The 57,671-nt window shown below is 45.3% G+C and carries 57 protein-coding genes (2 of these 57 only partly in view); 44 read left to right on the top strand and 13 right to left on the bottom strand.

Translation table 11 applies throughout. The annotated features are described in order from the left end of the window. From AACT42_RS08225 to flhB, 17 genes are all read left to right on the top strand, one after another. Positions 1–746 carry the 3' portion of a sensor histidine kinase gene (locus tag AACT42_RS08225; protein ID WP_013856306.1) on the top strand. Its footprint begins 313 nt before the window's first position, so only the last 746 of its 1,059 coding nucleotides appear in the window; its start codon lies beyond the left edge, outside the window; the stop codon is at positions 744–746. Then, a complete protein-coding gene (locus AACT42_RS08220; RefSeq protein ID WP_094131605.1) occupies positions 746–2,155 on the top strand; it encodes a sigma-54-dependent transcriptional regulator in 1,410 nt (469 codons plus the stop codon). Before AACT42_RS08225 ends, AACT42_RS08220 begins: the two co-directional genes overlap by 1 nt. An 84-nt stretch (positions 2,156–2,239) precedes the next feature. Continuing rightward, on the top strand, positions 2,240–2,551 hold the full coding sequence (gene fliE / locus AACT42_RS08215; protein ID WP_010318714.1) for a flagellar hook-basal body complex protein FliE: 312 nt from the start codon (positions 2,240–2,242) through the stop codon (positions 2,549–2,551). 14 nt (positions 2,552–2,565) lie between these two features. After that, positions 2,566–4,308, top strand: coding sequence for a flagellar basal-body MS-ring/collar protein FliF (gene fliF, locus AACT42_RS08210; RefSeq protein ID WP_017042743.1), 1,743 nt, complete (start codon positions 2,566–2,568; stop codon positions 4,306–4,308). Further along, positions 4,301–5,344, top strand: a complete 1,044-nt coding sequence (gene fliG / locus AACT42_RS08205; RefSeq protein WP_017042742.1) for a flagellar motor switch protein FliG — start codon at positions 4,301–4,303, stop codon at positions 5,342–5,344. Before fliF ends, fliG begins: the two co-directional genes overlap by 8 nt. A 30-nt stretch (positions 5,345–5,374) precedes the next feature. Further along, positions 5,375–6,178, top strand: a complete 804-nt coding sequence (gene fliH / locus AACT42_RS08200; protein ID WP_094131604.1) for a flagellar assembly protein FliH — start codon at positions 5,375–5,377, stop codon at positions 6,176–6,178. After that, positions 6,178–7,500, top strand: a complete 1,323-nt coding sequence (gene fliI / locus AACT42_RS08195; protein ID WP_094131603.1) for a flagellar protein export ATPase FliI — start codon at positions 6,178–6,180, stop codon at positions 7,498–7,500. The genes fliH and fliI overlap by 1 nt, the downstream gene beginning before the upstream one ends. 3 nt (positions 7,501–7,503) lie before the next feature. Then, positions 7,504–7,956, top strand: coding sequence for a flagellar export protein FliJ (gene fliJ / locus AACT42_RS08190; RefSeq protein WP_013856313.1), 453 nt, complete (start codon positions 7,504–7,506; stop codon positions 7,954–7,956). Between the two features lie 172 nt (positions 7,957–8,128). After that, positions 8,129–10,174 (top strand): flagellar hook-length control protein FliK, encoded by a 2,046-nt coding sequence (locus tag AACT42_RS08185; RefSeq protein WP_094131602.1) that lies wholly within the window; start codon positions 8,129–8,131, stop codon positions 10,172–10,174. Between the two features lie 33 nt (positions 10,175–10,207). After that, positions 10,208–10,705 carry a flagellar basal body-associated protein FliL gene (gene fliL / locus AACT42_RS08180; protein WP_013856316.1) on the top strand — a complete coding sequence of 166 codons (498 nt, stop codon included), beginning with the start codon at positions 10,208–10,210 and terminating at the stop codon, positions 10,703–10,705. A gap of 7 nt (positions 10,706–10,712) precedes the next feature. After that, a complete protein-coding gene (fliM, locus tag AACT42_RS08175; protein WP_013856317.1) occupies positions 10,713–11,765 on the top strand; it encodes a flagellar motor switch protein FliM in 1,053 nt (350 codons plus the stop codon). A 17-nt stretch (positions 11,766–11,782) separates the two neighbouring features. Then, positions 11,783–12,193 carry a flagellar motor switch protein FliN gene (fliN, locus tag AACT42_RS08170; RefSeq protein WP_010318705.1) on the top strand — a complete coding sequence of 137 codons (411 nt, stop codon included), beginning with the start codon at positions 11,783–11,785 and terminating at the stop codon, positions 12,191–12,193. Between the two features lie 33 nt (positions 12,194–12,226). Next, entirely contained in the window at positions 12,227–12,607 is a 381-nt protein-coding gene (gene fliO / locus AACT42_RS08165) for a flagellar biosynthetic protein FliO (RefSeq protein WP_013856319.1), read from the top strand. 46 nt (positions 12,608–12,653) lie between these two features. Continuing rightward, positions 12,654–13,493, top strand: coding sequence for a flagellar type III secretion system pore protein FliP (gene fliP / locus AACT42_RS08160; protein ID WP_017042736.1), 840 nt, complete (start codon positions 12,654–12,656; stop codon positions 13,491–13,493). 11 nt (positions 13,494–13,504) lie between these two features. Then, positions 13,505–13,774, top strand: a complete 270-nt coding sequence (gene fliQ, locus AACT42_RS08155; protein ID WP_013856321.1) for a flagellar biosynthesis protein FliQ — start codon at positions 13,505–13,507, stop codon at positions 13,772–13,774. A gap of 8 nt (positions 13,775–13,782) precedes the next feature. Then, a complete protein-coding gene (gene fliR / locus AACT42_RS08150) occupies positions 13,783–14,565 on the top strand; it encodes a flagellar biosynthetic protein FliR (protein WP_013856322.1) in 783 nt (260 codons plus the stop codon). A gap of 9 nt (positions 14,566–14,574) precedes the next feature. Then, positions 14,575–15,705, top strand: coding sequence for a flagellar biosynthesis protein FlhB (gene flhB, locus AACT42_RS08145; RefSeq protein WP_013856323.1), 1,131 nt, complete (start codon positions 14,575–14,577; stop codon positions 15,703–15,705). 56 nt (positions 15,706–15,761) lie between these two features. Here flhB and smrB read toward each other — a convergent pair whose 3' ends face one another. Next, positions 15,762–16,292, bottom strand: coding sequence for an endonuclease SmrB (gene smrB / locus AACT42_RS08140; RefSeq protein WP_013856324.1), 531 nt, complete (start codon positions 16,290–16,292; stop codon positions 15,762–15,764). Between the two features lie 63 nt (positions 16,293–16,355). Here smrB and prmB point away from each other — a divergent pair, with 63 nt between their 5' ends. Next, positions 16,356–17,288: a 50S ribosomal protein L3 N(5)-glutamine methyltransferase gene (gene prmB, locus AACT42_RS08135; RefSeq protein ID WP_013856325.1), complete on the top strand. Its 933-nt coding sequence runs from the start codon at positions 16,356–16,358 to the stop codon at positions 17,286–17,288. A gap of 184 nt (positions 17,289–17,472) precedes the next feature. Continuing rightward, positions 17,473–18,558, top strand: coding sequence for a chorismate synthase (aroC, locus tag AACT42_RS08130; protein ID WP_026028357.1), 1,086 nt, complete (start codon positions 17,473–17,475; stop codon positions 18,556–18,558). 196 nt (positions 18,559–18,754) lie between these two features. Here the strand turns inward: aroC and AACT42_RS08125 are convergent, their stop codons facing one another. Then, positions 18,755–19,378, bottom strand: coding sequence for a trimeric intracellular cation channel family protein (locus AACT42_RS08125; protein WP_026027295.1), 624 nt, complete (start codon positions 19,376–19,378; stop codon positions 18,755–18,757). A gap of 234 nt (positions 19,379–19,612) precedes the next feature. Between AACT42_RS08125 and AACT42_RS08120 the strand changes: the two genes are divergently transcribed. The 3 genes from AACT42_RS08120 to AACT42_RS08110 all read left to right on the top strand — a co-directional run bounded on the left by AACT42_RS08120 (position 19,613) and on the right by AACT42_RS08110 (position 21,081). Continuing rightward, positions 19,613–20,143: an elongation factor P hydroxylase gene (locus tag AACT42_RS08120; protein ID WP_013856328.1), complete on the top strand. Its 531-nt coding sequence runs from the start codon at positions 19,613–19,615 to the stop codon at positions 20,141–20,143. A gap of 32 nt (positions 20,144–20,175) precedes the next feature. Beyond that, positions 20,176–20,439 carry a YfcL family protein gene (locus AACT42_RS08115; protein ID WP_013856329.1) on the top strand — a complete coding sequence of 88 codons (264 nt, stop codon included), beginning with the start codon at positions 20,176–20,178 and terminating at the stop codon, positions 20,437–20,439. A 117-nt stretch (positions 20,440–20,556) separates the two neighbouring features. Beyond that, positions 20,557–21,081 (top strand): NADPH-dependent FMN reductase, encoded by a 525-nt coding sequence (locus AACT42_RS08110; RefSeq protein ID WP_026027294.1) that lies wholly within the window; start codon positions 20,557–20,559, stop codon positions 21,079–21,081. Positions 21,082–21,195: 114 nt separating this feature from the next. Here AACT42_RS08110 and mnmC read toward each other — a convergent pair whose 3' ends face one another. Beyond that, positions 21,196–23,223, bottom strand: coding sequence for a bifunctional tRNA (5-methylaminomethyl-2-thiouridine)(34)-methyltransferase MnmD/FAD-dependent 5-carboxymethylaminomethyl-2-thiouridine(34) oxidoreductase MnmC (gene mnmC, locus AACT42_RS08105; RefSeq protein WP_094133755.1), 2,028 nt, complete (start codon positions 23,221–23,223; stop codon positions 21,196–21,198). 127 nt (positions 23,224–23,350) lie between these two features. On the opposite strand from mnmC, the gene fabB reads away from it, so the two are divergent. The 3 genes from fabB to AACT42_RS08090 all read left to right on the top strand — a co-directional run bounded on the left by fabB (position 23,351) and on the right by AACT42_RS08090 (position 26,931). Next, positions 23,351–24,562 (top strand): beta-ketoacyl-ACP synthase I, encoded by a 1,212-nt coding sequence (fabB, locus tag AACT42_RS08100; protein ID WP_013856332.1) that lies wholly within the window; start codon positions 23,351–23,353, stop codon positions 24,560–24,562. A gap of 226 nt (positions 24,563–24,788) precedes the next feature. After that, the gene (locus AACT42_RS08095; RefSeq protein ID WP_094133754.1) at positions 24,789–25,934 is read left to right on the top strand and encodes a 4-phosphoerythronate dehydrogenase; all 1,146 of its coding nucleotides are present in this window, start codon (positions 24,789–24,791) and stop codon (positions 25,932–25,934) included. Next, a complete protein-coding gene (locus AACT42_RS08090; RefSeq protein ID WP_013856334.1) occupies positions 25,918–26,931 on the top strand; it encodes an aspartate-semialdehyde dehydrogenase in 1,014 nt (337 codons plus the stop codon). Before AACT42_RS08095 ends, AACT42_RS08090 begins: the two co-directional genes overlap by 17 nt. A gap of 115 nt (positions 26,932–27,046) precedes the next feature. On the opposite strand, the gene fcrX is transcribed toward AACT42_RS08090, so the two are convergent. Further along, positions 27,047–27,496, bottom strand: a complete 450-nt coding sequence (gene fcrX, locus AACT42_RS08085) for a ferric iron uptake transcriptional regulator FcrX (protein WP_010318689.1) — start codon at positions 27,494–27,496, stop codon at positions 27,047–27,049. Between the two features lie 214 nt (positions 27,497–27,710). Between fcrX and AACT42_RS08080 the strand changes: the two genes are divergently transcribed. After that, positions 27,711–28,229, top strand: coding sequence for a DUF4442 domain-containing protein (locus AACT42_RS08080; RefSeq protein WP_010318688.1), 519 nt, complete (start codon positions 27,711–27,713; stop codon positions 28,227–28,229). Here the strand turns inward: AACT42_RS08080 and AACT42_RS08075 are convergent. Then, positions 28,226–29,110 carry a LysR family transcriptional regulator gene (locus AACT42_RS08075; RefSeq protein WP_026028359.1) on the bottom strand — a complete coding sequence of 295 codons (885 nt, stop codon included), beginning with the start codon at positions 29,108–29,110 and terminating at the stop codon, positions 28,226–28,228. The two genes, AACT42_RS08080 and AACT42_RS08075, sit on opposite strands and share 4 nt — an antisense overlap. 117 nt (positions 29,111–29,227) lie before the next feature. Between AACT42_RS08075 and AACT42_RS08070 the strand changes: the two genes are divergently transcribed. Together AACT42_RS08070 and AACT42_RS08065 are read left to right on the top strand one after the other, a co-directional pair. After that, positions 29,228–29,674, top strand: coding sequence for a CidA/LrgA family protein (locus tag AACT42_RS08070; protein WP_017042726.1), 447 nt, complete (start codon positions 29,228–29,230; stop codon positions 29,672–29,674). Next, a complete protein-coding gene (locus AACT42_RS08065) occupies positions 29,671–30,372 on the top strand; it encodes an LrgB family protein (RefSeq protein ID WP_094129037.1) in 702 nt (233 codons plus the stop codon). The genes AACT42_RS08070 and AACT42_RS08065 overlap by 4 nt, the downstream gene beginning before the upstream one ends. 70 nt (positions 30,373–30,442) lie before the next feature. Here the strand turns inward: AACT42_RS08065 and fldA are convergent, their stop codons facing one another. The 3 genes from fldA to AACT42_RS08050 all read right to left on the bottom strand — a co-directional run bounded on the left by fldA (position 30,443) and on the right by AACT42_RS08050 (position 32,125). After that, positions 30,443–30,976 carry a flavodoxin FldA gene (gene fldA, locus AACT42_RS08060; protein WP_013856340.1) on the bottom strand — a complete coding sequence of 178 codons (534 nt, stop codon included), beginning with the start codon at positions 30,974–30,976 and terminating at the stop codon, positions 30,443–30,445. 48 nt (positions 30,977–31,024) lie between these two features. After that, positions 31,025–31,246 carry a DUF2788 domain-containing protein gene (locus AACT42_RS08055; RefSeq protein ID WP_010318683.1) on the bottom strand — a complete coding sequence of 74 codons (222 nt, stop codon included), beginning with the start codon at positions 31,244–31,246 and terminating at the stop codon, positions 31,025–31,027. Between the two features lie 108 nt (positions 31,247–31,354). Beyond that, complete coding sequence (locus AACT42_RS08050) at positions 31,355–32,125, bottom strand: alpha/beta fold hydrolase (protein ID WP_017045728.1); 771 nt, start codon at positions 32,123–32,125, stop codon at positions 31,355–31,357. A gap of 92 nt (positions 32,126–32,217) precedes the next feature. On the opposite strand from AACT42_RS08050, the gene seqA reads away from it, so the two are divergent. Both seqA and pgm read left to right on the top strand, forming a co-directional pair. Further along, positions 32,218–32,763 (top strand): replication initiation negative regulator SeqA, encoded by a 546-nt coding sequence (seqA, locus tag AACT42_RS08045; protein WP_010318681.1) that lies wholly within the window; start codon positions 32,218–32,220, stop codon positions 32,761–32,763. Positions 32,764–32,873: 110 nt separating this feature from the next. Further along, positions 32,874–34,520, top strand: a complete 1,647-nt coding sequence (gene pgm, locus AACT42_RS08040; protein WP_094133753.1) for a phosphoglucomutase (alpha-D-glucose-1,6-bisphosphate-dependent) — start codon at positions 32,874–32,876, stop codon at positions 34,518–34,520. Positions 34,521–34,588: 68 nt separating this feature from the next. Here the strand turns inward: pgm and AACT42_RS08035 are convergent, their stop codons facing one another. Further along, positions 34,589–35,347, bottom strand: coding sequence for a DUF1853 family protein (locus AACT42_RS08035; protein ID WP_019281583.1), 759 nt, complete (start codon positions 35,345–35,347; stop codon positions 34,589–34,591). Positions 35,348–35,433: 86 nt separating this feature from the next. Between AACT42_RS08035 and AACT42_RS08030 the strand changes: the two genes are divergently transcribed. Further along, positions 35,434–36,189: a Nif3-like dinuclear metal center hexameric protein gene (locus AACT42_RS08030; protein WP_013856344.1), complete on the top strand. Its 756-nt coding sequence runs from the start codon at positions 35,434–35,436 to the stop codon at positions 36,187–36,189. Positions 36,190–36,274: 85 nt separating this feature from the next. On the opposite strand, the gene AACT42_RS08025 is transcribed toward AACT42_RS08030, so the two are convergent. Continuing rightward, the gene (locus AACT42_RS08025) at positions 36,275–37,564 is read right to left on the bottom strand and encodes a citrate synthase (protein WP_017042719.1); all 1,290 of its coding nucleotides are present in this window, start codon (positions 37,562–37,564) and stop codon (positions 36,275–36,277) included. A 396-nt stretch (positions 37,565–37,960) separates the two neighbouring features. On the opposite strand from AACT42_RS08025, the gene sdhC reads away from it, so the two are divergent. The 8 genes from sdhC (at position 37,961) to sucD (ending at position 47,569) form a co-directional block, all read left to right on the top strand. Then, positions 37,961–38,353, top strand: a complete 393-nt coding sequence (gene sdhC / locus AACT42_RS08020; RefSeq protein ID WP_010318676.1) for a succinate dehydrogenase cytochrome b556 subunit — start codon at positions 37,961–37,963, stop codon at positions 38,351–38,353. Then, positions 38,347–38,694, top strand: coding sequence for a succinate dehydrogenase, hydrophobic membrane anchor protein (sdhD, locus tag AACT42_RS08015; protein ID WP_010318675.1), 348 nt, complete (start codon positions 38,347–38,349; stop codon positions 38,692–38,694). The genes sdhC and sdhD overlap by 7 nt, the downstream gene beginning before the upstream one ends. Further along, positions 38,695–40,461, top strand: coding sequence for a succinate dehydrogenase flavoprotein subunit (sdhA, locus tag AACT42_RS08010; protein ID WP_013856347.1), 1,767 nt, complete (start codon positions 38,695–38,697; stop codon positions 40,459–40,461). A gap of 15 nt (positions 40,462–40,476) precedes the next feature. Beyond that, positions 40,477–41,190, top strand: a complete 714-nt coding sequence (locus AACT42_RS08005; RefSeq protein ID WP_013856348.1) for a succinate dehydrogenase iron-sulfur subunit — start codon at positions 40,477–40,479, stop codon at positions 41,188–41,190. Between the two features lie 89 nt (positions 41,191–41,279). Then, complete coding sequence (gene sucA / locus AACT42_RS08000; protein ID WP_094133737.1) at positions 41,280–44,090, top strand: 2-oxoglutarate dehydrogenase E1 component; 2,811 nt, start codon at positions 41,280–41,282, stop codon at positions 44,088–44,090. Between the two features lie 30 nt (positions 44,091–44,120). Further along, a complete protein-coding gene (gene odhB, locus AACT42_RS07995) occupies positions 44,121–45,329 on the top strand; it encodes a 2-oxoglutarate dehydrogenase complex dihydrolipoyllysine-residue succinyltransferase (RefSeq protein ID WP_094133738.1) in 1,209 nt (402 codons plus the stop codon). Between the two features lie 201 nt (positions 45,330–45,530). Further along, a complete protein-coding gene (gene sucC / locus AACT42_RS07990; RefSeq protein ID WP_017045227.1) occupies positions 45,531–46,697 on the top strand; it encodes an ADP-forming succinate--CoA ligase subunit beta in 1,167 nt (388 codons plus the stop codon). Continuing rightward, a complete protein-coding gene (gene sucD / locus AACT42_RS07985) occupies positions 46,697–47,569 on the top strand; it encodes a succinate--CoA ligase subunit alpha (RefSeq protein ID WP_013856352.1) in 873 nt (290 codons plus the stop codon). Before sucC ends, sucD begins: the two co-directional genes overlap by 1 nt. Positions 47,570–47,646: 77 nt before the next feature. Here sucD and znuB read toward each other — a convergent pair whose 3' ends face one another. Both znuB and znuC read right to left on the bottom strand, forming a co-directional pair. After that, positions 47,647–48,426 (bottom strand): zinc ABC transporter permease subunit ZnuB, encoded by a 780-nt coding sequence (znuB, locus tag AACT42_RS07980; RefSeq protein ID WP_013856353.1) that lies wholly within the window; start codon positions 48,424–48,426, stop codon positions 47,647–47,649. After that, positions 48,419–49,201 (bottom strand): zinc ABC transporter ATP-binding protein ZnuC, encoded by a 783-nt coding sequence (gene znuC, locus AACT42_RS07975; RefSeq protein WP_013856354.1) that lies wholly within the window; start codon positions 49,199–49,201, stop codon positions 48,419–48,421. Before znuC ends, znuB begins: the two co-directional genes overlap by 8 nt. An 84-nt stretch (positions 49,202–49,285) precedes the next feature. On the opposite strand from znuC, the gene znuA reads away from it, so the two are divergent. The 5 genes from znuA (at position 49,286) to AACT42_RS07950 (ending at position 57,197) form a co-directional block, all read left to right on the top strand. Further along, positions 49,286–50,164, top strand: a complete 879-nt coding sequence (gene znuA, locus AACT42_RS07970) for a zinc ABC transporter substrate-binding protein ZnuA (protein WP_017048516.1) — start codon at positions 49,286–49,288, stop codon at positions 50,162–50,164. 172 nt (positions 50,165–50,336) lie between these two features. After that, on the top strand, positions 50,337–53,699 hold the full coding sequence (locus AACT42_RS07965; RefSeq protein ID WP_094168010.1) for an AraC family transcriptional regulator: 3,363 nt from the start codon (positions 50,337–50,339) through the stop codon (positions 53,697–53,699). 770 nt (positions 53,700–54,469) lie between these two features. After that, complete coding sequence (locus AACT42_RS07960; RefSeq protein ID WP_013856356.1) at positions 54,470–54,697, top strand: FeoA family protein; 228 nt, start codon at positions 54,470–54,472, stop codon at positions 54,695–54,697. After that, complete coding sequence (feoB, locus tag AACT42_RS07955) at positions 54,697–56,970, top strand: Fe(2+) transporter permease subunit FeoB (RefSeq protein WP_094133623.1); 2,274 nt, start codon at positions 54,697–54,699, stop codon at positions 56,968–56,970. Before AACT42_RS07960 ends, feoB begins: the two co-directional genes overlap by 1 nt. Then, the gene (locus AACT42_RS07950) at positions 56,967–57,197 is read left to right on the top strand and encodes a FeoC-like transcriptional regulator (protein WP_047687815.1); all 231 of its coding nucleotides are present in this window, start codon (positions 56,967–56,969) and stop codon (positions 57,195–57,197) included. Before feoB ends, AACT42_RS07950 begins: the two co-directional genes overlap by 4 nt. A 96-nt stretch (positions 57,198–57,293) precedes the next feature. Here AACT42_RS07950 and AACT42_RS07945 read toward each other — a convergent pair whose 3' ends face one another. Next, positions 57,294–57,671, bottom strand: the 3' portion of a protein-coding gene (locus tag AACT42_RS07945; RefSeq protein ID WP_017042525.1) for an HIT family protein. The gene runs 51 nt beyond the window's last position; 378 of the gene's 429 nt are visible here — the last part of the coding sequence; the start codon falls outside the window, past its right edge; the stop codon is at positions 57,294–57,296.

The following is a 57,671-nucleotide window of genomic DNA, read 5'->3' as shown; positions in this document are numbered from 1 at the left end:
CCGATTTAACCGAAACTCGGTTACTTCAATCACGCATCAGTGATTTACAGCGCTTATCCTCACTCGGTCGAATGGTGGCGTCTTTGGCACACCAAGTTCGCACACCGTTATCCAGCGCTATGCTCTATGCCTCAAATTTAGGTGCGCCTAACTTGCCAAACGCTACAAGAGAGCGTTTTCAGTCTAAGCTGATGGATAGGCTTCATGATCTTGAAAAACAAGTCAATGATATGTTGTTGTTTGCCAAAGGTGGTGACAATAAAGTCATTCAGCCGTTTACAGTGACAGACTTGGTCAGCGAATTTGTTCCCATGGTGGAAACGGCATTAAAAAATAGCGCAATTGATTATCATCAGGAAGTGGAACAAGAAGGGACTGTGGTATTAGGCAATGCAAATGCCATTGCCTCTGCACTGAGTAACTTAGTGATGAACGCGATACAAATTGCGGGTAAGGCGTCGCAAATTGATGTCTTTTTTCGCCCGGTAAATGGTGAGCTGAAAATCTCGGTACAAGACAGTGGCCCGGGAGTCCCTGCTGCGTTGCAAAGTAAAATTATGGAACCGTTTTTTACCACTCGCTCACAAGGAACGGGGTTAGGGTTAGCGGTGGTACAAATGGTCTGCCGCGCCCATGATGGGCGATTGGAATTAATTTCAGAAGAAGGGGAGGGTGCCTGCTTTACTATGTGCATTCCACTCGAGCGTCATGCCCCTTCTTCACCAACAGAGACTGGAGAAGGATGATGGCTCAAAGCAAAGTCTTAATCGTTGAAGATGATGAAGGTCTACGCGAAGCGTTAGTCGATACTTTGGCGCTGGCCGGTTATGAATGGCTGGAAGCTGATTGCGCCGAAGATGCACTGATTAAACTCAAAGCTCATTCTGTTGATATTGTTGTCTCTGACGTTCAAATGGCTGGCATGGGTGGCCTTGCACTGCTGCGCAACATCAAACAGCATTGGCCCAATTTACCCGTGTTGCTGATGACGGCGTACGCCAATATTGAAGATGCGGTCTCGGCGATGAAAGAGGGCGCAATTGATTACATGGCAAAACCCTTTGCCCCTGAAGTGCTACTCAACATGGTTAGCCGTTACGCGCCAGTGAAATCGGATGATAATGGTGATGCGGTTGTTGCCGATGAGAAAAGCCTGCGCTTATTGTCACTTGCCGACAAAGTGGCAAAAACCGATGCTAACGTCATGATTTTGGGGCCAAGCGGTTCAGGAAAAGAGGTCATGTCTCGCTACATTCATAACTCATCTCCGCGTAAAGATGGGCCATTTGTGGCGATCAACTGCGCCGCCATTCCAGACAACATGCTCGAAGCCACCTTATTTGGTTATGAAAAAGGGGCATTTACAGGAGCGGTACAAGCTTGCCCGGGCAAATTTGAACAAGCGCAAGGTGGGACTATTTTACTCGATGAGATCAGCGAGATGGATCTGAACCTACAAGCAAAACTGCTGCGCGTACTCCAAGAGCGTGAAGTGGAACGCTTGGGGGGGCGTAAAAGCATTAAGCTTGATGTTCGAGTATTGGCGACCAGCAACCGCGACCTAAAGCAGTATGTGCAGGAAGGCAATTTCCGTGATGATTTATATTATCGTCTCAACGTCTTTCCAATCTCATGGCCAGCGCTACGTGACCGCAAAGGGGATATTGAACCGCTTGCTCACCACCTTGTAGAGCGTCACTGCACTAAACTTGGTTTACCTGTGCCTCGTATCGCGCCGCAAGCCATTAACAAGTTGCTTAGTTACGCTTGGCCGGGCAACGTCCGTGAACTTGATAACGTCGTGCAACGCGCGCTGATCTTGAGTGAGCAAGGAGACATTGCAAGTGAACATATCTTGTTGGAAGGGGTTGATTGGCAAGATGCTAGCAGCCTGCAACAAGTCGTAGAGCGCAGCGATATTGCCACACCAGAGATTAAGCCTGTAGCACAAGTCGAAGTGAACAAGCTGTTTAATAACAATGGCGCTGCATTGGGTGATGAGCTGAGAGATCAAGAATACACCATTATCATGGATACTTTAGTCGAGTGCCAAGGCCGCCGTAAAGAGATGGCTGACAAGCTCGGAATTAGCCCTAGGACACTGCGTTATAAATTAGCGAAAATGCGTGATGCAGGAATTGATATCCCGAATTAACCCCAAAGTGGGTGATGGCATATAAATTGCTGCATCACAGAAAGAAGCAGCACAGCAGTCAAAGATTTGGCGTTAGAGGTAGCAATGAGACTTGATGGTTTAAACAGCGAAATGCAAACAATGATGTTGGAAGCAACCAATGCTCGTCCTACGGCAACTGGACAAAGTGTGAGTGCTGATTTTGGCGACATGCTTTCCAAAGCCATTAATAACGTGAACAGTTTGCAAAAGACCTCAGGTAATTTACAAACCCGCTTTGATCGGGGAGATGAAAATGTCTCACTATCGGATGTGATGATTGCTCGTAACAAGTCGAGTGTAGCCTTTGAAGCGACGATTCAAGTTCGAAATAAACTTGTTGAAGCCTACAAAGAACTCATGAATATGCCCGTATAAATTAGGTAGCCGCCGTGGCAGAAGATAAGCAAACAACCGATCTTACCGTGACCAGTGGTTCTGACCACGCTTTAATGGCGAGCTCAGATCTAGACATGGACACGCAAAACCCAGATCTTGAAGAGAAGAGTTCATCCAAAAGTGATTTTGCGATGGGCGACTTGGACTTGTTGCGCCAGGTGGTGTTAGTCCTTTCTATTTCCATCTGTGTGGCGCTGATTGTCATGTTGTTCTTTTGGGTTCGAGAACCTGAAATGCGCCCACTTGGCGCTTATGAAACCGAAGAACTTATTCCTGTCCTCGATTATCTTGATCAGCAGAAACTAACCTACAAATTAGATGGTAATACTATCTTAGTGCCATCCAGTGAATACAACAGCTTAAAACTCAACCTCGTCCGTGCAGGGTTAAATCAAAACAAGCAAGCGGGCGATGAAATCTTGATGCAAGATATGGGCTTTGGTGTTTCTCAGCGCCTTGAGCAAGAGCGACTTAAACTTAGCCGTGAACGTCAGCTTGCCAAAGCGATTGAAGAGATGAAGCTCGTCAATAAAGCTCGTGTGTTATTGGCATTGCCAAAACAAAGCGTATTTGTTCGTCATAACCAAGATGCATCCGCATCTGTCTTTCTTACCTTACGAACTGGCGCGAACCTCAAACAAGAAGAGGTCGACTCTATTGTCGATATGGTCGCCAGTGCCGTGCCAGGGATGAAACCCAATCGAATTACCGTAACTGATCAACATGGCCGTTTGCTCAGTTCAGGCTCTCAAGACCCCGTGTCTTCTGCTCGTCGTAAAGAACAAGAACTTGAACGCAAGCAAGAAGAGGCGCTGCGTGAAAAAATTGATTCGGTATTAATACCAATTCTAGGTTTTGGTAATTATACCGCCCAAGTGGATATCCAACTGGATTTCAGTGCCATTGAACAAACGCGTAAACGTTTTGATCCCAATACTCCCGCAACTCGCAGTGAATATACGCTTGAAGATTATAACAACGGTAGTATGGTCGCTGGTGTCCCGGGTGCATTAAGTAATCAACCCCCAGCGGATGCTTCGATCCCTCAAGACGTTGCGCAGATGAAAGATGGTTCGATACTCGGGCAAGGTTCTGTGCACAAAGAAGCCACTCGCAATTTTGAACTCGATACCACCATTAGCCATGAGCGCAGGCAGTCCGGTGTTGTTAACCGACAAACGGTGGCGGTGGCGATTAAAAACCGATCATCGGTTAACCCAGAGACTGGCGAAGTCACCTATACTCCCTTGAGCGAAAGTGAAATTAGCGCCGTGCGACAAGTCTTGATTGGGACGGTTGGCTTTGATGAAAACCGTGGCGATTTGTTGAATGTCTTGAGCATGCAATTTGCCGTGCCTGAAGTTGAGTCAATGGTTGATGTCCCTATTTGGGAACATCCAAACTTCAACGATTGGGTACGCTGGTTTGCTAGTGCCTTGGTTATTGTGGTTGTTGTGCTGGTGCTGGTGCGCCCTGCACTGAAAAAACTGCTCAACCCTGCTGCGGATGATGATGACCCAATGTACGGACCTGATGGTTTACCCATTGGTGCTGATGGTGAAACCAGTTTAATTGGCAGTGGTATTGACGGCGGTGATCTCTTTGAGTTTGGTTCCGGTATTGATTTGCCAAACTTACACAAGGATGAGGATGTACTGAAAGCGGTGCGTGCTCTGGTGGCCAATGAGCCTGAACTTGCGGCTCAAGTAGTGAAGAATTGGATGCAAAATGCCTGAAGATAAAAATGGAACTGAAGTGGAAGAATCAAAGATCGATATATCAACGATTTCTGGTGATGAAAAAGCGGCTATTTTGTTGTTGAGCTTAAACGAAGAGGACGCCGCAGGCATCATCCGCCATCTTGAACCTAAGCAGGTACAACGAGTCGGTAGCGCGATGGCGAAAGCGAAAGAGCTTAGCCAAGAAAAAGTGGGCGCGGTGCATCGTGCTTTCCTCGAAGATATTCAGAAATACACCAATATCGGTATGGGCAGCGAAGACTTTATGCGTAACGCGCTTATCGCTGCATTAGGTGCCGATAAAGCCAATAACTTGGTCGATCAAATTTTGCTTGGTACGGGTTCAAAAGGGTTGGATTCATTGAAATGGATGGATCCGCGACAAGTGGCGAGCATCATTGTTAATGAACACCCACAAATCCAAACCATTGTTTTATCGTATTTAGAACCGGATCAATCGGCTGAAATTTTGGCGCAGTTCGCACAGCGTGACAGTTTAGATTTACTAATGCGTATTGCTAACCTTGAAGAAGTACAACCTTCAGCATTAGCTGAACTAAATGAAATCATGGAGAAACAGTTCGCAGGCCAAGCGGGTGCGCAAGCAGCGAAAATTGGTGGCTTGAAAGCCGCGGCCGATATCATGAACTACCTCGATAATAATCTTGAGGGTTTGCTCATGGATCAGATGCGTGAGCAAGATGAAGACATGGCAACGCAGATCCAAGATCTGATGTTCGTGTTCGAAAACTTAGTCGAAGTCGACGACCAAGGCATTCAAAAATTGCTGCGTGATGTACCGCAAGATGTGCTGCAAAAAGCACTCAAAGGTGCTGATGATGCCTTGCGCGAGAAGATCTTCAAAAACATGTCAAAACGTGCAGCTGAGATGATGAAAGATGATCTTGAAGCCATGCCTCCGATTAAAGTATCAGACGTTGAAGCGGCGCAAAAAGAGATTCTGGCGATTGCACGTCGCATGGCCGACAGTGGCGAAATTATGCTGTCTGGCGGCGCAGACGAATTCTTATAATCTAACCCTGACTCAACAATAGGTAGCATTATGTCTGGAGAAAGAAAACGCGGCTTTTTACGTTTAGATGCAGACGCTAATATTGAACAAGCCAAAAAGTGGGGGTTGCCGGACTACGGCGCAGAGATCAATAAAAAAGCCAAAGAAACGGCAATGAACTACGACCCCGGTTGGATGCCAAGTTTTGATGAGCCAGTGGTTGAAGAGCCGCTGCAACTCAGCGAAGAAGAGATTGGCCAGATCAAACAAGGGGCTTATCAAGAAGGTTTGCACCAAGGTCAAGAAGCCGGATTCAAACAAGGCTATGAAAAAGGCAAAGAAGAAGGACTGATTGCAGGACACCAAGAAGGTGTTGAGCAAGGCAAAACCGAGGGTGTTGCTGAAGGGCAAACCCTCATCCAGCAGCAGGTTGATATTTTCGTTGGTCTTGCCAATCAATTTGCTCAACCGCTAGAGTTGATGAATGCCCAAGTCGAAAAACAGCTGGTCGATATGGTTTTAACCTTGGTCAAAGAAGTCGTTCACGTTGAGGTACAAACTAATCCGCAAGTGATCTTAGATACCATCAAATCGTCGGTTGAATCCCTGCCTGTATCCGGTCATGCCATCACATTAAAACTCCATCCAGAAGATGTTGAAGTGATTCATTCTGCTTATGGCGAAAAAGAACTGGATTTCCGAAACTGGACATTGGTCAAAGAACCAGCATTAAATCGCGGTGACGTCCAGATTGAAGCTGGTGAGTCGAGTGTGAATTATCGAATGGAAGATCGCATTCGTAGCGTGTTGAAAAGTTTTTGTGGCACCAATCGTCACCAACAAGGTGATCAATAGTGTTGTCTCTTGCCGATCGCCTTAGTCAATACAAAACTGAAGGGTTAACCTGCCGCCCAATGGCATCGGGCAAATTGGTCCGTGTGGTTGGTTTAACCCTTGAGGCTACTGGTTGTAAAGCCCCTATTGGTAGCTTATGTAAAGTAGAAACCATGTCCGGAGAAATGGAAGCGGAAGTGGTTGGCTTTTCTGGCGATAACCTCTATCTGATGCCCAGCGAACAGATAACAGGCGTACTGCCCGGAGCTAAAGTTACCCCAATGACAGGGGATGCGGGGCTACCAGTCGGGATGGAGCTGCTTGGACGGGTGATTGATGGTGTCGGTAATCCACTCGATGGGCTGGGGCCTATTTATACCGAAAAGCGCGCATCGTTTAATGCTGACCCCATCAATCCATTAGCTCGCAAACCCATAACAGAACCTCTGGACGTTGGCCTAAAAGCGATCAACGGTTTACTGACGGTGGGTAAAGGGCAGCGGATTGGTTTATTTGCTGGTTCTGGTGTCGGTAAATCTGTAACGCTTGGCATGATGACTCGTGGCACAACCGCTCAAGTGGTGGTGGTGGGGCTGATTGGTGAACGTGGCCGCGAAGTAAAAGAGTTTATAGAAGAGATTTTAGGCGTTGATGGACGTCAACGTTCAGTTGTAGTAGCCGCGCCTGCGGACTCCTCACCGCTGATGCGTTTAAAAGGCTGTCAAACCGCGTTAGCGATTGCGGAATACTTTCGTGATCAAGGGTTAGATGTATTGCTACTAATGGACTCGTTGACTCGTTTTGCCCAAGCGCAACGTGAAATTGCGTTATCTGTGGGTGAGCCGCCAGCCACAAAAGGTTATCCGCCATCGGTGTTTGCTAAACTGCCCGCCTTGGTTGAACGAGCGGGAAATGGCGGTCCTAACCAAGGATCGATTACCGCTTTCTTTACCGTGCTCACCGAAGGGGATGATCTACAAGACCCGATCGCTGATGCATCGCGAGCCATTCTTGATGGTCACATTGTTTTATCACGTGAAATGGCCGATGCCGGACATTACCCAGCGATTGATGTAGAGAAATCGGTCAGCCGTGTTATGCCACAAATCACCACCGATGAACATCTGTTGATGTCGAAAGCGGTGCGTCAAATACTCTCCATCTGCCGGAAAAATCAAGATCTCGTTTCTATCGGTGCTTACAAGCCGGGGACGGACCCTGCGATTGACAGTGCATTTACGCTAAAACCTAGGCTGGATGAATATTTGCAGCAAGGGATGAAGGATTCGGTTCCTTACGACATGTGCGTCAATATGCTCAAGCACGTTTTGCAAGTGGGGTAATCGATGGATAACGCACTCGAGTTTCTGCTTGATCAAGCCAAAGACAAAGAAGAAAAAGCCGTGATGGCGTTATCTAAATCGCGTGATGAGCTAGAGAGTTATTACAAGCAGTTGGCGCAGATTGAGCAATATCGTCTTGATTATTGTCAGCAGCTTATGGAGCGCGGCATGTCAGGTTTGACGGCGAGCCAATACGGACACTTAAACCGATTTCTTACCCAGTTAGATGAAACCCTTGTCAAACAAAGAGATGCAGAACAACACTTCAAAAATCAGGTAGATAACTGCCAAGAGCATTGGATGGAAGTGAGAAAACAGCGACGCTCTTACGAATGGCTCATTGAAAAAAAACAGATAGAAGCGCAACGTCTACAAGATAAACGAGAGCAGAAGCAGATGGATGAGTTTTCTACACTGCTCTTTAGCAGGCAACGTTCTAATCAACACAAGTTTTAAGCAACATAAGTTTTAATCAAAATAAGTTTTAAGCCACTGACGCCTCAAGTCGTCAACGTGTCCAATAAGATGGGTGTCATACTTTCTTATCGATATTGAAGGCTTGGCTCATTTCTTGCTTCTGACTAATCACGGAGTTCATTAGGTTAATCCACTGCGCCATCGTCAAAAAATGATGAAACATGGCTTACTGGCCAATAATGAATCCGCGTCATCCTCTGTTTTTAGTGCGAGCATCATGGATATGAATGTAAATATTACAACACCATCCGACACCTCTAAAATGGCCAGCGTGAGTAAAGCAGGCTCTGATGCGGTGAGTGAAGGTTCTGAATCTCAAGGTTTTTTTGAAAAACTGACCGCCCTCATTATGGGTCGTAGCACTGAATCTTCGGCAGAAACCGACTTTAAGGCGCTGGATGAGGGAGCGGTGCTCACCGATGACGTGGCAGCCCAAAGTAGCGATGCCTTGTTAGATAAAGAACTTGGTGAGGCATTGAGTGAAGAGGCTGATCTTACTACCGTGCAAACAAAATCACCCCCTTCAGCAGAGGTTGATGACTCCGCTCTTCAGCAGAAAACAGCACAAGTGATGAGCGATGGCGATGAAATCCTTGGCCGTTTAAATAGCGCCAATCAAGCACTTGCTGACCAAAACGGCAAAACCTTGCCACAAAACACTCATCCGGTAGACGTGCAAATCGACGACAACGCAGGTGACTCCTCGGATCAAGTGGAGCAAAAAGCGCCAGCGGCTGCGCAAATATCAGCACAGGGTGCATTCGCTAAACCCACTACTGAACCAGTAGCACCGACGTCAGTGAATGAGCAAGCTCCATTATCTGATCAGCACATCACGGAACAAGATGCAGAGCTTGTGCTGCCTATTCAGCAGGGCAAAGAGCGTTTGATGGCTGCGGGAGGTTCACCTACGGCATCAAGCTTAAATGCAGAGACTGAAGAGAATGGTGAACTCATCCTGCCGGAATCAGTCCGAAAATTCATTCAGCCGCCTCAAGATACAAAGTCAGTGCAAGCAAGCGCTTTGTCGCAAGCGATAGAAGATGAGGCCACTTTACTTGCCACAACTGAAGTTGGCGATGCAGCAGTTAACGCGGTGGCAAAAAGTGACAACACCATGCCCATAGAGCCATCACCTTTGGTTGAAGCGCAAGCACTTGATTCACAATTGACAACAAATTTAGCAGAGGGCAAGTTGCCACTCTCTCCATCTACGAATACACCTCAAACCGATTCGGAAAATGATCAGCAAGGACTGCCCACAGAGGCGTTATTGACTGCCGCTGCCATTCCTTGGGCGAACACAGTTGTTGCCGAAGGGCAAGCATTACCTCTAGACGTGGCACAAAGTGAAACGGTCCTCAAGGGTAAAAATACGCCGGTTTCATTAGCCCATTCTGTTCAGCAAGCCTTAGCTCAGCAACAATCTCAAACCATGCAGGCTGCCGCGGCGGCAGATAAAGCCGCACTAGCATCGTCACCTCTTGTGACAGCAAGCAATGAGTTATCCAATGTACAAATACAACAGTTAGCGAATGCGGCCGCGATACCAGCTGCAACCCATGCAGAATTGCCACTCAACCCCGCGCTATTCAAAGCCGGATTAGGCGCGAAAGCGTTATCGGGTGTGAATGATGCAGGGTCGGCTCAAGAGCAAAAAGAGGGCACATTAGCGCAGCAGCTTTCGAGTGCTTTGGGGCAACATGGTTTGAACGCGACGCAGAGCCGTGCTGACAACTTGCAAGCCGCGCAACAGCCTCCTTTGTTGCTTAACCGAGAAATGGCCAGTGAGCAAATGGCGGAACGGCTGCAAATGATGATGTCGAAAAACCTTAAACATGTCGATATTCGCTTAGATCCACCGGAATTGGGGCGTTTACAAATTCGTATGAATATGAATGGTGATCATACGACGGTTCATTTTACGGTCGCTAACCATCAAGCACGTGATGTGATTGAACAATCTATGCCAAGGCTACGAGAAATGTTGGCACAACAAGGTGTGCAGTTGGGTGAGACCTCTGTCCAACAACAGAGCGCTGGTCAGCAACAAGCGCGCTACACTGCCGACGGGGATGCTCAATCTGGTCAATTGGCGCGCAACGGAAGCTATTTAGACGAAGAAAACCTTGATACAGACGTCAAACTTGATTTGAATGTCGCATCAAAGCGTGATGGAATCAGTTATTACGCTTAAACTAATATTAAAAATAACGACATAGAGAACATTATGGCCGATGAAGAGTTAGGCGCGGAAGCCCCCAAAGGGAAGAAAAAACTGCTGATTATCATTATTGCTGCCGTAGTGTTACTGCTTGGTGGTGGTGCAGCTTTCTTTTTGATGAGCGGAGATGAGGGTGAAGCCACGAGTGAGCAAGCCCCCGCAGCGCAGCAAGCTTTGCCAACGGATCCTGTGGCTTACGTTAATATTGCACAGCCGTTTGTGTTTAACGTCACGGGTGATAAGAAAGATCGTTTGGTGCAAATCAAAGTGCAGTTGATGGTGCGAGGTTCAGAAAATGAAAGCCTTGCACGTTACCATTCACCTTTAGTGGAAAGCTCTTTACTGGCCACTTTTGCGTCTGCCACTGTGGAACAGCTTCGTAGCCCTACCGGGCGAATTGAGCTGAGAGATAAGGCGACCGATGATATTAAAGCGGCACTCACTAAAGCGGTTGGGCAACCTGTGATCGAAAAAGTGTTGTTTACCGATTTTGTAATGCAGTAGGTGAGAAGTGACTGATTTATTAAGCCAAGACGAAATTGATGCCCTGCTTCATGGTGTAGACAGTGTTGATGAGGCGGAAGACGATGACGATGTTGCCGATAAGTCGGCGATTAACTTTGACTTCTCTTCACAAGACCGTATCGTCCGTGGGCGCATGCCTACGCTGGAGCTTATCAACGAACGTTTTGCTCGTCACATGCGTATTAGTTTGTTCAACATGCTGCGTAAAACGGCTGAAGTGTCGATCAACGGCGTACAGATGATGAAGTTTGGTGAATACCAAAATACGCTTTATGTTCCGACTAGTTTGAACATGGTGCGTTTTCGTCCGTTAAAAGGGACAGCGTTGGTCACGATGGAAGCGCGTTTAGTCTTCATTTTGGTGGAAAACTTTTTTGGTGGCGATGGACGTTTCCACGCTCGAATTGAAGGGCGCGAATTTACGCCAACAGAACGACGTGTCATTCAATTACTGTTAAAAATTGTTTTCGGTGACTACAAAGAAGCTTGGTCACCGGTGATGGGCGTTGAGTTTGAATATTTGGATTCAGAAGTGAACCCAAGTATGGCTAACATCGTCAGCCCAACGGAAGTGATCGTAGTGAGCTCGTTTCATATCGAAGTCGATGGCGGCGGCGGCGATTTCCACGTGGTCATGCCTTATTCGATGGTTGAACCCATTCGTGAGTTACTCGATGCGGGTGTCCAGTCGGATAAAATGGAAACTGATGTGCGTTGGAGTTCTGCACTGCGCGAAGAGATCATGGATGTACCCGTCAATTTCCGAGTCAATTTATTAGAACAAGACATTTCATTGCGTGACTTAATGGATCTACAAGTAGGCGATATCATCCCAATTAAAATGCCCAAAAACGCAACGATGTTTGTTGAAGAGCTGCCTACTTACCGAGTGAAAATGGGCCGCTCTGGTGAAAAACTGGCGGTTCAAGTCTCTGAAAAAATTAAACGCCCTGATGTAGTAAAAACGGATCTCGCCTTTTTAGGCAAAGACATCATGTCTGAATTTGAAGATGATGACGAAGAAGATAACGAAGAATAATAGAGTAGGTAACGAAGATGGAACCAAGTGACGACCAAAGATTGGCAGACGAATGGGCAGCCGCATTAGGGGAAGACCCATCCGCGCCTAGTATTGATGTAGATGAAATTCTGGCCGCGCCTCTTGATGAATTGAAAGACACTTCACCACCGATCACCGAAGATGAGCGCCGCAAACTTGATACGATCATGGACATTCCGGTGACCATTTCGATGGAAGTGGGGCGTTCGAAGATCAGCATTCGTAACTTACTGCAATTGAACCAAGGCTCGGTGGTTGAGCTTGATCGCATCGCGGGTGAGTCATTGGATGTGATGGTGAACGGCACTTTGATTGCTCATGGAGAAGTGGTAGTGGTTAACGATAAATTCGGTATTCGTTTAACCGATGTAATCAGCCAGACTGAGCGTATTAAAAAGCTGCGTTAGCATAACGTCAGCTTACGAAAAAGAAGTATTTGGATGAAAAAACTGATCGGTTTATTGCTCTGTTCAAGCCAAGCGATGGCAGCGCCGAATGATCACTTAGATTTAGCGACCACTTTCGGGTCGCTTTTGTTCGTTATTGCGCTAATTCTCTTTTTGGCTTGGGTGTTAAAACGCATGCGAGTGCCCACGTTCGGTAATCAAAAAGGGCTGAGCATTGTACGCCAACTGCCAGTGGGCACCAAAGAGCGTATCGTTATTGTGCAAGCGGGAGAAGAACAATTTCTCGTCGGAGTCACGTCACAATCTGTCCAATTGATCGCCAAATTAGATGCCCCACTCAAACAGGAGGAGGCTGAGGTCAGTCCGTTTGCCGGTCAACTGACTCAGCTGCTAAAGAAAAATGACAAGAAATAATCGCACGGCCTCATTGGGTTACCTTGGTCATCTATGGCATCTTTCTATGTTGCTGGTGGCATTATTGTTTACCCCGTTTGCGTTTTCAGAGCAAGAGTTAGCCACGCCAATTCCTTCCAGCGCCGTAGGCGCAGAAACGGTGACGGTAACGGCGATGAATAAAGACAGTGGCGCCTCTAAAACGATAGCCGCTGGTAGCGTCAGTGGTGGTGGCGGTATTCCAGCATTTACCATGACGACCAATTCAGATGGCAGTCAAGATTACTCGATCAATCTACAAATTTTAGCCTTGATGACCATGTTGGGTTTTTTGCCTGCCATGGTCATTTTGATGACTTCCTTTACACGTATCGTGATTGTGATGTCGATCTTGCGCCAGGCAATGGGCCTGCAACAAACGCCGTCAAACCAAGTAATTATCGGCATTGCTATTTTTCTCACTTTTTTCATTATGTCACCAGTCATCAATGCCATTAATGAGCAAGCTGTGCAGCCGTATCTCAATGAGCAGATGACGGCGCGTCAAGCGTTTGATACGGCTCAAGAGCCACTAAAAGCCTTCATGCTGAAACAGACGAGAGTCAAAGATTTAGAAACCTTTGTTGAGATATCGGGCTCTGACGCAACCAATCCTGAAGAGGTCTCGATGGCGGTGCTGATCCCTGCGTTCATCACCTCGGAGCTAAAAACGGCGTTTCAAATCGGCTTTATGCTATTTTTACCCTTTTTAATCATTGATTTAGTGGTGGCGTCTGTTTTGATGGCTATGGGTATGATGATGCTTTCGCCGATGATCGTCTCGCTGCCATTTAAACTCATGCTGTTTGTACTAGTGGATGGATGGAACTTGATCCTCTCAACGCTAGCCGGCAGTTTTGCTTTATAACGGGGGCGCGAATGACTCCTGAAGTCTTTGTTGAGCTGTTTCGAGACGCACTGTGGATGGTGCTTATCATGGTGTGCGCCATCATCATCCCGAGTTTGTTGATTGGCTTAGTGGTCGCCATTTTCCAAGCCGCGACCTCAATTAACGAACAGACGTTGAGCTTTTTACCGCGTCTCATTGTGACGTTACTGGCACTGATGTTCTTTGCCCATTGGATGACGCAGATGTTGATGGAGTATTTCTTCTCTATCGTTGAACGGCTACCACAGGTACTGTACTAGGAGCTTGAATGGAGTACCCAACAAGCCTCGTTTTAGAGTGGATTGCTAGCTATTTTTGGCCCTACACTCGTATTTCCGCCATGCTGATGGTGATGTCAGTCACTGGGGCCCGCTTTGTTCCGACCCGAGTGCGGCTCTACTTAGGTTTGGCGATTACCTTCGCCGTGATGCCCGCGATTCCTGCAGTTTCAGAGACCGTTGAACTACTTTCATTTAAAGGTTTTTTGACCACCTTTGAGCAGATTATTATTGGCGTTGCAATGGGCATGATCACCCAGTTTATAATCCAAACCTTTGTTATGCTTGGCCAAATATTGGGTATGCAAGCCAGCTTAGGTTTTGCTTCAATGGTCGACCCCGTAAACGGGCAGAACACCCCTTTGCTTGGTCAATTGTTTATGTTTTTAGCGACCTTGTTCTTCTTAGCAACCGATGGTCATTTAAAGATGATCCAACTGGTGGTATTCAGTTTCAAAACCTTGCCTATTGGCGATGGAGCATTAACGACCGTGGATTTTCGTGAGCTCGCATTGTGGCTGGGAATTATGTTTAAAGTGGCGCTGAGTATGTCTCTTTCTGGCATCATTGCGCTATTAACCGTCAACTTATCATTTGGTGTGATGACTCGTGCAGCCCCTCAGCTCAACATTTTCTCGTTGGGTTTTGCGTTTGCGCTTTTGGTCGGCTTGTTACTCTGTTGGTATATTTTAGGCGGCCTGTATAGTCACTACGAACTATTCTGGTTAGAAGGCGAGCAACAAATTTGTCGCCTTATCCGTATGAACTGTTAGGAGGCGCGTTTGGCAGAGTCAGACGGTCAAGAACGTACCGAAGACGCCACGCCCAAGCGATTGGACGAGGCGCGAAAAAAAGGTCAGGTCGCTCGTTCAAAAGAGTTAGCGTCCGTTTCGGTACTGGTGGTGGGTGCGATTGCATTGATGTGGTTTGGCGAATCGTTAGCCCGAGCTTTGTATGCTTTGATGGGTCGAATCTTCAACTTAAGCCGAGAAGAAGTGTTTGATCTCGGAAAGTTGTTTGATATTGCGGCTGGTTCTCTTGCGACCCTGATATTGCCACTCTCGCTTATCTTAATCACGTTATTTATTGCTGCATTAATTGGCGCGGCTGGCATTGGTGGAATTAACTTTTCTGTCGAAGCTGCGATGCCAAAGCCCTCCAAAATGAACCCGCTCAGTGGCTTAAAACGTATGTTCGGTTTGCAAAGTTGGGTTGAGTTATTTAAGTCCATTTTAAAAGTACTGCTTGTTTCTGGCGTTGCTTTTTATCTGATTAATGCATCGAAAGAAGATCTATTTCAACTGAGCATGGATGTCTATCCACAAAATATTTTCCATGCGCTCGATATTTTGCTCAACTTCGTGTTGCTGATCAGTTGTTCTTTATTGGTCGTGGTCGCCATCGATATCCCATTCCAAATCTGGCAGCACGCTGACCAATTAAAAATGACCAAGCAAGAAGTAAAAGACGAATACAAAGATACGGAAGGAAAACCTGAGGTTAAAGGCCGAATTCGGATGTTGCAACGTGAAGCGGCCCAGCGGCGGATGATGGCGGAAGTGCCACAAGCGGATGTAATCATCACCAACCCAGAACACTTCTCAGTTGCGCTGCGCTATAAACAAAATACGGATAAAGCACCGATTGTGGTGGCTAAAGGCGTCGATCACATGGCGATGAAAATTCGTGAAGTAGCACGTGCGCATGATATACACATCATCCCCGCACCGCCTTTGGCTCGAGCGCTTTATCACACAACCGATCTTGAGCAGGAGATCCCCGACGGGCTTTTCGTGGCGGTCGCGCAGGTACTGGCTTACGTCTTTCAGCTTAAGCAGTATCGTAAACGCGGTGGTCAAAGACCCAAACTCGATGAGAATAACATGCCGATTCCACCGGATTTACGGCATTAATCCTCATCGTTATGCTGGAGCAAAAGCGTTGATGCTGAAGTTAGCGTCAGTTTAAATCACTTATCAGGAATGGAAAGCAGCACCAACACCGCGCCATGCCCGCCAAATTCAAGAGGGGCTTGATGAAACGCCATCACATCAGGATGTTGAGCGAGCCAGAGAGGAACTTTTTGTTTGAGAATGTGTTTACCGATCCCATGTTGGACACAAGCGCAGTGAATATTTTCTTTCACACAATAAGCAACCATCGCCCCGAGTTCTCGTTTCGCTTCTTGCTGTGTCATGCCGTGCATATCCAAAAACACATCCGGAACATAGACACCACGCCTTAACCGTTTGACTTCATATTTCGACACATCATCACGAGCATAGCGCGTCGGGCCTTCATCGCTGAGTTTTGGTATAAACTCATCGGAAAAATAAAATTCGGTATCGCTGGCTTCCCGCGCAATACGGCGGATTTCTTTTTGTTTGGGGTTTCTGTTTGGCGGCTGGATTATGGTATCCTGTCGCAACTTTTTAACGCCCTTTACTGCATCCCGAAACAAGTCGAAAGCGTCATCGTGTTCGGTCTCTTTTTGGCTCATTGGGTTTGGTCATTTTCTAACAGATCGATATTGGCAGTATTGTAGCGCTTTTCGGAGGCAATTTTGGATAAGATTTTTGTAGAAGAGGCGGTTTCTGAACTTCACACGCTTCAAGATATGATTCGTTGGACGGTCAGTCGTTTTAATGCCGCCAACTTATTTTATGGTCATGGGACCGATAATGCGTGGGATGAAGCCGTTCAGCTAATCCTACCGACACTCTATCTTCCGATTGATGTTCCTCCGCATGTATTGAATTCTCGTTTAACAGGCAGCGAACGTCTGCGTATTGTTGAACGGGTGATTAAGCGCATTAATGAACGTACTCCTATCGCTTATTTAACCAATAAAGCGTGGTTCTGTGGCCTTGAGTTTTATGTGGATGAGCGAGTACTGGTGCCACGTTCACCGATTGGCGAATTGATTGAAGCGCAGTTCCAACCTTGGTTGATCGACGAGCCTGTACGTATTATGGATTTGTGTACTGGCAGCGGTTGCATCGCCATTGCGTGCGCCCACGCGTTCCCTGATGCTGAAGTGGATGCGATTGATATCTCAACCGACGCACTGCAAGTGGCAGAGCAAAATATTCAAGATCACGGTATGGAGCAACAAGTTTTCCCGATCCGTTCCGATCTATTCCGTGATTTGCCAAAAGAGAAATATGACCTAATCGTGTCGAATCCACCGTATGTGGATCAAGAAGATATGAATAGTTTGCCCAAAGAGTTCAAACACGAACCAGAACTCGGCTTAGCCGCCGGTACCGATGGTTTGAAATTGGTGCGTCGTATTTTGGCCAATGCGGCGGGGTACCTCACTGATAACGGTATTTTGATCTGTGAAGTGGGCAATTCGATGGTGCATATGATGAACCAATACGACCACATTCCGTTTACTTGGCTTGAGTTTGAAAATGGTGGGCATGGCGTATTCATGCTGACTCGCCAGCAGTTGGTTGATTGCGCTAGCGACTTTGCGCTTTATATCGACTAATGCCGTATGCATAAGAAAAACGCCAGCCATAGTGCTGGCGTTTTTTTATCCATTAGAAAAATACACATTGCTTTATTTTGGGGCTTTACATCATTTCGTAATAAAGCCACTATGAATCCACGAACAATAGAATGAAGCGGTGATAGGGAGCATGTCGCTCAGTGTCATCAATATTGAGGAAGTAATGGCAGGAAACAGTATCGGACAACATTTTCGGGTGATGACATTCGGAGAAAGTCACGGTATCGCACTAGGATGTATCGTCGACGGATGCCCTCCGGGCTTAGAAATTACAGAAGCTGACTTACAGATAGACCTAGATCGTCGCCGTCCTGGCACATCTCGCTATACAACGCAGCGCCGTGAAGCGGATGAAGTCAAAATTCTTTCTGGTGTATTTGAGGGGAAAACCACAGGTACATCGATTGGTCTATTAATTGAAAATACCGACCAACGTTCAACCGATTATTCAGACATTAAAGACAAGTTTCGCCCCGGTCATGCCGATTATACCTACCATCAAAAATATGGCATTCGTGACTATCGTGGTGGTGGCCGTTCATCAGCACGTGAGACAGCGATGCGAGTGGCAGCGGGAGCCATTGCGAAGAAATATCTCAAACAAGAATTTGGGGTTGAAATTCGCGCTTACTTGTCACAAATGGGCGATGTTTGTATCGATAAAGTGGATTGGAATGAAATTGAGAATAACGCCTTTTTCTGTCCAGATGCAGACAAAGTGGCGGCATTCGACCAACTGATCCGTGATTTGAAAAAAGAAGGTGATTCGATCGGTGCAAAGATTCAAGTTGTCGCGACAAACCTGCCTGTTGGTTTAGGTGAGCCGGTATTTGATCGTCTAGATGCGGATATTGCACACGCTTTGATGAGCATTAATGCGGTGAAAGGGGTAGAGATTGGTGACGGTTTTGATGTCGTGCAGCAAAAAGGCAGCCAGCATCGAGATCCTCTAACACCGAACGGCTTTCGCTCAAATCATGCTGGCGGTATTTTAGGCGGTATTTCGACTGGGCAAGATATTGTTGCCAGTATTGCGCTTAAACCCACGTCAAGTATTACAGTACCTGGCGATACCATTACTCGTACGGGTGAACCCACACAACTTATCACGAAAGGTCGCCATGATCCTTGCGTTGGTATTCGCGCTGTGCCTATTGCCGAAGCAATGCTGGCGATTGTGTTGATGGACCACTTACTTCGTCATCGCGGGCAGAATTTTGCGGTTCAAACCGAAACGCCTAAAATCTAATCCAGCATGACCGAATTAAGATGAAAAGCGCCCTTTTTGTTAGGGCGCTTTTGTTTTAAGCCATTTTCTGTTTAGCCAATTTCCGCGGCTGAATGAATTTTTTATCGAAACAAGTCAGCTAACTAACTAAATATCTAACATCGGAATATCTAACATCGGAATATCTAACATCGGAATATCTAACATCGGATTGTGGCTAATGAATCTGATTTTCAGCATCAAGCTGGAAAGAAGGCAAACGCCATTTAAAACGCACTGCCGCCATACGCAATAAATAACCCACAATAAGCGTTACTATCGTGCTGGTGACATCATTGATGCCGAATGCGAGTAAGGTTAAATAAAGCCCTGAAGCGACTAATGAAACCGAAGCGTAGAGTTCTTCATGCAGTACCAGTGGCGTTTGTCTGCAGATTAAATCGCGTAATAACCCACCAAACACCCCAGTGACCAACGCAGAAACCATACAAATGCCGGGATGCAAACCCATGCCCATTGCGACTTTTGTGCCTATGATACTGAACACAATTAGCCCCAATGCATCTAAACGAATGAACAACCCTTTGAGTTTGATTACCCATTTAGCTAAGCCTGTGGTGAGAACGCCTGCGATACAGGTAATGGCTAAAAACTCCGGATTCTTCACCCAACCTAGCGGATAATGGCCGAGTAAAATATCCCTCACCGTACCGCCTCCAATCGCAGTGGCACTCGCTACTAACATCACACCGAACCAATCCATTTTTCGACGGCCTGCACTCAATGCGCCAGTCATCGCTTCGGCAGTAATACCAATAATATATAAAACACTGAGCAACATAATGCGGTACTCCGACAGCACTTCCTTAGGTATATAAGAACCGAGAAAGCGGTTGAACTTAAAAATGGAGGCGCAAGTGTAGTAGTAAAGTCAGGCGATGGCGAATGAGATTTTATGCCAAGAAACCGTTTGACCGATTAATAAAACTAATGAAGTGGGGCGATTGAATGGCTTTACCTGACTACAGAAAAATAAGAGAATGCGTTGAGAAATTTTTGCCTGCATGACTGAGCGATGACACATCAATACCAAGACTTGATCTCCCTGTTCAATGACACTTTTTTTGAGCCATTCAATACGCGTTTAGAGCTCGGTGGTGATGAGCCGATTTACTTGCCTGCTGATGCGCAAATCAATCATCACCGCATCATTTTCGCACGAGGCTTCTTTGCCTCGGCACTGCACGAAATCGCGCATTGGTGTGTCGCCGGCCCTGAACGGCGATTGATGGAAGATTTTGGCTATTGGTATCAACCAGACGGGCGAACCGCGCAAGTCCAAGCCGAATTTGAAAAAGTAGAGGTTCGCCCTCAAGCGTATGAGTGGATTTTATCGGTCAGTGCTGGCTTTCCTTTTACTGTGAGTTGTGACAACCTACACGGCGATTTTGAACCAGACCGCATCACCTTTATGACTCAGGTACATCGTGAGGTAGTCGCTATCTTACAGGTTGGGCTTCCACCCCGAGTGAAGATGCTGTCAGATGCATTACGTGCTTTTTATGGTACGACAGAATTAAGGCTAGAGCACTTTATTATCAGGTAACTAGCTAAATAATAAGAGAAAATGAGAGTTGTATGATTATTGGATTTGAAGAAAAACTGCTGGAAATGATTGATGCACGTATTGCGACGGCATCGGACGATGAATTGTTTGCGGGTGGTTATTTGCGAGGTCATATTTCTTTGTCTGCAGCCGCGTGTGAAGATGAAGGAATTGACGATCTATCTCTGTTTAAAGCACGAATTGAGCAAAGCCTAGAGCAAGCGCGCACAGAGCTTACGCCTGCAGACCGCGTGATTGTGTTCGATTTATGGACCGAGCTTCACAACCAAGCTTAAGATGAGCACATTTAACTCATTCGAATTCTTTGAATGAGTCCGTAAAATTTTTATGGTTGTTGTTAATTTGTGCGATCGCTATGCTTAAGCCATATTCGAACACACAAGGGCAACACCATGAAAGTCATCGCATTTGGAGCATCAAACAGCTCAACTTCAATCAATAAAGCATTGGCCACTTACACCGCTCACCTCATTGAAGGTGCAGACGTGGTGGTGCTTGATATTAACAACTATACCGTTCCTATGTTTAGCGAAGATCTTGAAAAAGAGCTTGGCCAAGCCGAAGGCGCTCAAGCTTTTCTGCGTGATCTTGCTCAAGCGGATGCGTTTGTTATCTCTTTTGCTGAGCATAATGGTCACTACCCAGCGGCGTACAAAAATTTATTTGACTGGGCAACACGCATTGACCGTGAACTATTCAAAGGTAAACCTGCTGTTTACCTAGCCAGCTCTCCTGGTCCTGGTGGCGCGCAATCGGTTTTGGCGGCGGCAAATAATTCTGCTCCTTATTTTGGTGGTAATGTAAAAGCGTCTGTCTCGGTACCGAGTTTTTATGACAATTTTGACTTGGCTACGGGTCAAGTGACTAACCCAGAAGTGGCGGCACAATTGAAAGACGCGGTTGCGAAGCTCGTATAGCTTTCGTGTCTCGTTTTAAGTTCGTCTCACGTTAAGTTTCACGGCTTTTCGCGTGAAAAAGTGAGCATTAAAAAAGCCTTGCTGGATAAGTAAGGCTTTTTTCTATGACGGGTTTTATCGAGGAGTACGTTCGGTGATGGCTTTGCCTTTTTTGAGTTTTCTCACCCACATTCGACTTGGATGAAGCGTTTCGAGAACATCAACAGCAAGCGGAAGTGGATCGCCACTCATTTGTGAAGCCAGCAACTCAGCCATTAATGGCGCAGAACTTAGCCCTCGCGATCCTAGCCCGAGCATGCAGTACAAATGAGGATAGTGAGCGACAGATGGAGTCTGTTGCGGATCTTGGGACGTTAACGGCTGGTAGTCGAGTTTGATCTGTTCAAAGTTGCCCACATTCCCGACAAACGGCAAATGATCGCGGCTGACACAGCGAACGCCTTGGCGAGATTGATTGCTAGATGTATCGACTTGCTGTGTCCAGTTTTGGTCGTTAATACAACGGGTTAAGCGTTGTCCATTCTCTTGCTGCGCCGCCGCATCGAATGCTTGGTTGATTTGACTTCGGTCATAGCTTGCGCCAATGCAGTGCTGTTGAGTGTTGGGGTTGTGCGGTGTCATATAGCCGTCGTAACACAACACGCTGCTCAGCTTTTGCAATGTTTCTGAGGTTGGAATATGGCTCACTTGTCCTTTCACTTTGCCAAGTGGCAACGCTTGAGTTTGCTCGAAATAGTCAAATTGATGACCGTTTGCAATGACCACACACTGATGGTGCTTTTCGTTACCATTTACACTTAATGTCCACTGCCGCTGTATTTCATCCCAGCGCAAAGACTCCACCTTGTGATTGAAATAGACGTTGAATCGCTCACTTTGGCTTAATTGGTCAAACAGGCCTTGTGTCAGTTGAGCAGGGCAAAGCCATCCTCCGAGTGGGTAATGTAAGCTGACCATGTCAGTCGGTAAGCCGACGTTTTGTAACGTTGCTTGTTGATCGCAGTAGTGCATTAGCTGAGGGTTAAATTTCCCTTCAAGCATCGCCATCTGTTTTTGGGTCGATTTTTCATCCCACATCAATTGGGTCACACCACACCAATCATGATCAAAAGGGACGGTTTGCGCCATTTGCTCAACAAATTGCCGAGCAAACAGAAAAGCGGGCGCAAAAACACGCGATACACCACTGTGGTCTTTATTCAGCAGTGGGTAAACCGCACCTTGTCGGTTACCTGAAGCACCTTGAGCGGCTTTATCATCAGCGCAATACAGGCTGACATTGATACCGCGGCGATTGAGCATTTTAGCTAATGTGGCACTGGCAATGCCGCCGCCGATGATCGCCACGTCGGTAACATTGGTCGTCGGCGCAATCGCAAACCAAGGTTTTATATTGCTGTACGGCGTTTTGTGTTCCAGTTGACCAGCAATCATCTCTCTTTTGGTGCCAAAGCCTTTCACTTTTTTCATCGAAAAGCCTGCTTCTATCAATCCGCGTCGTACAAAACCTGCGGCGGTAAAAGTGGCGCACGTGGCTTTGTGTTTCGCCAGTTTGGCCATATTCTCAAACAGTGTTTGATTCCACATTTCAGGGTTTTTACTGGGAGCAAAACCATCCAAAAACCATGCGTCTACCACGCCTTGCTCAGTCGTGGGAACTTGCGGCATACACTCTTTGATGTCACCGAACCAAAGATCAAGGGTAATGGCGCCATCATCAAGAACAATGCGATGACATTCTGGTACTGCAATCGGGTAGTGTTGTTGAAGCTTTTTCGCATAAGTCGCTAATTCAGGCCACGCTTGGTGCGCTGTTATCAAGTCGTGTTTATTGAGCGGATATTTTTCAAAACTGATAAAATGCAGCGCTTGCAATGGCGCATTTGGGTTTTGTTGCCTAAACGCATCAAATTCTTGCCATACAGCGAGAAAATTTAACCCAGTGCCAAACCCCGTTTCGGCAATGACGAATCGTTTTTGGTCATATTGATGCCATCTTTGTGGTATATGATTTTGGGAAAGAAACACGTAACGCGTCTCTTCTAGGCCGTTAACGTTGGAAAAGTAAACGTCATCGAATTGGTCGGAAACGGGTGTGCCCGCTTCATTCCAACCCAGTGTTGCGTTGGTTATGCTGGTCATAATGGTGTAATTCTGTGAAATCGGGCGATATATAGCTCGAGATTGTACGAATTTCTGGGAAAGCTGACCACTTTTGTTATTCTTCTTAGTTATTATCTAAGCGAATTTTGAATTATAGGAATGTCACATGAAACGAGTCGTAATCACCGGTATGGGTATTGTTTCAAGTATCGGTAACAACGTCGAAGAAGTTTTAGCGTCTCTAAAAGCAGGCAAATCAGGTATTACCGCTTCTGAGCAGTTCAAAGAGAACGGTTTACGCTCTCAAGTGTGGGGTAGCCTGAAAATGAACCCTGCTGACCATATTGATCGCAAACAGATGCGTTTTATGGGTGATGCGGCCGCGTTTGCATACCTATCAATGGAACAAGCGATTGCCGATTCAGGTTTAGCACCAGAGCAGGTCTCTAATGACCGCACTGGTATTGTGGCTGGTTCTGGCGGTGCGTCGTCGTATAACCAAGTTATTGCTGTCGACACATTGCGCACAAAAGGCGTGAAGCGCGTTGGTCCTTACATGGTTCCACGTACTATGTCTTCGACTGTTTCAGCCTGTCTTGCTACGCCATTTAAAATCCGTGGCGTCAACTACACCATGAGCTCCGCTTGTGCGACGTCGGCTCACTGTATTGGTCACGCAATGGAACTTATCCAATTGGGTAAGCAAGATGTTGTGTTTGCAGGTGGTGGTGAAGAGCTCGATTGGTCTTTAACTATGATGTTTGATGCAATGGGTGCGCTGTCAACTAAGTACAACGAAACACCAGAAAAAGCGTCACGTACTTACGATGCTGACCGCGATGGTTTCGTGATTTCAGGCGGCGGCGGCATGGTTGTGGTTGAAGAGCTTGAGCATGCACTGGCTCGCGGCGCAAAAATTTACGGTGAAATCGTCGGTTACGGTGCGACATCCGATGGCTACGACATGGTGGCTCCATCAGGTGAAGGCGCTGTGCGTTGCATGAAGATGGCAATGCAAGCGGTAGATAGTGTGGATTATGTCAATACACATGGTACTTCCACACCTGTCGGTGATGTAAAAGAGTTGGGTGCCATTCAAGAAGTGTTCGCTGGCAACAGCCCAGCTATCTCGGCAACAAAAGCAATGACTGGCCACGCATTGGGTGCGGCAGGTGTACATGAAGCCATCTACTCTACCTTGATGCTTCACCACGGCTTTATCGCGCCAAGCATCAACATTGACAATTTAGATCCAGCGGCTGATGGCCTTGATATTGTGACCGAAATGCGCGAGCAAGAGCTAACCACTGTGATGTCTAACAGCTTTGGTTTTGGCGGTACGAACGCGACGCTAGTGATCAAAAAGTATCAAGGCTAATAAGCCTACACACCTCTTATAAAAAGGTTTCCAGAGCGGGTCAGCTTAGCTGATCGAACAGACGCAGACTCTGTCCCATGGAGAGCGGGACGGGATCCTTTTGTTCTGGGTTTTTGCCCGGTTTCCGTGAGGAGCCGGGCATTTTTATGGAAAGCGGGATTTCTTCTCGACAGTCTGTGCGCTTTTCTGCACAATTCCTTCAATTTCGAAAATTGTGAACTCCGCTATGAAAATCCTTATTGATGAAAACATGCCTTATGCTGAATCGTTATTTAGCCAGCTTGGTGAGGTGGTGTTGAAACCCGGTAGAAGCTTAACGGCTGATGATCTTATCGACGTTGACGCCTTGATGATTCGTTCTGTTACGAAAGTAAATCAAGCACTATTAGCGAAAGCCAATAAATTAAAGTTTGTTGGTACGGCGACGGCAGGTATGGACCACGTTGATCAAGCGCTTTTGGCTGAAAGAGGCATCTTTTTTACTGCCGCACCGGGGTGTAATAAGGTGGGAGTGGCTGAGTATGTTTTCAGTGTATTGATGGTGTTAGCACAGCAGCATGGTTTTTCTGCCTTAGAGAAAACCGTTGGCATTATTGGTGCTGGTCAAGTCGGCAGCTATTTAGCCGAGTGTTTAGCGGGGATTGGCATCAATGTACTGCTCAACGATCCCCCAAAACAAGCACAGGGTGATTGCCGCGAGTTTACTCATCTTGATGTTTTACTTGATAAAGCGGATGTCATTACGCTGCATACACCCATTACTAAAAGTGGTGAATGGCCAACTCATAACTTGATTGATGAAGTTCGACTTGCCCAGTTGCGCAGTGATCAGATCTTGATCAACGCGGCTCGTGGCCCTGTGGTGGATAACCAAGCGCTGAAACAACGCCTACAGAAGAATGATGGTTTTATTGCCGCTTTAGACGTGTTTGAATTTGAACCTGAAGTGGATATGGAACTGCTGCCTTTGCTCGCGTTTGCGACGCCGCATGTGGCTGGCTATGGGTTAGAAGGTAAAGCCCGAGGCACGACCATGATTTTCAATAGTTTTTGTGAGTATCTTGGTGATGACCATTGCGCGAATGCCAGTAGTTTATTACCCGAGACCCCCATTGCCAAAGTGTATTTATCACGCGGTTGGGATGAAGAAACATTACGCAGTTTAACCCAATTGATTTATGACGTACGCAAAGATGACGCCTTGTTTCGCCGTGAAATTGGCAAACCAGGTGCTTTTGATCAAATGCGTAAACTTTATTGGGATAGAAGAGAATATAGCGCGATGACTGTCGTCGGTAGTGAGTCGTGTGATCTCACTCCCTTAGCTAAATTAGGTTTTAAAACAGAGGTAACAAATGAGCCAAGAATTTAATATCGCTATTTTAGGAGCAACCGGCGCGGTTGGTGAAACCATGCTTGAAGTGCTCAAAGATCGCAAATTCCCCGTTGGTGAACTTTACCTACTTGCCAGTGAGCGTAGTGAAGGTAAATTCTACCGCTTCAATGGTAAGACCATACAAGTACAAAATGTTGAAGATTTCGATTGGTCACAAGTTCAGATTGCACTGTTTTCCGCTGGTGGTGAATTGTCCGCAAAATGGGCACCTATTGCCACAGAAGAAGGCGTGGTAGTCATCGATAACACCTCACATTTCCGCTATGAGTACGATATCCCACTTGTTGTGCCTGAAGTGAACCCTGAAGCGATTGCGGATTTCCGTAACCGCAATATTATTGCGAACCCAAACTGCTCAACCATCCAAATGTTGGTGGCGTTAAAGCCGATTCACGACGCTGTGGGTATCGAGCGAATTAACGTATCAACTTATCAGTCCGTTTCAGGAGCTGGGAAGTCAGGCATTGATGAGTTGGCGGGACAAACCGCAAGGCTGTTAAACGGTGTTTCGGCCGATCCTGATGTGTTTAGCCAGCAAATTGCGTTTAACTGCATCCCACAAATCGACCAGTTTATGGATAATGGCTACACCAAGGAAGAGATGAAAATGGTGTGGGAAACGCAAAAAATATTCAATGACTCAACCATTATGGTCAACCCAACTTGTGTACGCGTGCCAGTTTTTTACGGCCATGCTGAGTCACTGCATATTGAAACACGCTTACCGATTGATGCTGAGCAAGTTATTGAGTTATTAGAGAAAACTGAAGGTATTGAAGTATTCAGCGGGAATGATTTCCCAACGCAAGTTCGCGATGCGGGAGGGAAGGATACGGTTCTTGTAGGGCGTATTCGCAACGATATCAGTCACCACAGTGGCATTAACATGTGGGTAGTGGCAGATAACGTGAGAAAAGGCGCTGCAACAAATGCGGTACAAATTGCGGAAGTGTTGATTCGAGATTATTTCTAATTAATACCTAGTAAAAAGGAGTGGCTTACCACTCCTTTCTCTTTACACAAAAAAGCCGAGTGATTGATTCACCCGGCTTTTTTATTATCGTCCAGCTCAAGGCTGAGAATGATGGCTATCTTTTTGACTTGTGCGCGTTAGGGTTCTGCTTGCAACTGCCGTCGGCACATTTACCATATAGATAAAGGCTGTGATTGGTGAGCTGTACATTATATTGCTCAGCAATCTCTCTTTGGCGTTGTTCGATCACCTCATCTGAAAACTCAATCACTTCACCACAATCTAAGCACACTAAGTGGTCGTGGTGGTGTTGTGTTGAAAGTTCAAAAACGGATTTTCCACCTTCAAAATGGTGACGAGTGACAATACCCGCATCATCAAATTGGTTTAATACTCGATAAACAGTCGCAAGACCGATTTCTTCACCAAGATCAATCAATTTCTTATACAGTTCTTCAGCGCTGATATGTTGGCATTCAGGCTGCTGTAGCACTTCTAAAATTTTTAGCCTAGGAAGGGTAACTTTAAGACCTGCATCCTTGAGCGCTTGGTTATTATCTGACATACACTTTCCTGTTGATGATCTGCAGCAGTTAACAGAATTCATAATTGCGATCATTATAGGGGAGTCACTGCTAACAATAAACCACGAAGTTCAAAGGGTTACTTTATATTTGTCACAAAGCCGCGCAATATCACTGATATAACAGCTCTTACCAGTTACAATTGCGTAACATTTATTAGTGATTGAGTCGATAGGTTTAAAAGGTGAGCACGGAATGAATCACTCTTTAGCAAGATTTTATAAGCCAAATATTGTTAAGTGGGCGTTAAATAGCTGGCCTCCTTTTTGGGGAGCTGGTATCCACATTGATGAAATTAGTAGCGACTTCCGTCAGGTGAAAATGCGCCTAAAGCTGCGGTGGTGGAACAAAAATGCCAATCGCACTCAGTATGGTGGCAGCATTTTCTCTCTTACTGACCCTGTTTACTCGTTGATGTTAATGGGGATTTTGGGTGAGCAATATTACGTATGGGACAAAGAGGCCAGCATCAACTTTATCAAACCGGGCCATTCTGATTTGTATGCGGAGTTTCTGATAACGCAAGACCAACTGGATTCAATCTTAGTGAGCACGGCCAATGGGGATAAATGCTTTCCGGAATTTGTTATCCATGTTAAGGATGCCAAAGGCGAAGTGGTCTCTGAAGTGCAACGTAAATTGTACGTGCGCAAAAAACCTAAATATAGAGAAGAGAGTGATGCAGACAAAATGGTTACTTTTTGTGATCGCTAAGGCTGTTCGTTCTGCATTTGGCACAGCTCAATCCAAGCTTCGGCGGTGCGAGAAACGTACCGTTCCGCGTGCCATATTAATCCTAAGTGCCAATCAATACTGGGTGTCATCGGTTTGACTAAGACGCCTTCTCCTTGAATTCGTCGACAAAGTGGTTCGGGTAGAAAGGCAACACCTACGCCACTTTTGACCAACGCGACTAAAAAATCCCACTGGCTACTGCGCGCTGCAACTTGTGGTGTAAATCCGTGTTGTAGGCAGAATGAGTGGATGTAGTCACTCAGCGTAAAATCATGGGTATAGAGGTAAAATGGCTCATTTTGTAGTTGCTCCCAACCGATGGCTTCTTGCTGCTTCCAAGGAGATGAATCGGGGAGTACGGCGCAAATGGGGTAACTGTCTAAGGAGAGTGACCGCAGATTATCAATCGGATGAGGCGAAAGCATGGTCACGGCTACGTCAATTTCGCCATTGAGAATAGCTTGCTCTATTTTACGTCCGCCATACTCAACGATGGTGAGCTCTACATGAGGGTAGGTTTGACGGTATTGGCGGATCAGACCTGCGTAAAGGTGTCCAACCATTGGTGGAATACCGAGATGCAGTTGTCCCCGCTTTACCTGATTGAGATCGACCAATTCGGCTTCTAACTGAGACATCTGCGCTAAGATCTCTAGCGCTCTTTGATAGACAACCTCTCCTGCATCGGTAAGCCAGAAACGTCGACCTTCACGATGTAATAGTGGCTGTTCAATTTCCTGCTCTAGACTGCGGATCATCTTACTGATGGTGGGTTGGGTGACGAACAGTTGCTCGGATGCGCGGGTAAAGCTTTGTTGATTGACCAACTCAACAAAATAGCGCAGTGCTTTAATATCCATAATATCTCCTTTTTATCATTCCATTTTGGCATGAAAATGATAATAAAAAGTCATTTTACGATGGTTTTATGGCTTAATATAATGTGACTAATTTCACAAAACGGCATTAGTCTCATCATGCAAAGAATAAGAAACAGCCAAAGAGTAAAAAACAATCTGCAAACAGTGGTACAAGTTGCTGCGTTATCAATGATCTGGTTTTTGGCGGATTTTCTAGTCAGCACTTTTCATATTCCTTTACCAGCAAATTTAACTGGCATGCTATTGCTGTTAACTTTAGTGATTATGCGAGTTGTAAAAGTTGATTGGCTGCGCAAGGGAGCAACTTGGTTATTGGCGGAAATGCTGTTGTTCTTTGTACCAGCGGTCATTGCGGTCGTTAACTATCAAGAGTTAATGCAACAGCAAGGGTTACGAATTATGGCGGTACTTGTCATCAGTACCATCATGGTCATTGCTATTACTGCTTGGACCGTTGATAAAATGTATCGTTTAGAGCTGATATTAGCGCGTAGAAAAAGCAACCGGGCAATACGCCTAACCAAAGTGGAGCGTTCATCATGAGCTCACTACTTACCACAACGCTGCTTGGTGTATTTTGCTTGCTGTTAACCTTGGCTTTTTACTATGGCAGCAAGTGCCTTTATCAACGTAAACGTTCTATTTTTTTAATGCCGCTGCTATTGGCCCCTATATTGTTAGTGGCTGTTGTGATGATCTTTCACATCCCTTACCAAACCTATATGGCAGAATCTCATTGGTTATTGTGGCTACTTGGACCCGCGACAGTGGCTTTTGCTATTCCGGTCTATGACAACCGATTGTTGATCAAGCGCCACTGGCTCTCTCTATCCGTGGGAGTGATCGTATCGGTTGTGGTTGCTGTGGGAAGCACGGTTTTGTTGGCTCGTTGGTTTGAATTACCCGATATGCTTCAGCGCAGTTTAGCGATGCGCTCGATTACCACGCCTTTTGCTGTTGAGGCGACGAAGTCAATTGGTGGGCAAAGTGATCTGACTGCTCTATTTGTGGTACTTACTGGGGTGATAGGCATGGCGGTAGGTGAAGTGGTCTTAGCGTTATTATCCATTCGCTCTGGGCTTGGTAAAGGAGCCAGTCTTGGCGCTTCCGCGCACGGTGCAGGAACGGCAAAAGCGTATCAAATTGGCAATGCTGAAGGGGTAGTGTCGAGTGTGGTGATGATGATTGCGGGCATGGTCACTGTGTTGCTTGCTCCATTTATCGGCCGTCTACTTTGGTAAAGAAAAGAGTGCTGTTGTATACGGGTCAATAAAAAATCCCCTCGCAAGGGGATTTTTTATGTTTAAGAGATTAGCCTTCAAGTTCGGCTAAACACATCTCTTCATAAATCTGCTTAACCCATGTGCTGACGCGCTGTTCAGTCAGCTCTGGTTGACGATCTTCATCGATGCATAAACCAATAAAGTGGCTATTGTCACCTGCAACCAAGGCTTTAGAGGCTTCGAATTCATAACCTTCAGTTGGCCAGTGGCCAATAATCGTTGCACCTTTGCTTTCGATAATGTCACGCACTGTACCCATCGCGTCACAGAAGTATTCAGCGTAGTCTTCTTGATCGCCGCAACCGAAAATAGCAACTAATTTCGTCGAGAAGTCGATCGCTTCTAATTCTGGGAAAAAATCATCCCAATCACATTGTGCTTCGCCGTAGTACCAAGTAGGGATACCCAGTAACAATAAGTCAAAATTATCAATGTCTTCTTTGCTGCTTTTCGCAATATCTTGAACGTGAACGAGCTGCTTACCCAGTTGCTTTTGAATCATTTTCGCAACGGCTTCAGTATTACCGGTATCGCTACCAAAGAAGAGGCCTACACTTGCCATAGAATCATTACCTTTAATTTGTCATTTTCTGGCGGATGAGCGTGTTCTTTACCCCAGTCCGGTACCTTCCCAACTGAGTTGGATAAGTCCTTTAAGGATAAAGCCAGCACAACCTAAAAACAGAACTAGCCATACAATACGGCGCCCAAATGGCGGTACATTACCTTGCTTAAGGACATCTTTTATTGCCATACCGATAAGGAAAAATATAGACGCAAAAAGAAGATCGAGTCCAATCGACTCAAGCATGTTCATGTAGTCGTACAGCATGGGTATCCTTTATGCCAATTTGCTTGAGCGCACTATAACACTGTTATTCGTCAAAGTTAATGCGCGCATTGGTACCTATTTCACACTTGTTGTTTCACAGTAAAGCGACTAGCTGCCAATGAACTTTCTGATCGCTCGTAAAACTTCAACGGGCTTTTCTGCGTGTAGCCAGTGCCCTGTGTTGGCGATGACGTGTGCTTTCGCTTGGCTAAACTGCTGCTGGATCATTTCTTGGTGTTCCGCTAGTAGATAGTCAGAGTTGCTGCCTTTAACCAATAAGGTTGGAACAGAGCTGCAAGGGATTGGTTCCCAGCCTAAAATATTCCAGTAATTTTTTTCAATGGCGGGGACATTAAAACGCCAGCTCATTACACCATCTTCTCGTTTAAATAACGATTTACTGAGAAATTGTCGTACGCCTTCTAGCTCAATATGTTGCGCTAAAATGGCCATGACCTCTGCTCGCGAGGTAGGCTGCTGTGCAATAACCGCGTTGAGCCCCGCCAGTACGTTATCATGTTTCCGATGCTGATAGCTGACGGGTGCCATATCTAAAACCACCAGTTTGGCGACTTTGGATGAGGCGATGTCAGCCAGCTTCATGGCAACTTTACCGCCCATTGAATGGCCAATCAGCGTGACAGAATCACAAGCTAACTCTTCGAGTAAACTAGCAACATCGAATGCCATGCTCGCGTAATCATGTTCCTCACTGTGAAATGATTGACCGTGATTACGCAAGTCAATACTCAATACTTGGTGATCGGCTTTTAGGTCTCTTGCAAGTAAACCTAGGTTGTCTAAATTGCCGAATAAACCATGGATCAAAACAACGGTGTGACCTTCACCTTCGAGTTTGTAATTAAGAAGTGCTGACATTTTATCTTATTAGTGATTGGTTTAACGTAGAGTATCAGTGAAGATCTCGCTATAATCCCTCAGAGTTTAAACATTGAGATTGTGAAAAGCGAATGAAAACAATTGAGGTTGATGAGGATCTATACCGTTATATTGCCAGCCAAACCCAACATATTGGAGAAAGCGCGTCGGATATTTTACGCCGTTTGCTCAATGTTGACGGTAAAGTGTCTGCAGCAGCGGTCGTGACGCAAGTAAGTACCGAGCCCAAGGGCATTGTTGTGAGTAAAGATGCCGTACAAGAGATACAGATTGATAGCGTAAAAGAGATGCGTTCTTTGCTCATTTCTGATGAATTTGCGGCTTTGAAAAAAGCAATTGATCGTTTTATGTTGGTGCTTTCAACCTTATACCGTATCGATCCAGTAAGTTTTGCTGAAGCGACCTTAGTGAAAGGACGTAAGCGTGTGTATTTTGCTGACAACGAGCAAACCTTGCTTGCTAGTGGGCAGACAACCAAGCCAAGAGCGATTCCAAACACACCATTTTGGGTCATTACCAATAACAATACTAGCCGCAAACAACAGATGATCGAGCAGCTGATGGTATTGATGAATTTCCCGAGTGACATTATTGAGAAAGTGACGCACTCAATCTGATTTGTGCCCATTCATAGATAAAAATCTGATTCAAGCCTCATACTGCGGACCACTAAGTCCGTATCATGAGGCTTTTTATTTCGTTGTTATTTTAAGAAAGGATGTCAAAAATGGCTATGCACCCACGCGCCGGACAAAAAGCACGGCAGGAAGACTTACATAATATCCCTGCGCTCGTTGCAAACTACTTTTTACTTCAACCTGATGCGGCTAACCCAGACCATAAAGTACAATTTGGTACTTCGGGGCATCGTGGTTGCGCGGATAAATCGACATTTAACGAAAACCACATTCTTGCTATTGCTCAAGCGGTAGCAGAAGTGCGCGCTCAGCAAGGAACCACTGGGCCGATTTTTGTCGGAAAAGACACGCACGCACTCTCTGAGCCTGCTTTTTCTAGTGTACTTGAAGTACTGATTGCTAATGGAATTGAAGTGATCGTTCAACAGGATAATGGCTATACGCCAACGCCGGGTATTTCACACGCAATCTTGACTCATAACTTGAAGCACGCGCAAAAAGCTGATGGCATTGTGATCACGCCTTCTCATAATCCACCACAAGATGGCGGTATTAAATACAATCCTACCCATGGCGGCCCTGCTGAAGGGGAAATTACCCAAGCGATTGAAAACCGCGCCAATGAGATCATTGCAGAAGGCATGCAAGGCGTGAAGCGTCTGCCTATTATGTCGGCAAAGCAATCGCCGCTGTTTAAACAAGTTGATCTTGTGAAACCTTATATTGATGACTTAGTGAATGTGATTGATATGGAGGCCATCCAAAAAGCCAATCTAAAACTGGGTGTTGATCCGCTCGGTGGCAGTGGTATTGACTACTGGCGTCAAATTGGCAAAGCGTATCAGCTTGATTTAACACTGGTGAGCGAAGCGGTGGATCCGACATTCCAATTTATGTCACTCGATAAAGATGGTGTAGTGCGTATGGACTGTTCTTCTCCTTATGCAATGGCGGGGTTATTAGCGTTAAAAGATCAGTATGATCTCGCGTTTGGTAATGACCCTGACTACGACCGCCACGGCATTGTCACTCCGAAAGGTTTGATGAACCCAAACCATTTCTTAGCCGTATGCATCGATTATCTGTATCGTCACCGCAAGCAATGGCGTAAAGAAGTCGCTGTTGGTAAAACGTTAGTATCAAGTGCATTGATTGACCGTGTGGTCGCCGATCTTGGCCGTGAGCTGTGTGAAGTACCTGTCGGCTTTAAGTGGTTTGTTGATGGCTTATACAGTGGTCGCTTCGGTTTTGGTGGTGAAGAGAGCGCAGGTGCGTCATTCCTGCGTAAAGACGGAACGCCTTGGTCAACGGATAAAGACGGTATTATTCTTTGCTTACTGGCGGCGGAAATCACCGCTGTCACAGGTAAAAATCCGCAGCAATATTATGAAGATCTGGCCGCGAAACATGGAGAGTCTAAATATAGTCGTATTCAAGCTGTCGCAAATGGCCCACAAAAAGCAGTGCTGAGCAAATTGTCACCAGAGATGGTCTCTGCGCAAACATTAGCGGGAGATGAGATCACAGCCCGCTTGACGCATGCTCCCGGTAATGGCGCAGCCATCGGTGGATTAAAAGTGACCACTGATTATGGCTGGTTTGCTGCTCGTCCATCAGGCACAGAAGATATTTATAAGATCTATTGTGAAAGTTTTAAGGGCGATGAGCACCTCAAGCAAATCGAAGCGGAAGCGCAACAGATTGTTAATCAAGTCTTTGCCGACGCTGGTTTGTAAGCAAACTTATCAATTAAAATAGGCGGCCAGAGGCCGCCTATTTTATATTTAGTTGTCTATTATCTTGCTTAAAGCTGAGGCCAACTGTCGGGAACGATGAACCAGAACTTTCCGCTGTCACTTTGGCAATGCACAAAACCATGCTCTTCATTTGCTGTGTAACGCGTGCAGTTTTTACCTTTCCCGCTAATCCATTGAGGCTTTTCCAGTAAGAATAATGCTTCATCTATTTGATGTGACTGGCTTTGATAACACCAAAAACCAGCAATTTGTGACGGATTGAGTTTATAACCTAGGCATTCACTAGGAACAGGCTCATCGTGAAAAGGGTTTACATATAAGCGCCCTTGCATCAGTAAATGACGGCTAACGTCACGCCAAAGTGGGTAAGCCGCACTAAATTGGGCTGATTGGGAAAGGGTCAATTGGTGGTTCAGCATATGTTCAAGTTTGAGATCTAATCGATCTTGAGCATTGGGACCATACCACAGCCCTTGATGTAGCAGGTAAAACTTCACTGCGACTTCCCAATGCTCATAACGCTGACTGCGTTTATTTTTGATGACAAAATCTAGCGAACCTAGTGTACTTCCTGCTTCGTTCAATTGAATTTCTTCAGAAACGGCGGAATAAGTGGGGTTTAGCGTAAACAATAAAGAACATAAATGCTGGTAGAGAAAGCCTAATCTAGGGTTCCCTCCATATTCTTCTTTCAATGTCGGAACATTGGGTAAAAAAGGAGTACGCGCCGCGACTACACCCTCTCCTTGAAAAAGAGTAGGGGTTGTCGACACCCAGTGTGCCAGTGTGTTGAGGTCCATTGTCATTAATTGTTCTCGTCCTTATTTTTCGACATTCTAGCTTGAAATTGTTATAACCACGCTAATGATAAAACTCAATTTTGGAATGAAAGATGGATAATTTAAAACTTGAAGCTCTGCTCAATCAAAAGCTTAATCCTCAATTGATTAAAGACTATTGCCCTAATGGATTGCAAGTTGAAGGTCGCACTGAAATCAAAAAGATTGTGACGGGTGTGACGGCCTCGCAAGCGCTGATTGAACAAGCAATTGAACGAAATGCTGACGCTTTATTAGTGCATCATGGTTATTTTTGGAAAAGTGAGCCTGAGTCCATCCGTGGAATGAAAGGCCACCGGATCCGAGCTTTGATACGAAATGATATAAATTTATATGCATATCACTTACCGTTAGACATCCATCCAGAATTAGGTAATAACAAATTGCTAGCTGATTTGTTGGGGATTCATGTTGATGGCGGATTAGAAGGGCACCCGCAGTCGGTCGCCATGTTCGGCCATTTTGAACAAGCGTTGACAGCCGATGAGCTCAGTCAACGAATCGAGCAAGCTTTACAACGACGGCCACTGCACGTAGCTCCGAGCTCAAACAGAATCATCAAAACGGTGGGTTGGTGTACTGGTGGTGGGCAAGATTACGTCGATCTAGCGGCGCAGCATGGATTAGATGCGTTCATCTCTGGTGAAATATCAGAGCGGACTACCTACTCAGCAAGAGAGCAAAATATTCATTATTTTTCTGCAGGGCACCATGCCACAGAACGTTATGGCGTTAAGGCTCTGGGAGAATGGTTAGCGAGCGAATATGGCTTTGAGGTTGAGTTTATCGATATCAATAACCCTGTGTAGCGGGTTTGTTTCTGATCAATGTATCAAATGAAAAAAGAGCGAGTGGGAACTCGCTCTTTTCTATTAGGTATTATGACTGGGTTTGCTATTCGCGTTCGTGTAACGGTTTAAAGTTGCGCATTTTTTGACCAGTGTAAAGTTGGCGAGGACGGCCAATTTTATTATCTGGATCACTGTGCATTTCATTCCAGTGGGCAATCCAACCGATAGTGCGAGACATTGCGAAGATAACGGTAAACATAGAGATTGGAATACCGATAGCCTTCAGAATAATACCTGAGTAGAAATCCACGTTAGGGTAGAGTTTTTTCTCAACAAAGTATTCGTCAGAAAGCGCGATGCGCTCAAGTTCCATCGCCACATCCAATAGTGGGTCCTGAATATTCAGCTCTTTGAGCACTTCATGACAAGCCTCACGCATTACCGTCGCTCTTGGGTCGTAGTTTTTATAAACTCGGTGACCAAAACCCATCAAGCGGAATGGATCATCCTTATCTTTTGCTCTGACGACATACTCAGGAATGTTATCAACGTTGCCTATCTCTTCTAGCATACGCAGACAGGCTTCGTTAGCACCCCCATGAGCAGGCCCCCACAACGAGGCAATGCCAGCCGCAATACAGGCAAACGGGTTAGCACCAGAAGAACCGGCAAGGCGAACCGTTGAGGTTGATGCGTTTTGTTCATGATCAGCATGCAGAGTGAAAATTTTATCCATCGCACGAGCAACTACAGGATTAACCTCATATTCTTCACATGGTGTTGCAAACATCATATGCAAAAAGTTTTCAGCGTAGCTTAAGTCATTACGTGGGTAGATAAATGGTTGGCCGACAGAGTACTTGTAGCACATTGCCGCCAGTGTTGGCATTTTTGAGAGTAGCCTATAAGCCGCTATTTCTCGGTGTATATCATTATTAATATCAAGTGAATCATGGTAGAACGCGGCAAGCGCTCCAACCACACCACACATTACAGCCATTGGATGAGCATCACGGCGGAAGCCGTGGAAGAAACTTGCAATTTGCTCGTGGACCATAGTGTGACGCGTCACCGTATGTTTAAACTCTTCATATTGCTTACGATTAGGGGCTTCACCGTAAAGAAGAATATAACAAACTTCCAAGTAATCAGCGTTATTGGCTAATTGATCAATAGGGAAGCCGCGGTGCAGTAACACCCCTTTTTCGCCATCGATATAAGTAATTTGAGATTCACAAGATGCAGTGGCAAGAAAACCAGGGTCAAAAGTGAAGTATCCGTTGGCTCCTAGTTTACGAACGTCGATTACTTGTGGGCCTACAGTCCCATCCATAATCGGCAGCTCGATTGGCGCTTTACCTTCAATATGAAGGGTCGCTTTCTTATCTGCCATAACAATCTCCTTTGTTTATTATTTAATCCGTCCAGGATGTTTGTGTGACATTTTTTTACGTGTGTTCTTAATTAAAGTCAATTTTTCTCGTCTGATGTGTGCACTTGTTTTGATTTTTTATACATATAAAGTTAAAAATCTGTTCTGTGTAGCAAAAATTGTTACATCAATTGTATTAGAATGTTGCGAGCCGTATAGTGGCACTGAAAATTTTGGTGAACACCTTATAAATAAAAGGCTAGAAACTGTATTTTAGTATTGCATTCTGTCTTTATTGTTAACGGAATTATTACATTTAACTGCGCGATATCGGGCTTTTTATGTTAAAATAATGTTAACTTTTGTGGGTTTTACAACCAAAATTCATTTATAACTATAAATGCTCAATGGAGCTGAGTGAGCAAGCCCGTGAAAGAAAGAAAGTCAAGACCTGTTAATTTAGATTTACAGACCATTCACTTTCCGATCAGTGCGATAGCATCCATCCTACACCGAGTGTCTGGGGTGATGATGTTCGTTGCGGTCGGAATTTTGCTGTGGTTACTCTCCCTCTCGTTAAGTTCTCCGGTAGGTTTTATGGAAGCCAGCAACATTGTGAATGGCTTTTTCGCAAAATTTATTTTATGGGGAATTTTAACAGCGCTGTCTTACCACATTGCAGGTGGTATACGCCATTTGCTGATGGACCTGGGCCACTTTGAAGAGTTGGAGTCAGGGGCTATGAGTGCCAAAGTCGCCTTCATCGCAACAGCAGTGCTTTCAGTTTTAGCGGGAGTATTGGTATGGTAAAACATGTTTCTTCTTTTGGTCGTAACGGAGTGCATGATTATCTGCTGATCCGTGCTTCTGCGATCATTATGACTCTTTATACTATCTACCTAGTCAGCTTCTGTGCTTTCTCTGGTGATATCTCCTATGTTTCATGGACACAGTTTTTTGGTGGAACCTTTACCAAAGTCTTCACAATGCTGGCGTTAGTCTCTGTCCTTATCCATGGTTGGATCGGTTTATGGCAAGTATTAACGGATTACATTAAGTGTTCTAAATTGCGTGGTGGCCTGCAATTGGTCGTTATTGCAGTGCTCTTTGGATACTTCTTCTCTGGCTTATTTGTATTGTGGGGTGCGTAAGTGACTATTCCAGTTCGTGAATTTGATGCCGTAGTGATCGGCGCTGGTGGTGCTGGCATGCGTGCAGCACTGCAAATTTCAGAGCAAGGTTTATCCTGTGCTCTGCTTTCTAAAGTTTTTCCAACACGTTCTCACACGGTTTCGGCTCAAGGTGGTATTACCGTTGCGTTAGGCAACGCGCATGAGGACCACTGGGAACAACATATGTATGACACGGTGAAGGGCTCCGACTATATCGGTGACCAAGATGCTATCGAGTACATGTGTAAGAATGGTCCAGAGTCGGTGATTGAACTAGAGAAAATGGGTTTGCCTTTTTCTCGTTTTGACAATGGCACCATTTATCAGCGCCCATTTGGTGGGCAATCCAAAAATTTTGGTGGTGAACAAGCGGCTCGAACCGCTGCTGCCGCTGACCGTACTGGTCACGCACTACTTCATACCTTGTATCAACAAAACATTAAATATAAGACCACTATTTTCTCTGAGTGGTACGCACTTGATTTAGTGAAAAATGAAGAGGGTGCAGTACTTGGCTGTACCGCCTTGTGTATGGAAACAGGCGAAGTTTGTTATTTCAAATCTAAAGCCACAGTATTAGCGACTGGCGGAGCTGGCCGTATCTATGCTTCAACCACCAACGCGCACATCAATACGGGTGATGGCGTGGGCATGGCTATCCGCGCTGGCGTCCCGATGCAAGATATCGAAATGTGGCAATTCCACCCAACAGGGATTGCTGGTGCTGGCGTTCTTGTGACGGAAGGGTGTCGTGGTGAAGGTGGTTATCTTTTAAATAAAGATGGCGAACGTTTCATGGAACGTTATGCACCAAACGCGAAGGATTTGGCTGGTCGTGATGTAGTAGCCCGCTCAATGATGATTGAGATCCGTGAAGGTCGTGGTTGCGATGGTCCATGGGGTCCGCACATCAAGCTTAAACTCGATCACCTTGGCAAAGAAACTCTGGAATCTCGTCTGCCGGGCGTATGTGAGTTGTCACGTACGTTTGCTCACGTCGATCCAGTTAAAGAACCTATTCCAGTGATCCCAACCTGCCACTACATGATGGGAGGAGTACCGACTCAAGTTTCAGGTCAGGCGATTAAGCAAGATGCTAAAGGCGCTGATGTGGAAGTTCAAGGTTTGTTTGCGTGTGGTGAAATTGCATCAGTATCGGTGCATGGCGCGAACCGTTTGGGTGGTAACTCTCTACTGGATTTAGTGGTCTTTGGCCGAGCAACAGGCTTACATTTGGGCGAAACGTTGAAAAAGCAAGCGGACGCAAAACCTGCCACAGAAGCGGACATTGAAAAATCGCTAGAACGTTACAACCGCTGGGAAAACAGTACAGGTGGTGAAGATCCCGCGCAAATTCGTAAAGATTTGCAACGTTGTATGCAAAATAACTTCTCGGTGTTCCGTGAAGGTGAAGCGATGGCTAAAGGTCTTGAAGAGCTTAAAGTGATTCGTGAACGTTTGAAGAACGCACATCTTTCAGACAAGTCAACCGAGTTCAACACTCAACGGATCGAGTGTTTAGAGCTGGAAAACTTGATGGAAACAGCATTTGCTACTGCGGTTGCTGCAAATTATCGTACCGAAAGCCGTGGAGCCCACGCTCGCTTTGACTATCCTGAACGCGATGATGCTAATTGGTTATGCCATTCAATTTACAACCCTGAGACTGAAAGCATGTCGAAGCGTAGCGTAAATATGGAACCAATTTATCGTGAAGCGTTTCCGCCTAAAGCGCGCACATACTAAGGAGAAGGCACTATTATGAAATTGAAATTCTCTTTGTATCGCTATAATCCGGACGTCGATCAAAAGCCTTACATGAAGGATTATCTGCTTGAAGTCGAAGAGGGCTCTGACATGATGTTGTTGGATGCACTCATTTTACTGAAAGAGCAAGATCCCACCATTGCTTTTCGTCGCTCGTGCCGTGAAGGAGTGTGTGGATCTGACGGTTTGAACATGAACGGTAAAAATGGATTAGCGTGTATCACTCCATTATCTGCGCTTTTGGCCAAAGGCACGATCGTTATTCGACCTCTGCCTGGGCTACCAGTCGTCCGTGATTTAATTGTCGATATGGCCCAGTTTTATGAAAATTACGAGAAGGTTAAACCTTATCTTGTGACTGACGGAAACTTGCCTCCGGCTCGTGAGAACTTGCAATCACCAGAAGAGCGAGCGCATTTAGACGGTTTATATGAGTGCATTATGTGCGCTTGCTGCACAACTTCATGCCCTTCTTTCTGGTGGAACCCGGATAAGTTTATCGGCCCAGCAGGTTTGTTGGCGGCTTATCGTTGGCTAATTGACAGCCGCGATACCGCAACAGATGAACGTTTATCTAATCTTGATGATGCTTTTAGCGTTTTTCGTTGCCATGGCATCATGAATTGTGTAAGTGTTTGTCCTAAGGGATTAAATCCGACGAAAGCCATTGGACATATCAAATCAATGCTTGTGAACCGTTCGGTTTAAAATGAATAAAAATTGCAGGTCTTCGGACCTGCCTTTTATAGCTCGGCATAGACCGAAGCAAACGTGAAAACTACTGGTTAAGGGAAAATATGCACAACGGCGTGATGAAGGCATGGCTCGAGTCTTCACACTTGGCTGGCGCCAATGCAACTTACGTAGAGGACCTCTACGAACTGTATCTAAGTGATCCTGATCTGGTAAGTGAGGAGTGGAAACGTGTTTTTGATGGCTTGCCTGCGCAAGCTGACAATGTGGTTGAACAGCCACATTCACGTGTCCGTGACTACTTCCGACGACTCGCGAAAGAAACAAAGCATTACAATGTCCAAGTTAGTGATCCAGATGTCGATGCTAAGCAAGTAAGAGTCTTGCAGCTGATTAATGCTTACCGTTTTCGCGGTCATGAAGCGGCTCAACTCGACCCCCTAGGTTTATGGCAACGCCCATTAGTGGCAGAATTAGACCCAGCGTTCCACAATCTTAACGAAGGTGACTTCGAAGAAACTTTCAATGTCGGCTCTTTTGCTATCGGGCAAGAGACAATGAAATTGAAAGACATTTATCAAGCCCTCAACAAAACCTATTGCGGTTCCATCGGTGCAGAATACATGCACATTATCGACACTGAACAAAAGCGTTGGATACAACAACGTCTTGAATCAGTCGTTGGTCAACCTTCTTTCAGCAAAGAAGAAAAACGAATTTTCCTTGAAGAATTGACAGCCGCAGAAGGTCTTGAGCGTTATTTAGGCGCGAAATTCCCCGGTGCTAAGCGTTTTTCTTTGGAAGGTGGTGATGCGCTCATCCCAATGATGAAAGAGTTGATCCGTCATGCTGGTAGCACAGGTATGCGTGAAGTTGTGATTGGTATGGCGCACCGTGGTCGTCTTAACATGCTCGTCAACGTCTTAGGTAAAAAACCTCAAGATCTGTTCGACGAGTTTGCGGGTAAGCATGGTGAAAGCTGGGGAACGGGTGATGTTAAATATCACCAAGGTTTCTCTGCTGACTTTGCGACACCCGGCGGTGATGTGCATCTAGCCTTAGCATTTAACCCTTCGCATCTTGAAATTGTTAACCCAGTCGTAATTGGTTCAGTTCGTGCTCGACAAGATCGATTGGGAGATGAAGACGGTTCGACAGTGCTACCTATTTCGATTCATGGTGACTCTGCTATCGCTGGCCAAGGTGTCGTTGCCGAGACATTTAACATGTCTCAAGCGCGTGGTTATTGCGTGGGAGGGACGGTACGTATTGTTATTAACAACCAAGTTGGTTTTACCACGTCAAACCCTCGTGATACACGCTCGACTATGTATTGTACTGACATCGCTAAGATGGTTCAGGCACCCATTTTCCACGTCAATTCTGATGATCCAGAAGCAGTTGCTTTCATCACCCGCATTGCACTCGATTATCGTAATGAATTTAAGCGTGATGTCGTCATTGATCTGGTTTGTTATCGCCGTCACGGCCATAACGAAGCCGACGAGCCAAACGCAACTCAACCGCTGATGTATCAAAAGATCAAAAAGCATCCTACGCCGCGTAAGCTTTATGCCGATGTTTTGATAGAGCGTGGTGAGTTTGATATTGAGATTGCCACACAGTTAGTCAACGAATATCGTGATGCTCTGGACCATGGTGAAGTCGTGGTGAAAGAGTGGCGTCCAATGGCACTGCATTCTGTTGATTGGTCACCGTATATTGGTCATGAATGGGATATGCCATGGAATAGTAAAGTTGACCTTGAGCGTTTAAAAGAGCTGGGTAACCGAATTTGTCAGTATCCAGAAAGCCATAAACTGCAAAGTCGTGTGGATAAAATCTATACCGACCGACAAGCGATGGTTAATGGAGAGAAGCTTCTCGATTGGGGTATGGCTGAAACGCTGGCTTATGCAACCTTAGTTGATGATGGAAAGCGAATCCGCATTTCGGGGCAAGACTCTGGGCGTGGAACCTTCTTCCACCGTCACTCGGTATTGCATAACCAAAGTGACGCAAGTACCTATATTCCATTGGCGAATATCCATGATAAACAGGGTCCTTTTGAAGTATTGGATTCGGTTTTGTCGGAAGAAGCAGTGCTAGCTTTTGAATATGGCTACGCGACAGCGGAGCCGAGTGGTTTGACGATTTGGGAAGCTCAGTTTGGTGATTTCGCCAATGGAGCTCAAGTCGTGATTGACCAGTTCATCTCTTCCGGTGAACAAAAATGGGCGCGTTTGTGTGGTTTAACCATGCTGCTACCTCATGGTTATGAAGGGCAAGGCCCGGAACACTCATCAGCACGCCTAGAGCGTTATTTGCAACTGTGCGCCGAACAAAACATGCAAGTGGTGGTTCCCTCTACGCCAGCGCAGGTATACCACATGCTGCGTCGTCAGGTTATTCGTCCAATGCGTCGACCATTGATCGTTATGTCACCAAAATCGTTGCTGCGTCACCCACTATGTATCTCAACACTGGAAGACTTGGCTGACGGATCGTTTTTGCCGGCTATCGGCGAAGTTGACGATCTCAACCCAGCGAACGTCAAACGTGTTGTGTTCTGCTCTGGTAAGGTTTACTACGACCTGCTTGAACAGCGCCGCAATAACGAACAAGGTGATGTTGCTATCGTCCGTATTGAACAGCTATATCCATTCCCGAAAGAAGAAGTGGAAGCGGTTATCGCTCAATACACTAATGTTGTTGACTATGTATGGTGCCAAGAAGAGCCTCAAAACCAAGGTGCTTGGTACAGTAGCCAACATAACTTCCGTTCTGCCATTCCAGCCGGTGCTGATCTGAAATACGCAGGTCGCCCTGCATCAGCATCACCAGCCGTTGGTTATATGTCGGTACACTTGAAACAACAAAAAGCGTTGGTTGAAGACGCTCTGACCCTAGCTTAACGAACTAGAAGTAAAAGGAAGACACAGATTATGACAATTGAAATTCTGGTTCCAGATCTACCTGAATCAGTTGCTGATGCAACAGTCGCGACATGGCATAAAAAGCCAGGTGAAGCCGTCGCTCGTGATGAAGTACTCGTTGAGATTGAAACTGATAAAGTAATTCTTGAAGTGCCAGCGCCTGAGACGGGTGTTCTCGAAGCCATTATCGAGCAAGAAGGTGCGACGGTGCTTTCGAAACAGTTATTGGCGAAATTGAAACCTGGTGCCGTTGCAGGTGAACCGACGAAAGATACCACCAACGATACAGAGCCGTCTCCTGATAAACGCCACAAAGCCACACTGACAGACGAAACGAATGATGCGCTTAGCCCTGCGGTACGCCGTTTACTCGCCGAGCATGGTTTGGAAGCAAGCCAAGTGAAAGGCTCTGGTGTGGGTGGACGTATCACGCGTGAAGATATTGATGCTCATCTAGCAGCCGCAAAATCAGCGTCAGCAGTTGCTCCAAGTCAACCTGAGCCTGTCGTTGCGATGGCGCGCAGTGAAAAACGTGTACCGATGACGCGTTTGCGTAAACGTGTTGCGGAGCGCCTGCTTGAGGCAAAAAATAGCACGGCGATGTTGACGACGTTTAATGAAGTTAACATGAAGCCTATCATGGATCTGCGTAAGCAATATCAAGGTCTGTTTGAAGAGAAACACGGTATTCGTTTAGGCTTTATGTCTTTCTACGTGAAAGCGGTAACAGAAGCGTTAAAGCGTTACCCAGAAGTGAATGCATCTATTGATGGCCAAGATATTGTGTATCACAGCTATTTTGATATTAGCATGGCAGTTTCAACGCCTCGTGGCTTAGTGACTCCGGTTCTTAAAGATTGCGATACGCTAAGCCTTGCCGAAATTGAGAAGGGCATCAAAGAGCTTGCACTCAAAGGAAGAGATGGCAAATTGACGGTTGAAGAACTGACTGGCGGTAATTTCACGATTACGAATGGCGGTGTGTTTGGATCGTTAATGTCAACACCGATCATCAATCCGCCACAAGCGGCCATATTGGGCATGCACAAAATCCAAGACCGCCCAATGGCTGTGGATGGCAAAGTAGAAATTTTACCAATGATGTACCTAGCACTTTCTTACGACCACCGTTTGGTGGATGGCCGTGAGTCAGTTGGTTTCCTTGTGACAGTAAAAGAGCTACTTGAAGATCCAGCACGTCTGCTACTGGACGTGTAACCTCACTGAACGTTGTTCAGTGAATTTAAGGCTAGGCAGGCTCACGTCTAGCCTTCATTTAAGCAAAAGGCTACAAGCTATCCTCTTGGATAAATTGCAGCCGCTTAATTTGAGAAGCACCCTACAGATATATGGCGCAGCATAGCTGCCGCTTTATGGAAATAATAAATCCCTTAAGGGATAAACAAACGGAAGAACATAATGAATTTGCATGAATATCAAGCCAAACAGCTGTTTGCAGAATTCGGTTTGCCTGTACCGGAAGGTTATGCCTGTGATACTCCACAAGAAGCTTTTGAAGCGGCGGGTCGGATTAGCACAGCGAAGAAAGTTGTTAAGTGTCAAGTGCATGCAGGTGGTCGCGGTAAAGCGGGTGGCGTTGAGTTGCACGACACTAAAGATGGTGTCAAAGAGTTTGCTCAAAAATGGTTAGGTAAAAATCTGGTTACTTATCAAACGGACGCAAATGGTCAGCCAGTATCAAAAATTTTGGTTGAAGAAGCTTCTAATATCGCGAATGAGCTTTACTTAGGCGCTGTTGTTGACCGTGCGACTCGTCGTGTCGTGTTCATGGCCTCAACAGAAGGCGGCGTGGAAATTGAAAAAGTAGCGGAGGAGACTCCGGAGCTGATTCATAAAGCCGCGATTGATCCTTTGGTTGGTCCGCAAGCCTACCAAGGCCGCGAACTTGCTTTCAAACTTGGCTTGGAAGGCGACCAAATTAAGCAATTTGTGAAGATCTTTCTAGGTCTTGGCGCTATGTTTACCCAGTATGATCTTGCACTGCTAGAAATCAACCCATTAGTTGTCACCGCTGAAGGGAACTTGTTGTGCCTTGATGGCAAGATCAACATCGACTCAAACGCACTTTATCGTCAACCTAAACTTCGCGAAATGCACGATCTCTCACAAGAAGATGAGCGCGAAGCTCATGCTGCTCAGTGGGAACTGAACTATGTTGCTCTTGATGGCAATGTTGGCTGCATGGTGAACGGTGCTGGCCTTGCAATGGGCACCATGGATATTGTTAACCTTCATGGCGGCAAACCTGCAAACTTCCTTGATGTTGGTGGTGGTGCAACCAAAGAGCGTGTTGCTGAAGCGTTCAAAATCATTTTGTCTGATGACAACGTGAAAGCCGTATTGGTGAATATTTTCGGCGGTATCGTACGTTGCGATATGATTGCAGAAGGCATTATCGGTGCGGTGAAAGAAGTTGGTGTAACGGTTCCCGTAGTCGTGCGTTTGGAAGGTACAAACGCGGAATTAGGACGCGGAGTACTCGCAAATTCTGGTCTTGATATCATTGCAGCTGAGTCGTTAACGGACGCAGCTCAGAAAGTTGTTGCTGCGGCGGAGGGTAAATAATGTCGGTACTTATTAATAAAGACACCAAAGTAATCTGCCAAGGTTTCACTGGTGGTCAGGGAACTTTCCACTCCGAACAGGCGATTGCCTACGGTACACAAATGGTCGGTGGGGTTTCTCCGGGTAAAGGTGGTCAAACTCACCTTGGTCTGCCTGTATTTAATACGGTGCGTGACGCAGTGAAAGCAACGGGTGCAACGGCAACCGTTATTTATGTACCTGCACCATTTTGTAAAGACGCTATTTTAGAAGCAATTGACGCTGGTATTGAACTTATTGTGACGATCACTGAAGGTATACCGACTACCGATATGATTGACGTAAAAGTGAAGCTCGAAGAGACTGGTGTGCGTATGATTGGCCCGAACTGTCCGGGTGTGATTACACCGGATGCGTGTAAGATCGGCATCATGCCAGGCCACATTCATAAGAAAGGAAAAGTGGGTATTGTTTCTCGTTCAGGAACGCTAACTTATGAAGCCGTTAAGCAAACAACAGATGAAGGCTTTGGTCAGTCAACGTGTGTTGGTATCGGCGGTGACCCAATCCCGGGCTCTAACTTCATTGATATCTTGAAACTATTCCAAGATGATCCTGAAACTGAAGCGATTGTGATGATTGGCGAGATCGGTGGTACAGCCGAAGAAGAAGCCGCGGCATTCATTAAAGAGAATGTCACGAAACCGGTGGTGTCTTATATTGCTGGTGTGACTGCGCCTCCGGGTAAACGGATGGGCCATGCTGGTGCTATCATTTCTGGTGGTAAAGGGACAGCTGATGAGAAATTTGCAGCGCTTGAAGCCGCGGGTGTGAAAACTGTCAAAAGCCTTGCTGATATCGGAAAAGCATTGCGTGAAGTGACGGGTTGGTAATCACGCCTTCCTCAGTTTGAAGACAAACCCCGAACCTTGTTTCGGGGTTTTTACTTTAGATTCAATAGGTTTTGATACTAGCGTTTTACAAGTTGACTGCACATAAACATCGTTGTAGCCGTCACGACAACCGAAGGGCCTGCAGGTGTGTCAAAATGCCACGAGAGGATTAGCCCGCCCAGCACAGCTAAAGCGCCGACCAAAGAAGCTAATATTGCCATCTGCTCTGGGGTTTTTGTGAGTCGCCTAGCGGTCGCCGCGGGAATAATCAGCAGCGATGTCATAATCAGAGCACCAACAAATTTCATTCCTAGTGCAATCACCACCCCAATTAATAGCATTAGCAGCAAACGCATTAAATCAACGTTGATGCCCTCAACAAACGCAAGTTCTTCGTTCACTGTAGTTGAAAGTAATGGCCGCCAAAAAAGAAATAGCAGTGCACTTACTGCAATCGCTCCCCCCCAAATGAAGGCTAAATCAGTAAAACTTACCGCCAATAAATCGCCAAAGAGATAGCTCATTAAATCGATGCGAACGTTATCAAGGAAGCTTACTGCAATGAGACCAATGGATAACGAGCTATGAGCGAGAATGCCGAGCAAAGTGTCTGTCGCCACAAGCTGTTGTTTCTGCATAGTAACCAAAATGATTGCAAGCCCAAGACAGCAAACGAGCAACGCAAGATAAAGGTTGATATCAAGCAAAAAGCCTAGCGCCAATCCCATCAGCGAGGCGTGTGCGAGGGTATCGCCAAAATAAGCCATTTTTCGCCAAACCACGAATGACCCAAGGGGACCTGCGATAACGGCAATACCAAGGCCTGCTAATATTGATGGAAGAAGAAATTCAATCATGATGGTGACCGTGTGAATGATTTGAACAGCAAGTTGCATCCCCTTTCACAGGTTGGCCTGCTAAGTCGTGATGATGCTGATGTTTGTGATGGTAAAAAGCTAAGGCTTCGCGATTGCGCGTACCAAATAATGCGATATAGCTTGGGTGTTGAGTAATCGTTGCCGGTGAACCGAAACAGCAAACATGGTGATGAAGACAGATAACATCATCCGTTTTTGCCATCACCAGATGCAAATCGTGAGAGACCATGAAGACACCACAGCCGAAACGATGTCGTATGGCATCGATAAGATCATACAGATCAATTTGCCCTTGCACGTCAACACCTTGAGCTGGTTCATCAAGAATTAGAATATCTGGGCGCTGTAGCAATGCACGGGCGATAAGAATCCGTTGTGTTTCACCACCGGACAGCTTATGCATATCATAATCAAGAAGATGCTCGGCCCCGACTAGCCTGAGTGCGTCTAGCAACTCTTGCTGACTAAAACGTCCGGCTAAACTTAAAAATCGTTTAACGGGGAGTGGTAACGCGTCATTAAGTTTTAACTTTTGAGGAACATAACCAATTTTAAGGTTTTTTACGCGCGTCATCGTTCCGCTATGGACGGGCTGTAGCCCGAGCAATACTTTAACGAGCGTCGACTTGCCCGCACCATTAGGACCTATCAGTGTGGTAATCTTCCCTTTTTCTAGGTTGATACTGACATTGTCCAAAACACGGCGGTTGTTGAATTCGACACAAATGCCTTGCAGCTGAATTAAGTTGGACATGAATGGAACTTATTTGCAATTCGGAAGTGTTATAATGTAACATTTCGTTCCCTTTAACGCTATATACCGAATGGAAAAACCATCATGTTGCGTCAGATTATGCTCCTTCTTTGCTTAATAACATTATCGCCTTTGGCGTGGTCTACGGTCATTTTGACCAGCATTAAGCCGATTCAGATGATTACATATGAATTGACTCTCGATGTGAATGAACCAGAAGTACTACTGGGGGCAAATACCTCACCGCATGACTATGCGTTGCGCCCTTCTGATGTTAAAAAAATCAGAGCGGCGGATTTAGTGATTTGGTATGGAAAAGACCTTGAGCCATTCTTAAGTAAGACATTAGCGAGTCACCACAACGTTTTGACCATCAGCCAAATTGATGGCCTGACACTGAGAGAGCTCAGTGGCGAACAACACGATCATGATGGGCATCACCATGGTATGTATGACCCACATTTTTGGCTTGGAACCGATCAAGCCAAGCAAGTGGCAGCGGCGATTACCGCAAGTTTAGTGAAAAGTGATAGCGCTAATGCCGAGCAGTATAAAGTAAACTTAGTCCGCTTTTTGGCTCAATTAGACTCGACTCATCAAGCAATCATGCAGAAGATGAGCAAAATTAGTGATAAAGGATATTATGTTTTTCATGATGCATACGGCTATTTTGAACAGCAATACCATTTGAATAACCTCGGCCATTTTACCGTGAGTCCTGATAGAAAACCGGGTGCTAAAACCCTAATCACCATTAAAAATTCAATCATTAATAATGAAGCCAAATGCGTGTTTTCAGAACCTCAGTTTACCCCGGCGGTGATTGATACTGTGACTCGTGGCACTAAGGTTAAAACGGGAGTACTTGATCCATTAGGAGCAGATATCAAAGTGAAAAGTGGCAGCTATTTTGAGCTGTTAAATCAGCTGAGCAACAACTTTTACACTTGTTTGTCTCAATAGATGTACGCTGTATTGTATGTTGTACGATCTGCACTGAAATCTAGGATAAAGATTCACAGATTGTCGCTTTCTTAGCTTCAAAAAGCCTTATCTTTGGTTAGAATGTTTTGATAATTATCGCCACGAAAGAACAGGTTGCAATGTGGCGTGCTATTGATTGAGGCTCAGTCTGTTGAAAGGAAAGAATGACTATTTTAAAGCTTTGTTCTGGATCTTGGGTTTCCTGACGCTTTTATTAGCGCAGGGGACACAAGCTCTAGACAAAGCACCTTCCATCTTCTATCCATTGCCAGCTCAGGCTCAAGGGAAAATTTTTGCCGCACAAAATTTGTTTTTAGGTGAAGAAGGGGGAATTTGGATACACGATGTGCATGGCAAAGTGGTTTTCTTTGATGGACAAAACATCCTTCCCCGACGTGGCTCAGTGCTTTCACAAGAGAGCGAAAATATTACCTATCTTAATAACGCTTTTTGGACGTTCATTGATAATGAACTTTATCGAACTTATCCCGCACAAGATCGCGAATTAGTATTTAGCTTAACGCCTGGAATCATCATAAAAAAAATAGGTTCGTCAGGTAATTTCATCTGGTTAGCCGATGAGACGCACTTTTATACATACCATGCGCAAACCCACAAGTTAGTTACTTATTCTTTTAAAGAAATGTATCAATTAAATCAAGCAAGTCGATTAATCGTCAATGATGCGAAGTTTGTGCTTTCTAAATGGGTATTAGCCACTAATGCTGGAGTCTATCTATCAGATGGAGAGAGTTTTTCTCACGTGCTCAGCTCTGGTAAAAACTTCATTGAGAAACTCTATTTTTCCGAGAAACGTAGAGAGCTTGTGATTGGAATGCTCAATGGTGGGCTGATTATTGATGTCGAGGACCCAAAGCGCCAGCAAAAGTTGGTTGGAGATTCCCATGTATTATCTGTTGCTGAGACAGATCAAGAGTATTGGATTGGTACTGAAGATGGATTATTTGTTCATTCGTTTTTGACAGGTAAAACCGTCAAGTTAGAAAGTAATGACCAAGACAATAATGGGTTACCAGGCAATAAAATTTATTCATTGGTCAATGACTTACAAGGTGGGATTTGGATCGCAACGGATAAAGGTATTCGTTACTTTTCTCTGTTTGGACAAAAATTTAAGCGCCATTCCATTGCACCGCTCAACAATAATCCCATAACAAAAATTGTGACAAGGTCAGATAATAAAGGGTATTTGTTTTTAACTCGACAAGGGTTATACCAAGTCGATGCTGAAAATTGGCAAGAGCCTAAACTTATTTTCCCAGGAGAAGTGCATGATTTCGCTCAAATAGATGATCATTCTCTATGGATAGCTACACATACAGGCATTGTTATTTATCACTTGCAGACAAAAAAGATGATAGAAACGAGCATGTTACCTCTTAAGCTGCGTTCGAATGATACTAAACACCTTGAATTTGATCATGAAGGACTGTTATGGGGAGCAACAGGTAACCATTTGTGGTCATATCAGTTGGCCGATAACTCGCTCACCGATTTCGGTTCGGTATGGTTTGTTGATGCATTTTTGCCTGCAAAAATAATAAAACTTAAGTCAACTCGGCGAGGGGTATTTATCGGCACTGACCATGGTGTTTATCTTTTTGACAAAGGCAAAATTGTTTTTCTCCGAGCGACTAGTCATTATGGACAAAGCATTGATATATTTGAGAGTAGCAAGGGTGATGTTTGGTTTGCTAGTGCTTATGGCGTCTTTGTTTTGGCACATGATCGTAGTGATATTCGATCTATTGATATGGTTGAAGAGAATATTAGCCCCAAATGTTTAACTGAAACGGGCAACGGTATTTGGCTGACTTCCTCACAAGGAATCTCGCTCTACAATCCTATGGGTGAGGTGGTAAAGCATTTTGGTGATCCACACGGATTGATGAATAATGAATTTAAAAGTGGAGTTTGCGAATCAAGTATTATCAATAACCAACAGCAGTTGCTGCTAGGTTCCCGTTTCGGCTTAGTGACAGCATGGTCCTCTGAACTCACGGTTGCTACCCCTCCTAATACCAATATTATCTTTAGCCAAGTGAATGTCGATCACATTCCTGTCATGTTCGGTCGTGGTCGTTTTCAGACACTAGAATTGGAATATGGAAGTTCGATAAGCTTTTTATTTGGTGCATTGCCAGAATCGAGAGCCTTATCATTGGAGTATCGTATTGCAGGGGATAAGGAGTGGCAGAGATTAGAAAGCGCTCAGTTGACTCTTGATCACCTATTACCTGGACACTATCGTTTGCTGGTGAGAAATTACAGTCCAAATCCGCAAAACAGTATGATAAACAGTCTATCATTTATTGTGGATAACCCGTGGTATTGGTCTTCATGGGCTATTGTTCTTTACCTTTGCCTTTCTATAGGCCTTATTGCTTTTGCTTCATGGTGGCGTTCTCGTTGGGTTACCAAAGTAAACCGAAAGTTAAAAGCTCAGGTGGCCTTGAAAACGGATCAACTACGGCATCAAAGCAAAATTGTTTTGACTAATAACCAGCAGTTGCGCAAGCAATTACAAATTCGCCATATCGTTGTTGAACAGATGTTAGATTCTATTACTCCTACATTAAATCAGCTGATTTATCGCTCCCAACTCCATCAACTCGCGCGACTTGAGTCTTTAGCTTTAAAAGTAAAACGTGAACTGGCGTTACTTCGTAACGTAAGAAATGATAAAACAGCGACTCAGTTGCTCTACGACCTATCGATAATCTTGAACTCTTGTGTGGACGGATGGCGTGAAGAGTTCGCGAAAGCGAATATTTCGTTGGCGGTGAACAATGAGCTTAAACAAGCTTATATTGAATCTGCCCATTTTAACCTAGACATCATTTTCAATACGCTACTGTCTGATGCGGTAAAACGTCTTTATAGAAATCAAGAGCTACAAATTCATTGTTATGAAAGGGAGAAAAGACTGTTTATTGTGATGATTGACTGTGGCGATCAGGTGCAATCCATCAATAGTGATAAGCGTATCTCTGGTTTTGAGCTAGAGGAAATGCAACTGTTAGTACAGCGCAGTGGTGGGGAAATACATATTTTTTCATCGCCAGAACGAAATTTAGTTGAGCTTTCTTGGCCATCAGTAGAGCTTGTGAGTGATGCACCTGAAATGATCGTCGTAGAAGAGCATTCAGAGGACAAGTCTATTGATGTAACGGAAAAAGAGTGGCTTAAAAAAGTAGAAAAATTGGTACACAATTACTATTCAGATCCTGAATTTAGTACCTCTAGTGCGGCTAAATCACTCTTCGTATCGGAGCGTAGCTTGCAGCGTCGTTTTAAAGCGATCACCAATAAAACATTCAAAGAGTATCTAAATGAGATCCGCTTAGAGAAAGCGTGCCAATATTTGCTCGCAGGAGGAAAAGTCGCCCAAGTCGCTTTTGATTGTGGGTTTAATGATCCGTCTTATTTCAGCCAAAGATTTAAACATCACTTCGGTTTATCGCCAACCCAATTTGTTGATGATAACGAGTAATACCGCCCCTGATAAATAGTGATAATTTTCCCACTTGAAACTGCAGCGATGTTAGCGACATTCAGTCACCCTAATCACAAAGCTTATTCAGGTGTGTGGAGATGAACTCACTTTCCGCCGGCCTGCAATCAAGCTGTATCTCCCTTCTTGATTAGATTGGCTGCTGTGTTAGCTGCGCATATTTGTCTATGCTTGCGTAGATAGACTCATTAATACTCAAAGTCGTAATATCAATTTATTTTGGAAATAGCACTTACTCAATAAACAGGCTGGGTCGGTGATTGTGTTGCGGTAAAGATGAGATGAGTAGAAAAAAAAGATCGTGGTATAGCCGGGGGGACTATACCACGGGTGTCAATGACACCTTCGCTTGCTGCCGGAGTGATACGAGTAACACCCGTACCACCTCTGGAATTTGTATCTAAGGAGTAATTCCTTTCGATGGATTTACTATATGGCAAAGGACTTATTTCATTTATAAAATTAACGACAACCTAGTATAAGAAAAACGACAAAATACATAATTAACCATAACTTATTGATTTTAATGGTTTATTTTTATTTTATCTGTTTTTGTTTATTTTTTTATGTTGAGCTCATTTGTACCTGATAATTTTTTAACGTTTTTAACGTCAGTTTATTTACCGAAAACAACGTGATGGATTTATGCAATCTTTGATTTCACGCAATAAAATAGAGGGTTAGCGCGTGTATTATTCGCCTGTTAATAAAAATATTTCTCATTACCACTACCATTGAGAGCAAGATAGATGAAATTATCTCAATTAAATGAAGGGGATAGCGCGAGCATTGTCGCGTTCAATCAACTTCCAAATGACATTCGTAAAAAATTGATGGTGATGGGCTTGCTGCCTCTAACTACTGTTACGTTAATCAGAAGAGCTCCTATGGGAGATCCACTTCAACTTGAAGTGAGAGGCGTCTCTTTAGCGGTACGTGAAAATATAGCCGCTTGTATTGAAGTGGAGAGAGCGTAGTGCGATATCAAATTCTAACCGTTGGTAACCCTAATAGTGGCAAAACAACGTTATTTAATGGGCTGACTGGTTCTAAGCAACAAGTCGGTAACTGGGCTGGTGTTACAGTTGAGAAAAAAACGGGTCGCTACACTCATTCTGGAGATGAATTCATACTAACGGATTTGCCGGGCATCTACGCACTTGACAGCGGGAATGACAGTAACAGCATTGACGAATCCATTGCCTCTAGAGCGGTTCTTACACATCCTGCTGATTTAATCATTAACGTTGTGGACGTGACGTGTTTGGAGCGCAGTCTCTATATGACGCTTCAATTGAGAGAGCTCGGGCGTCCAATGATTGTGGTTTTGAATAAAATGGACGCTTTAAAAAGAGAGCGTCAAAGCCTAGACATTCAACAACTTGAGAAAGTTCTAGGTTGCCCCGTTTTTATGCTTTCTGCTACCAGTAAAGAGCAGGTGAGTCGATTCAAAGAAAAGCTGCATAAAGTACTGCTGCAAGGCGTAGCTCTTAAAGAACTGCTATTGGATTACGGTAGTGCATTTGAACAATCGATCGGAAAATTAGCCACTATTTTTCAACATAAGCAAGTGGCACCTCGCGCATTGGCTATTCGTGCTTTAGAAAATGATCTTTTGGTGATTAATGGATTACCAGAAGTGCAGCGTGAGCTTATCCAGAAAGAGCAATTGCAAAGTGGTTTGGATATTGATCTGCATGTCGCTGATACCAAATACACATTTTTGCATGAACAGTGCCAGCAGATCCGCAAAACCGAAGGGAAACTAAGCCACAGTTTTACACAAAAAGCAGATAAGCTGATTTTAAATAAATGGGTGGGTGTACCGTTTTTCTTTGTGGTTATGTACTTAATGTTTATGTTCTCGATCAATATTGGGAGCGCTTTCATTGATTTCTTCGACATTGGCGTCGGGGCGTTATTGGTTGATGGCGGGCATCACTTACTGGATGATCATTTGCCTATTTGGCTAGTGACATTATTAGCAGATGGCCTTGGCGGAGGTATTCAAACCGTCGCCACATTTATCCCAGTTATCGCTTGTTTGTACTTATTTTTAGCTGTACTCGAAAGTTCTGGCTATATGTCTCGCGCGGCTTTTGTTTTAGATAAAGTGATGCAGAAGATAGGCCTACCGGGTAAAGCGTTTGTTCCACTTGTTTTAGGATTTGGTTGTAACGTTCCCGCGATTATGGCGACCCGTACTCTAGATCAAGAACGTGAACGTAAATTAGCGGCATCGATGGCACCCTTTATGTCATGTGGTGCACGTTTGCCAGTGTATGCGCTATTTGCTGCGGCGTTTTTCCCTGAAAGCGGTCAAAATGTAGTTTTTGCTCTTTATTTATTGGGCATTTTAGCCGCAGTGTTCACTGGTTTGGTTTTGAAGCATACGCTCTATCCGGGTTCAAGCGACAGCCTAGTGATGGAGATGCCAGATTACGAGATCCCAACGGTACAAAACGTCATGATCAAAACATGGCAGAAATTAAAACGTTTTGTTCTCGGTGCAGGGAAAACGATTGTCATCGTTGTTATGATCTTAAGCTTCCTCAATTCAGTTGGTACTGATGGCAGCTTTGGTAATGAAGATAGTGACAACTCCGTGTTATCAAAAGTGGCTCAAGTGGTTACTCCGGTATTTGCTCCTATTGGTATCAATCAAGATAACTGGCCAGCGACAGTGGGTATCATCACGGGTATTTTTGCAAAAGAAGCGGTAGTCGGAACATTAAACAATTTATATACCTCTGCTGAAGGTGATGAAAGCGAATATGACCTAATGGCGAGCCTACAAGAAGCGGTTATGTCTATTCCAGAAAACCTAACGGGATTAAGCTTCTCTGATCCGCTCGGTATCGAAGTCGGAGACTTGACAGACAGTAGCGCAGTGGCTGAAGAGCAAGCCGTAGATGCCTCAATCTTTGGTAATTTGAAACAGCACTTTGTCACTGGTCATGCCGCATTTGCCTACCTTATCTTCATTTTGCTTTACACGCCTTGTGTTGCAGCCATGGGGGCTTATGTTCGTGAGTTTGGTGCGAATTACGCTCGTTTTATCGCAGTATGGACGATGGGGCTTGCGTATGGTGGCGCCGCGCTTTATTACCAAGCGACAAGGATCACCGAAACCCCTGTCGAAAGTTTAACGTGGATTATTGCCATTGTTATGGCGAGTTTGTTGACCTTTAAAATGCTTAAGCGAAAAGGACTCCAGCAGAAAACGGTGCTTGAGGTACAAGTGGCATGATATTAAATGAGTTAAAGCGCTACATTGAAGATAATGGGATCGTTAGCCGCTCGGCGATTGCGAAAAAGTTTTCGCTCAGTGAGGACGGCGTTGACGCTATGTTAGCCGTGTGGATACGAAAAGGTGTGTTGTCGCGCACTATCGATACCAACAAGGCTAACCGCGTAACAAGAGTGCGTTATGGGCTTAACCGAAATAACGGGCTGTCTTTGACTGTCGTACTTTAGTCATAATTGATGCTAGGCATTCTGTCTGATAAACGAAAGCCGCTGATGTCAGCGGCTTTCAAACTTTTACCTAATATATGGCGTGAGAGACGACGTTTATCCTTTTCTAAAAATAGAACTCAGTGATAGAACATTTTGGATTCTGGTTAAGATTGCTTGCTGTTCTTGTTCGGCTCTCACTATCCCTTGAGTATTGCCCCAGATAGGCCCTGGCCATGCTACGTCATTTTTAAATCGAGCAACATGGTGAATATGGAGCTGAGGAACCATGTTACCCAGCGCACCTAAATTGAGTTTATCTGGACAAAACGTGGCTTCAAGAGCTTGGCTAACGGCTTGAGATTCGCATAAAAATTGTTGCTGTTCCTGCATTGGTAGATGATGCAGCTCTTTCAAATTGGCACGTTTAGGCACCAGAATAATCCAAGGTACGGCATTATCTTTATGGAGTAAGGCTAAGCAAAGAGGAAATTC

It is taken from the genome of Vibrio sp. V15_P4S5T153, from assembly GCF_963874485.1.
GTDB lineage: Bacteria > Pseudomonadota > Gammaproteobacteria > Enterobacterales > Vibrionaceae > Vibrio > Vibrio anguillarum.
This window is presented reverse-complemented; position numbering and strand designations above follow the sequence as displayed.

Excerpts from the sequence above, each read along its gene's own strand:
- AACT42_RS08220 (WP_094131605.1), top strand. The coding sequence starts at position 746 with ATGGCTCAAAGCAAAGTCTTAATCGTTGAAGATGATGAAGGTCTACGC.
- fliE (WP_010318714.1), top strand. The coding sequence starts at position 2,240 with ATGAGACTTGATGGTTTAAACAGCGAAATGCAAACAATGATGTTGGAA.
- fliG (WP_017042742.1), top strand. The coding sequence starts at position 4,301 with ATGCCTGAAGATAAAAATGGAACTGAAGTGGAAGAATCAAAGATCGAT.
- fliH (WP_094131604.1), top strand. The coding sequence starts at position 5,375 with ATGTCTGGAGAAAGAAAACGCGGCTTTTTACGTTTAGATGCAGACGCT.
- fliJ (WP_013856313.1), top strand. The coding sequence starts at position 7,504 with ATGGATAACGCACTCGAGTTTCTGCTTGATCAAGCCAAAGACAAAGAA.
- AACT42_RS08185 (WP_094131602.1), top strand. The coding sequence starts at position 8,129 with ATGATGAAACATGGCTTACTGGCCAATAATGAATCCGCGTCATCCTCT.
- fliL (WP_013856316.1), top strand. The coding sequence starts at position 10,208 with ATGGCCGATGAAGAGTTAGGCGCGGAAGCCCCCAAAGGGAAGAAAAAA.
- fliN (WP_010318705.1), top strand. The coding sequence starts at position 11,783 with ATGGAACCAAGTGACGACCAAAGATTGGCAGACGAATGGGCAGCCGCA.
- fliO (WP_013856319.1), top strand. The coding sequence starts at position 12,227 with ATGAAAAAACTGATCGGTTTATTGCTCTGTTCAAGCCAAGCGATGGCA.
- fliP (WP_017042736.1), top strand. The coding sequence starts at position 12,654 with ATGTTGCTGGTGGCATTATTGTTTACCCCGTTTGCGTTTTCAGAGCAA.
- fliQ (WP_013856321.1), top strand. The coding sequence starts at position 13,505 with ATGACTCCTGAAGTCTTTGTTGAGCTGTTTCGAGACGCACTGTGGATG.
- fliR (WP_013856322.1), top strand. The coding sequence starts at position 13,783 with ATGGAGTACCCAACAAGCCTCGTTTTAGAGTGGATTGCTAGCTATTTT.
- smrB (WP_013856324.1), bottom strand. The coding sequence starts at position 16,292 with ATGAGCCAAAAAGAGACCGAACACGATGACGCTTTCGACTTGTTTCGG.
- aroC (WP_026028357.1), top strand. The coding sequence starts at position 17,473 with ATGGCAGGAAACAGTATCGGACAACATTTTCGGGTGATGACATTCGGA.
- AACT42_RS08125 (WP_026027295.1), bottom strand. The coding sequence starts at position 19,378 with ATGTTGCTCAGTGTTTTATATATTATTGGTATTACTGCCGAAGCGATG.
- AACT42_RS08120 (WP_013856328.1), top strand. The coding sequence starts at position 19,613 with ATGACACATCAATACCAAGACTTGATCTCCCTGTTCAATGACACTTTT.
- AACT42_RS08115 (WP_013856329.1), top strand. The coding sequence starts at position 20,176 with ATGATTATTGGATTTGAAGAAAAACTGCTGGAAATGATTGATGCACGT.
- AACT42_RS08110 (WP_026027294.1), top strand. The coding sequence starts at position 20,557 with ATGAAAGTCATCGCATTTGGAGCATCAAACAGCTCAACTTCAATCAAT.
- mnmC (WP_094133755.1), bottom strand. The coding sequence starts at position 23,223 with ATGACCAGCATAACCAACGCAACACTGGGTTGGAATGAAGCGGGCACA.
- fabB (WP_013856332.1), top strand. The coding sequence starts at position 23,351 with ATGAAACGAGTCGTAATCACCGGTATGGGTATTGTTTCAAGTATCGGT.
- AACT42_RS08095 (WP_094133754.1), top strand. The coding sequence starts at position 24,789 with ATGAAAATCCTTATTGATGAAAACATGCCTTATGCTGAATCGTTATTT.
- AACT42_RS08090 (WP_013856334.1), top strand. The coding sequence starts at position 25,918 with ATGAGCCAAGAATTTAATATCGCTATTTTAGGAGCAACCGGCGCGGTT.
- fcrX (WP_010318689.1), bottom strand. The coding sequence starts at position 27,496 with ATGTCAGATAATAACCAAGCGCTCAAGGATGCAGGTCTTAAAGTTACC.
- AACT42_RS08080 (WP_010318688.1), top strand. The coding sequence starts at position 27,711 with ATGAATCACTCTTTAGCAAGATTTTATAAGCCAAATATTGTTAAGTGG.
- AACT42_RS08075 (WP_026028359.1), bottom strand. The coding sequence starts at position 29,110 with ATGGATATTAAAGCACTGCGCTATTTTGTTGAGTTGGTCAATCAACAA.
- AACT42_RS08070 (WP_017042726.1), top strand. The coding sequence starts at position 29,228 with ATGCAAAGAATAAGAAACAGCCAAAGAGTAAAAAACAATCTGCAAACA.
- AACT42_RS08065 (WP_094129037.1), top strand. The coding sequence starts at position 29,671 with ATGAGCTCACTACTTACCACAACGCTGCTTGGTGTATTTTGCTTGCTG.
- fldA (WP_013856340.1), bottom strand. The coding sequence starts at position 30,976 with ATGGCAAGTGTAGGCCTCTTCTTTGGTAGCGATACCGGTAATACTGAA.
- AACT42_RS08055 (WP_010318683.1), bottom strand. The coding sequence starts at position 31,246 with ATGCTGTACGACTACATGAACATGCTTGAGTCGATTGGACTCGATCTT.
- AACT42_RS08050 (WP_017045728.1), bottom strand. The coding sequence starts at position 32,125 with ATGTCAGCACTTCTTAATTACAAACTCGAAGGTGAAGGTCACACCGTT.
- seqA (WP_010318681.1), top strand. The coding sequence starts at position 32,218 with ATGAAAACAATTGAGGTTGATGAGGATCTATACCGTTATATTGCCAGC.
- pgm (WP_094133753.1), top strand. The coding sequence starts at position 32,874 with ATGGCTATGCACCCACGCGCCGGACAAAAAGCACGGCAGGAAGACTTA.
- AACT42_RS08035 (WP_019281583.1), bottom strand. The coding sequence starts at position 35,347 with ATGACAATGGACCTCAACACACTGGCACACTGGGTGTCGACAACCCCT.
- AACT42_RS08030 (WP_013856344.1), top strand. The coding sequence starts at position 35,434 with ATGGATAATTTAAAACTTGAAGCTCTGCTCAATCAAAAGCTTAATCCT.
- AACT42_RS08025 (WP_017042719.1), bottom strand. The coding sequence starts at position 37,564 with ATGGCAGATAAGAAAGCGACCCTTCATATTGAAGGTAAAGCGCCAATC.
- sdhD (WP_010318675.1), top strand. The coding sequence starts at position 38,347 with ATGGTAAAACATGTTTCTTCTTTTGGTCGTAACGGAGTGCATGATTAT.
- AACT42_RS08005 (WP_013856348.1), top strand. The coding sequence starts at position 40,477 with ATGAAATTGAAATTCTCTTTGTATCGCTATAATCCGGACGTCGATCAA.
- sucA (WP_094133737.1), top strand. The coding sequence starts at position 41,280 with ATGCACAACGGCGTGATGAAGGCATGGCTCGAGTCTTCACACTTGGCT.
- odhB (WP_094133738.1), top strand. The coding sequence starts at position 44,121 with ATGACAATTGAAATTCTGGTTCCAGATCTACCTGAATCAGTTGCTGAT.
- sucC (WP_017045227.1), top strand. The coding sequence starts at position 45,531 with ATGAATTTGCATGAATATCAAGCCAAACAGCTGTTTGCAGAATTCGGT.
- sucD (WP_013856352.1), top strand. The coding sequence starts at position 46,697 with ATGTCGGTACTTATTAATAAAGACACCAAAGTAATCTGCCAAGGTTTC.
- znuB (WP_013856353.1), bottom strand. The coding sequence starts at position 48,426 with ATGATTGAATTTCTTCTTCCATCAATATTAGCAGGCCTTGGTATTGCC.
- znuC (WP_013856354.1), bottom strand. The coding sequence starts at position 49,201 with ATGTCCAACTTAATTCAGCTGCAAGGCATTTGTGTCGAATTCAACAAC.
- znuA (WP_017048516.1), top strand. The coding sequence starts at position 49,286 with ATGTTGCGTCAGATTATGCTCCTTCTTTGCTTAATAACATTATCGCCT.
- AACT42_RS07960 (WP_013856356.1), top strand. The coding sequence starts at position 54,470 with ATGAAATTATCTCAATTAAATGAAGGGGATAGCGCGAGCATTGTCGCG.
- AACT42_RS07950 (WP_047687815.1), top strand. The coding sequence starts at position 56,967 with ATGATATTAAATGAGTTAAAGCGCTACATTGAAGATAATGGGATCGTT.